The sequence below is a fragment of the Pseudomonas sp. AB6 genome, from assembly GCF_034314105.1.
Taxonomy (GTDB): Bacteria; Pseudomonadota; Gammaproteobacteria; order Pseudomonadales; family Pseudomonadaceae; genus Aquipseudomonas.
On sequence record NZ_JAVIWJ010000001.1, the window covers coordinates 4,406,047 to 4,463,517 of the forward strand.

51 protein-coding genes and 2 pseudogenes (2 of these 53 cut by a window edge) are annotated in these 57,471 nt (G+C 55.7%); 22 read left to right on the top strand and 31 right to left on the bottom strand.

What is annotated here, in order from left to right; all coding sequences use genetic code 11:
* On the top strand, nt 1-58 hold the final stretch of the coding sequence (ilvA, locus tag RGW60_RS20735) for a threonine ammonia-lyase, biosynthetic (protein ID WP_322206986.1). It extends 1,457 nt beyond the left edge of the window; the window shows 58 of its 1,515 coding nt (coding positions 1,458-1,515); its start codon lies off the left edge, out of view; its stop codon occupies nt 56-58.
* 64 nt (nt 59-122) lie between these two features.
* A complete protein-coding gene (locus RGW60_RS20740; protein ID WP_322206348.1) occupies nt 123-551 on the top strand; it encodes a DUF2269 family protein in 429 nt (142 codons plus the stop codon).
* 73 nt (nt 552-624) lie between these two features.
* Here RGW60_RS20740 and RGW60_RS20745 read toward each other — a convergent pair whose 3' ends face one another.
* Complete coding sequence (locus RGW60_RS20745) at nt 625-1,281, bottom strand: HAD family hydrolase (RefSeq protein ID WP_322206349.1); 657 nt, start codon at nt 1,279-1,281, stop codon at nt 625-627.
* 142 nt (nt 1,282-1,423) lie between these two features.
* On the opposite strand from RGW60_RS20745, the gene RGW60_RS20750 reads away from it, so the two are divergent.
* Nucleotides 1,424-1,903, top strand: coding sequence for an RNA pyrophosphohydrolase (locus RGW60_RS20750; protein WP_322206987.1), 480 nt, complete (start codon nt 1,424-1,426; stop codon nt 1,901-1,903).
* Nucleotides 1,904-1,925: 22 nt separating this feature from the next.
* On the top strand, nt 1,926-4,205 hold the full coding sequence (gene ptsP / locus RGW60_RS20755; RefSeq protein WP_322206350.1) for a phosphoenolpyruvate--protein phosphotransferase: 2,280 nt from the start codon (nt 1,926-1,928) through the stop codon (nt 4,203-4,205).
* Between the two features lie 30 nt (nt 4,206-4,235).
* Here ptsP and RGW60_RS20760 read toward each other — a convergent pair whose 3' ends face one another.
* Entirely contained in the window at nt 4,236-4,982 is a 747-nt protein-coding gene (locus RGW60_RS20760) for an NRDE family protein (protein WP_322206351.1), read from the bottom strand.
* 153 nt (nt 4,983-5,135) lie between these two features.
* Here RGW60_RS20760 and lgt point away from each other — a divergent pair, with 153 nt between their 5' ends.
* Both lgt and RGW60_RS20770 read left to right on the top strand, forming a co-directional pair.
* Nucleotides 5,136-5,948, top strand: a complete 813-nt coding sequence (gene lgt, locus RGW60_RS20765) for a prolipoprotein diacylglyceryl transferase (RefSeq protein ID WP_322206352.1) — start codon at nt 5,136-5,138, stop codon at nt 5,946-5,948.
* 53 nt (nt 5,949-6,001) lie between these two features.
* Nucleotides 6,002-6,973 carry a thymidylate synthase gene (locus RGW60_RS20770; RefSeq protein ID WP_322206353.1) on the top strand — a complete coding sequence of 324 codons (972 nt, stop codon included), beginning with the start codon at nt 6,002-6,004 and terminating at the stop codon, nt 6,971-6,973.
* 75 nt (nt 6,974-7,048) lie between these two features.
* Here RGW60_RS20770 and cadR read toward each other — a convergent pair whose 3' ends face one another.
* A complete protein-coding gene (cadR, locus tag RGW60_RS20775) occupies nt 7,049-7,495 on the bottom strand; it encodes a Cd(II)/Pb(II)-responsive transcriptional regulator (RefSeq protein ID WP_322206354.1) in 447 nt (148 codons plus the stop codon).
* Nucleotides 7,496-7,576: 81 nt separating this feature from the next.
* Here cadR and RGW60_RS20780 point away from each other — a divergent pair, with 81 nt between their 5' ends.
* A complete protein-coding gene (locus tag RGW60_RS20780; protein WP_322206355.1) occupies nt 7,577-9,796 on the top strand; it encodes a heavy metal translocating P-type ATPase in 2,220 nt (739 codons plus the stop codon).
* Nucleotides 9,797-9,852: 56 nt separating this feature from the next.
* Here the strand turns inward: RGW60_RS20780 and hutG are convergent, their stop codons facing one another.
* The 9 genes from hutG to hutC all read right to left on the bottom strand — a co-directional run bounded on the left by hutG (nt 9,853) and on the right by hutC (nt 20,539).
* The gene (hutG, locus tag RGW60_RS20785) at nt 9,853-10,656 is read right to left on the bottom strand and encodes an N-formylglutamate deformylase (RefSeq protein WP_322206356.1); all 804 of its coding nucleotides are present in this window, start codon (nt 10,654-10,656) and stop codon (nt 9,853-9,855) included.
* Nucleotides 10,657-10,709: 53 nt separating this feature from the next.
* Nucleotides 10,710-11,912 (bottom strand): imidazolonepropionase, encoded by a 1,203-nt coding sequence (gene hutI, locus RGW60_RS20790; RefSeq protein WP_322206357.1) that lies wholly within the window; start codon nt 11,910-11,912, stop codon nt 10,710-10,712.
* A 110-nt stretch (nt 11,913-12,022) separates the two neighbouring features.
* Entirely contained in the window at nt 12,023-13,555 is a 1,533-nt protein-coding gene (gene hutH, locus RGW60_RS20795; RefSeq protein WP_322206358.1) for a histidine ammonia-lyase, read from the bottom strand.
* 12 nt (nt 13,556-13,567) lie between these two features.
* A complete protein-coding gene (locus RGW60_RS20800; protein ID WP_322206359.1) occupies nt 13,568-14,395 on the bottom strand; it encodes a glycine betaine/L-proline ABC transporter ATP-binding protein in 828 nt (275 codons plus the stop codon).
* Nucleotides 14,392-15,243 (bottom strand): proline/glycine betaine ABC transporter permease, encoded by an 852-nt coding sequence (locus RGW60_RS20805; protein ID WP_322206988.1) that lies wholly within the window; start codon nt 15,241-15,243, stop codon nt 14,392-14,394. The genes RGW60_RS20800 and RGW60_RS20805 overlap by 4 nt, the downstream gene beginning before the upstream one ends.
* A gap of 190 nt (nt 15,244-15,433) precedes the next feature.
* Nucleotides 15,434-16,903, bottom strand: a complete 1,470-nt coding sequence (locus RGW60_RS20810; RefSeq protein WP_322206360.1) for a cytosine permease — start codon at nt 16,901-16,903, stop codon at nt 15,434-15,436.
* A gap of 142 nt (nt 16,904-17,045) precedes the next feature.
* Nucleotides 17,046-18,743, bottom strand: coding sequence for a urocanate hydratase (gene hutU, locus RGW60_RS20815; protein WP_322206361.1), 1,698 nt, complete (start codon nt 18,741-18,743; stop codon nt 17,046-17,048).
* 519 nt (nt 18,744-19,262) lie between these two features.
* A complete protein-coding gene (locus RGW60_RS20820; RefSeq protein ID WP_322206362.1) occupies nt 19,263-19,832 on the bottom strand; it encodes a HutD family protein in 570 nt (189 codons plus the stop codon).
* Complete coding sequence (hutC, locus tag RGW60_RS20825; protein ID WP_322170660.1) at nt 19,829-20,539, bottom strand: histidine utilization repressor; 711 nt, start codon at nt 20,537-20,539, stop codon at nt 19,829-19,831. The genes RGW60_RS20820 and hutC overlap by 4 nt, the downstream gene beginning before the upstream one ends.
* Before the next feature lie 201 nt (nt 20,540-20,740).
* On the opposite strand from hutC, the gene RGW60_RS20830 reads away from it, so the two are divergent.
* A complete protein-coding gene (locus RGW60_RS20830) occupies nt 20,741-22,105 on the top strand; it encodes a formimidoylglutamate deiminase (RefSeq protein WP_322206363.1) in 1,365 nt (454 codons plus the stop codon).
* 120 nt (nt 22,106-22,225) lie between these two features.
* Here RGW60_RS20830 and RGW60_RS20835 read toward each other — a convergent pair whose 3' ends face one another.
* On the bottom strand, nt 22,226-22,795 hold the full coding sequence (locus RGW60_RS20835; RefSeq protein ID WP_322206365.1) for a lipocalin family protein: 570 nt from the start codon (nt 22,793-22,795) through the stop codon (nt 22,226-22,228).
* A gap of 18 nt (nt 22,796-22,813) precedes the next feature.
* Nucleotides 22,814-23,068 carry an outer membrane protein assembly factor BamE domain-containing protein gene (gene bamE, locus RGW60_RS20840; protein ID WP_322206366.1) on the bottom strand — a complete coding sequence of 85 codons (255 nt, stop codon included), beginning with the start codon at nt 23,066-23,068 and terminating at the stop codon, nt 22,814-22,816.
* Nucleotides 23,069-23,374: 306 nt separating this feature from the next.
* Between bamE and RGW60_RS20845 the strand changes: the two genes are divergently transcribed.
* The 4 genes from RGW60_RS20845 to RGW60_RS20860 all read left to right on the top strand — a co-directional run bounded on the left by RGW60_RS20845 (nt 23,375) and on the right by RGW60_RS20860 (nt 26,215).
* The gene (locus tag RGW60_RS20845; protein WP_322206367.1) at nt 23,375-24,535 is read left to right on the top strand and encodes a DUF2515 family protein; all 1,161 of its coding nucleotides are present in this window, start codon (nt 23,375-23,377) and stop codon (nt 24,533-24,535) included.
* 23 nt (nt 24,536-24,558) lie between these two features.
* A complete protein-coding gene (locus RGW60_RS20850) occupies nt 24,559-25,128 on the top strand; it encodes a hypothetical protein (protein WP_322206368.1) in 570 nt (189 codons plus the stop codon).
* A gap of 104 nt (nt 25,129-25,232) precedes the next feature.
* Complete coding sequence (locus tag RGW60_RS20855; RefSeq protein ID WP_322206369.1) at nt 25,233-25,739, top strand: Hcp family type VI secretion system effector; 507 nt, start codon at nt 25,233-25,235, stop codon at nt 25,737-25,739.
* Nucleotides 25,736-26,215 (top strand): hypothetical protein, encoded by a 480-nt coding sequence (locus RGW60_RS20860; protein WP_322206370.1) that lies wholly within the window; start codon nt 25,736-25,738, stop codon nt 26,213-26,215. Before RGW60_RS20855 ends, RGW60_RS20860 begins: the two co-directional genes overlap by 4 nt.
* Before the next feature lie 4 nt (nt 26,216-26,219).
* Here RGW60_RS20860 and RGW60_RS20865 read toward each other — a convergent pair whose 3' ends face one another.
* The 3 genes from RGW60_RS20865 to RGW60_RS20875 form a co-directional block, all read right to left on the bottom strand.
* Nucleotides 26,220-26,822: a DUF924 family protein gene (locus RGW60_RS20865; RefSeq protein ID WP_322206371.1), complete on the bottom strand. Its 603-nt coding sequence runs from the start codon at nt 26,820-26,822 to the stop codon at nt 26,220-26,222.
* 3 nt (nt 26,823-26,825) lie between these two features.
* The gene (locus tag RGW60_RS20870) at nt 26,826-27,836 is read right to left on the bottom strand and encodes a class 1 fructose-bisphosphatase (protein ID WP_322206372.1); all 1,011 of its coding nucleotides are present in this window, start codon (nt 27,834-27,836) and stop codon (nt 26,826-26,828) included.
* Nucleotides 27,837-28,101: 265 nt separating this feature from the next.
* The gene (locus RGW60_RS20875) at nt 28,102-30,555 is read right to left on the bottom strand and encodes a glycogen/starch/alpha-glucan phosphorylase (RefSeq protein ID WP_322206373.1); all 2,454 of its coding nucleotides are present in this window, start codon (nt 30,553-30,555) and stop codon (nt 28,102-28,104) included.
* Between the two features lie 237 nt (nt 30,556-30,792).
* Here RGW60_RS20875 and pip point away from each other — a divergent pair, with 237 nt between their 5' ends.
* The 4 genes from pip to mdoH all read left to right on the top strand — a co-directional run bounded on the left by pip (nt 30,793) and on the right by mdoH (nt 36,922).
* On the top strand, nt 30,793-31,764 hold the full coding sequence (gene pip / locus RGW60_RS20880; RefSeq protein WP_322206374.1) for a prolyl aminopeptidase: 972 nt from the start codon (nt 30,793-30,795) through the stop codon (nt 31,762-31,764).
* A gap of 9 nt (nt 31,765-31,773) precedes the next feature.
* Nucleotides 31,774-32,211 (top strand): D-aminoacyl-tRNA deacylase, encoded by a 438-nt coding sequence (dtd, locus tag RGW60_RS20885; protein ID WP_322206375.1) that lies wholly within the window; start codon nt 31,774-31,776, stop codon nt 32,209-32,211.
* Nucleotides 32,212-32,475: 264 nt separating this feature from the next.
* Nucleotides 32,476-34,353, top strand: a complete 1,878-nt coding sequence (locus tag RGW60_RS20890) for a glucan biosynthesis protein (protein WP_322206376.1) — start codon at nt 32,476-32,478, stop codon at nt 34,351-34,353.
* Complete coding sequence (gene mdoH / locus RGW60_RS20895; RefSeq protein WP_322206377.1) at nt 34,346-36,922, top strand: glucans biosynthesis glucosyltransferase MdoH; 2,577 nt, start codon at nt 34,346-34,348, stop codon at nt 36,920-36,922. Before RGW60_RS20890 ends, mdoH begins: the two co-directional genes overlap by 8 nt.
* 140 nt (nt 36,923-37,062) lie before the next feature.
* On the opposite strand, the gene RGW60_RS20900 is transcribed toward mdoH, so the two are convergent.
* The 12 genes and pseudogenes from RGW60_RS20900 to ubiE form a co-directional block, all read right to left on the bottom strand.
* A complete protein-coding gene (locus RGW60_RS20900; protein WP_322206378.1) occupies nt 37,063-39,003 on the bottom strand; it encodes a methyl-accepting chemotaxis protein in 1,941 nt (646 codons plus the stop codon).
* A gap of 173 nt (nt 39,004-39,176) precedes the next feature.
* The gene (locus RGW60_RS23880) at nt 39,177-40,040 is read right to left on the bottom strand and encodes a methyl-accepting chemotaxis protein (RefSeq protein ID WP_416194849.1); all 864 of its coding nucleotides are present in this window, start codon (nt 40,038-40,040) and stop codon (nt 39,177-39,179) included.
* Nucleotides 40,035-41,093 (bottom strand): annotated as a pseudogene (locus RGW60_RS23885) (methyl-accepting chemotaxis protein); the annotation flags it as partial. The pseudogene RGW60_RS23885 and the gene RGW60_RS23880, both read right to left, overlap by 6 nt.
* Nucleotides 41,094-41,188: 95 nt before the next feature.
* Nucleotides 41,189-41,896 (bottom strand): 16S rRNA (uracil(1498)-N(3))-methyltransferase, encoded by a 708-nt coding sequence (locus RGW60_RS20910; protein ID WP_322206380.1) that lies wholly within the window; start codon nt 41,894-41,896, stop codon nt 41,189-41,191.
* Nucleotides 41,893-42,690: a twin-arginine translocase subunit TatC gene (tatC, locus tag RGW60_RS20915; RefSeq protein ID WP_322206382.1), complete on the bottom strand. Its 798-nt coding sequence runs from the start codon at nt 42,688-42,690 to the stop codon at nt 41,893-41,895. The genes RGW60_RS20910 and tatC overlap by 4 nt, the downstream gene beginning before the upstream one ends.
* Complete coding sequence (gene tatB, locus RGW60_RS20920; protein ID WP_322206383.1) at nt 42,687-43,193, bottom strand: Sec-independent protein translocase protein TatB; 507 nt, start codon at nt 43,191-43,193, stop codon at nt 42,687-42,689. The genes tatC and tatB overlap by 4 nt, the downstream gene beginning before the upstream one ends.
* 10 nt (nt 43,194-43,203) lie before the next feature.
* On the bottom strand, nt 43,204-43,470 hold the full coding sequence (locus tag RGW60_RS20925; protein ID WP_322206384.1) for a twin-arginine translocase TatA/TatE family subunit: 267 nt from the start codon (nt 43,468-43,470) through the stop codon (nt 43,204-43,206).
* Nucleotides 43,471-43,499: 29 nt separating this feature from the next.
* Entirely contained in the window at nt 43,500-43,832 is a 333-nt protein-coding gene (locus tag RGW60_RS20930; protein WP_322206385.1) for a phosphoribosyl-ATP diphosphatase, read from the bottom strand.
* Nucleotides 43,825-44,226: a phosphoribosyl-AMP cyclohydrolase gene (gene hisI, locus RGW60_RS20935; RefSeq protein ID WP_322206386.1), complete on the bottom strand. Its 402-nt coding sequence runs from the start codon at nt 44,224-44,226 to the stop codon at nt 43,825-43,827. Before hisI ends, RGW60_RS20930 begins: the two co-directional genes overlap by 8 nt.
* A gap of 60 nt (nt 44,227-44,286) precedes the next feature.
* A complete protein-coding gene (gene ubiB, locus RGW60_RS20940) occupies nt 44,287-45,918 on the bottom strand; it encodes a ubiquinone biosynthesis regulatory protein kinase UbiB (RefSeq protein WP_322206387.1) in 1,632 nt (543 codons plus the stop codon).
* Nucleotides 45,915-46,538 carry a ubiquinone biosynthesis accessory factor UbiJ gene (locus RGW60_RS20945; protein WP_322206388.1) on the bottom strand — a complete coding sequence of 208 codons (624 nt, stop codon included), beginning with the start codon at nt 46,536-46,538 and terminating at the stop codon, nt 45,915-45,917. Before RGW60_RS20945 ends, ubiB begins: the two co-directional genes overlap by 4 nt.
* Nucleotides 46,538-47,308: a bifunctional demethylmenaquinone methyltransferase/2-methoxy-6-polyprenyl-1,4-benzoquinol methylase UbiE gene (gene ubiE, locus RGW60_RS20950; RefSeq protein ID WP_322167222.1), complete on the bottom strand. Its 771-nt coding sequence runs from the start codon at nt 47,306-47,308 to the stop codon at nt 46,538-46,540. The genes RGW60_RS20945 and ubiE overlap by 1 nt, the downstream gene beginning before the upstream one ends.
* A 155-nt stretch (nt 47,309-47,463) precedes the next feature.
* Here ubiE and RGW60_RS20955 point away from each other — a divergent pair, with 155 nt between their 5' ends.
* From RGW60_RS20955 to RGW60_RS20980, 6 genes and pseudogenes are all read left to right on the top strand, one after another.
* The gene (locus RGW60_RS20955; protein ID WP_322206389.1) at nt 47,464-47,739 is read left to right on the top strand and encodes a polyhydroxyalkanoic acid system family protein; all 276 of its coding nucleotides are present in this window, start codon (nt 47,464-47,466) and stop codon (nt 47,737-47,739) included.
* A 215-nt stretch (nt 47,740-47,954) separates the two neighbouring features.
* On the top strand, nt 47,955-48,380 hold the full coding sequence (locus tag RGW60_RS20960; RefSeq protein WP_322206390.1) for a phasin family protein: 426 nt from the start codon (nt 47,955-47,957) through the stop codon (nt 48,378-48,380).
* 10 nt (nt 48,381-48,390) lie between these two features.
* Entirely contained in the window at nt 48,391-49,164 is a 774-nt protein-coding gene (locus tag RGW60_RS20965) for a phasin family protein (protein ID WP_322206391.1), read from the top strand.
* 183 nt (nt 49,165-49,347) lie between these two features.
* Nucleotides 49,348-51,453: pseudogene (gene tssI, locus RGW60_RS20970) on the top strand (type VI secretion system tip protein TssI/VgrG).
* 526 nt (nt 51,454-51,979) lie between these two features.
* Nucleotides 51,980-54,031 (top strand): hypothetical protein, encoded by a 2,052-nt coding sequence (locus tag RGW60_RS20975; protein WP_322206392.1) that lies wholly within the window; start codon nt 51,980-51,982, stop codon nt 54,029-54,031.
* A 450-nt stretch (nt 54,032-54,481) separates the two neighbouring features.
* Entirely contained in the window at nt 54,482-54,895 is a 414-nt protein-coding gene (locus RGW60_RS20980; protein WP_322206393.1) for a hypothetical protein, read from the top strand.
* Between the two features lie 141 nt (nt 54,896-55,036).
* Here RGW60_RS20980 and RGW60_RS20985 read toward each other — a convergent pair whose 3' ends face one another.
* Nucleotides 55,037-55,651 (bottom strand): TetR/AcrR family transcriptional regulator, encoded by a 615-nt coding sequence (locus RGW60_RS20985; RefSeq protein WP_322206394.1) that lies wholly within the window; start codon nt 55,649-55,651, stop codon nt 55,037-55,039.
* A 138-nt stretch (nt 55,652-55,789) separates the two neighbouring features.
* Nucleotides 55,790-57,471, bottom strand: the 3' portion of a protein-coding gene (phaC, locus tag RGW60_RS20990; protein ID WP_322206395.1) for a class II poly(R)-hydroxyalkanoic acid synthase. It continues 1 nt past the right edge of the window; the window shows 1,682 of its 1,683 coding nt (coding positions 2-1,683); the start codon is cut by the window's right edge — 2 of its three bases fall inside, at nt 57,470-57,471; the stop codon is at nt 55,790-55,792.

Sequence of the window (57,471 nt, forward strand, 5' to 3'; positions counted from 1 at the left end):
CGGCTACCCGTATTGGGATGAAAGCGAAAACCCGGCTTACAAGCTGTTCCTAGGCTAACCCGCTGAGGAGCACTGCTGCGCTGCTACCCTGACTAATAAGCTCTGACAGGAATTTACCAAAAATGGAATATTTCACCGCCATCAAAATCGTCCACGTTGTCGCCACCGTGCTGCTTCTACTCAGCGCATTGGCGCTTGTGGTCTGGGTCATTCGCAGCCGCCGTGCTGGCGACTTGACCGCCCAGCGCCGCACCTTGCAGCGACCATGGCTGTTCGCCTGGATCTTAATGGGCTTGTGCTTGTTGACCTTGCCGGTCAGCGGCTGGTGGCTGATGCATTACGCAGGTTGGCCATTAGGTCAGACCTGGTTATTGGCTGCGAGCGTGCTTTACACCTTCGGTACCCTGAGCTGGGCGTGGCTGTTGGTGCGCCTCAACCGCCTGCGCGTCCCCTCCGTCATCGGTCACCCCAAATTCACCTTGGCCCTCGCCCTGTTCTGCGGCGTGTGTTTTATCGCCATCGCGGGGTTGATGGGGGCTAAGCCGGTTTAAACCCAAGCGTTATGTCCGGAGTACCGAGACTCCCTCTTCGCAACTTATTCGCGGAGGAACCATTCGAAACGGCTTAATTCCTCAGCGTGATTACCGGCCAGCCACGCCGCTCGGCTTCAGCGCGCAACGTTGGATCTGGGTCGACAGCTATTGGGTTGGCTACTTGCTCCAGTAAGGGCAGGTCGTTCATTGAGTCGCTGTAGAAGTAGCTGTCGTCGAGATTGAATCCGGTCTCCTCTAGCCAGCGATTAAGTCGCGTCACTTTCCCTTCGCGGAAGCACGGGACGTCGGTTGTTCGCCCGCTGTAGCGACCATCAACGATTTCGCACTCGGTGGCCAGCAAGGTATCAACACCAAACCGCGCAACGATTGGCGCGGTCACAAAGCGGTTGGTGGCGGTGATCACCAGCAGTTTGTCACCCGCTTTACGGTGCTTAGCCACCAGCGCTTCGGCTTTGGGCAAAATAATCGGCTCGATGCAGTCGCGCATGAACTCACGGTGCCATATGTCCAACTGGGCCATGTCGGTGCGACCGAGGATTTCCAGGCTGAAGTTCAGATAGTCCGTCAGGTTGAGGGTTCCCGCCAGGTAATCCTGGTAAAACGCGTCGTTGCGCGTTTTGTAGGCGATGGCGTCGAGAATGCCGCGTTCGCAGAGATAATCTCCCCAAGCGTGATCGCTATCGCCACCTAGAAGTGTGTTGTCAAGGTCGAATAAGGCCAGGCGCATGAAGTTACTCACTGAATTACCACGGAAAAGGCCGTCAGAATACGAGCTTTTCACAAGAGTTCACATAAGCTGCGAAGCCTCGTTGCTGCTTTCAACAGCTTTGTGGAACAATGCGACGACATGCGTTTACGAGGCCGCTGCCGTGATCGACCCCGATGGTTTCCGTCCTAATGTCGGGATTATTCTGACAAATGATGCTGGTCAGGTCTTATGGGCTCGGCGAATCAACCAAGATGCCTGGCAGTTTCCGCAGGGTGGAATCAACCCGCTCGAGACGCCAGAAGACGCTTTGTATCGCGAATTGAATGAAGAAGTCGGGCTGGAACGGCAGGATGTTGAAATTCTCGCCTGCACCCGTGGCTGGTTGCGTTATCGTTTGCCGCAGCGTTTGGTCAGAACGCACAGCCAACCGCTGTGCATCGGCCAGAAGCAAAAGTGGTTTCTTCTGCGCCTGATCTCAAACGAGCAGCGGGTAAGGATGGATTTGACCGGTAAACCGGAGTTTGATGGCTGGCGTTGGGTCAGTTATTGGTATCCGTTGGGCCAGGTAGTGACATTCAAGCGCGAGGTTTACAGACGCGCCCTTAAAGAACTTGCACCGCGCCTGTTGGCGCGCGACTGACCACGGAGTTCGACCCCCAGCCATGCTCAATACGCTGCGCAAGATCGTCCAGGAAGTTAACTCCGCCAAGGATCTCAAGGCGGCGTTGGGGATTATTGTGTTACGCGTCAGAGAGGCCATGGGCAGCCAGGTCTGCTCGGTCTATTTGCTCGACACCGAATCCAACCGCTTTGTATTAATGGCCACCGAGGGCCTGAACAAGCGATCCATTGGTAAGGTCAGCATGGCGCCGAACGAAGGTTTGGTCGGTCTCGTGGGTACCCGCGAAGAGCCGCTGAATCTGGAAAACGCTGTTGACCACCCACGTTATCGCTACTTTGCCGAGACTGGTGAAGAGCGCTACGCCTCGTTCCTTGGCGCACCGATTATCCACCACCGTCGCGTGGTCGGGGTGTTGGTGATCCAGCAAAAGGAGCGGCGCCAGTTCGACGAGGGCGAAGAAGCCTTTCTCGTGACCATGAGCGCTCAGTTGGCTGGCGTTATCGCCCACGCCGAAGCCACTGGTTCGATTCGTGGCTTGGGTCGTCAAGGCAAAGGCATTCAAGAAGCCAAGTTTGTTGGCGTGCCGGGCTCGCCAGGCGCGGCTGTCGGTACAGCTGTGGTGATGTTGCCCCCGGCTGATTTGGAAGTGGTGCCCGACAAGAACGTCAGCGACATTAAAGCTGAATTGGCGTTGTTCCAAAATGCACTGGAAGGCGTACGCGGCGATATGCGTTCGCTCTCGGCCAAACTCGCCACGCAGCTGCGACCTGAAGAGCGTGCATTATTTGATGTTTACCTGATGATGCTCGACGACGCTTCTCTGGGCAGTGAAGTGACCGACGTGATCAAGACCGGCCAATGGGCCCAAGGTGCACTGCGCCAGGTAGTCAACGAGCACGTCAAACGTTTTGAATTGATGGACGACGCTTATCTGCGTGAGCGCGCCTCCGACGTCAAGGATTTGGGTCGTCGGCTGTTGGCTTATCTGCAGGAAGCACGTCAGCAAACCTTGGTTTATCCCGACAACACCATTCTGGTCAGCGAAGAACTGTCACCGGCGATGCTCGGTGAGGTGCCCGAAGGCAAGTTGGTCGGCCTGATCTCGGTGCTCGGTTCCGGCAACTCCCACGTCGCGATTTTGGCGCGGGCCATGGGTATTCCCACGGTCATGGGCGTGGTGGATCTGCCTTATTCCAAAGTCGATGGCATCCAGCTGATTGTCGATGGCTATCACGGTGAGGTTTACACCAACCCCAGCGATATTTTGCGCAAGCAATACGCTGAAGTGGTCGAAGAAGAGCGCCAGCTGTCCTTAGGTCTGGACTCCTTGCGTGAATTGCCGTGCGTGACGCTGGACGGGCATCGCATGCCACTTTGGGTCAACACCGGCCTGCTGGCAGACGTCGCGCGCGCGCAACAGCGCGGAGCCGAAGGTGTAGGTCTTTACCGCACTGAAGTGCCGTTCATGATCAATCAGCGTTTTCCGAGCGAAAAAGAACAACTCGCGATTTATCGCGAACAATTGGCGGCTTTCCACCCATTGCCAGTGACCATGCGCAGCCTGGACATCGGTGGCGATAAATCGCTGTCGTACTTTCCGATTAAAGAAGACAACCCGTTCCTGGGCTGGCGCGGTATCCGCGTCACCCTCGATCACCCGGAAATTTTCCTGGTGCAGACCCGCGCCATGCTCAAGGCCAGTGAGGGCTTGAACAACCTGCGGATTTTGCTGCCAATGATTTCCAGCACCCACGAAGTGGAAGAAGCGTTACACCTGATCCACCGAGCCTGGGGCGAAGTACGCGACGAAGGGTTCGACGTGCCGATGCCGCCAATTGGTGTGATGGTTGAAGTCCCGGCAGCGGTGTACCAAACCCGTGAATTGGCGCGTCAGGTGGACTTCCTTTCGGTGGGTTCCAACGACTTGACCCAATACTTATTGGCGGTAGATCGCAACAACCCACGGGTTGCCGATCTGTATGACTACCTGCACCCGGCAGTGCTGATGGCGTTGCAGCATGTGGTGCACGATGCCCATTTGGAAGGTAAACCAGTGAGCATTTGCGGTGAGATGGCCGGCGACCCCGCGGCAGCGGTGCTATTGATGGCAATGGGTTATGACAGTTTGTCGATGAATGCCACCAACTTGCCGAAAGTGAAGTGGATGTTGCGTCAGATCCACCTGAGCAAGGCCAAGGAGTTACTGGCGCAATTGATGACCAACGACAATCCGCAAGTCATCCGCAGCTCGTTGCAGTTGGCCCTGCGTAATCTTGGCCTGGCCCGGATGATTAATCCGGCGTCGGTTAAAGGGCATTGATCACGCAGCACGGCACCACAGGGATTTAGGTCAAACAATCAACTCAACCGTCCCTAAATGCCCGCCATACGGCCCGAAGCTGTGTTCAGCGAAGTGACGACTGCCGTCGGCATTAACGATCAATGCGCTGCTGGCGCGCGTGCCGTAGTTCGGGCTGGAAATAAACACGCTGGATAACAGGCTTTCCGTAACCCGTCCTACCCCGGTGTCAGGTAGACCAGCCTCGGGTGCAATGTCAGGATCGCGCAGTAACCCCAATAGCGCCGAGACTTGCGGATCGTCTAATTCAGCGAGCAGCGCCGCTTTGGCTTTCAACAGCTTTGGCCATGGAGTGTCCAGTCCGGCGTTTGATAGGCCGTAAACACCGGCCTTGAGTAGCTGCGGCTGCGCACTGACCGCACTCAGGAAAAACAAAGAATCCGCCGTGCCCAGCAACAAATTGAAACCCCCATATTCGCCTGCACATGCCACCACTTCGGCCAGATAATCCTCAATGGGCTGCTCACCGGTCAGAAACCGCGCAACCAGTTCGCCGCGAGAGCGTCGTCCCGGCGGGTGATTCGGATCGCGAATGTTAGTCAGCGCTGCAAATCGACCGTGGTTTCCGATACCGAGCCACGTCCCACCAGCTTCCAGATCCCGGCCCGCATACACGCCGGGCGCATCGTGCCATTCAGTCATTGGCTGGGTCGGGCGCGCGTAAAATTCATCGCGGTTGGCAGCGACGATCAGCGGTTGCCGGTGAGTGGGGCGCCAAGCGAAGACGATCAGGCACATGCGAACCTCCTTTTTCACCACTGTACCGCAGATCGATCCGACACCCATCCGCTCACACGGGTAGAGCTAAAGGGTGTGCTTCCGTTACCATGACCGATTGAAAATCGCAGACGGCTGACCGCTGCTGCCAAAGCGTTTATTTGAGGAGTCGCAATGCTGCCTTACCCGCAGATTGATCCAGTTGCATTGGCCATTGGCCCGCTGCAGATTCATTGGTATGGCTTGATGTACCTGGTCGGCATTGGTGGTGCATGGTTACTCGCGTCACGTCGTATGAACCGTTTCGACCCGACCTGGACCAAAGAAAAGCTCTCCGACCTGATCTTTTGGCTAGCCATGGGGGTTATCGTCGGTGGGCGACTGGGCTATGTGCTGTTCTATGACCTGAGTGCCTACATCGCCAATCCGCTGTTGATTTTCGAAGTTTGGAAAGGCGGTATGGCGTTCCACGGCGGCTTTATCGGCGTGATGATTGCCGCCTGGTGGTTCGGCAGGCGCAACGGCAAGTCGTTCTTCCAATTGATGGACTATGTTGCGCCGATGGTCCCGATTGGTTTGGGCGCCGGGCGTATCGGCAACTTCATCAATGCCGAATTGTGGGGCAAACCGACGGACCTGCCGTGGGCCATGATTTTCCCGCCGTTCAGCGATCCGGCGCAGTTGCCGCGTCATCCGTCGCAGCTTTATCAATTCGCGCTGGAAGGCGTGGCACTGTTCGTCATCCTCTGGCTGTTCTCGCGCAAACCCCGTCCGACCATGGCGGTTTCCGGGATGTTCGCGTTGTTCTATGGGATCTTCCGCTTTGTCGTCGAATTCGTCCGCGTGCCTGATGCGCAGCTGGGCTATTTGGCTTGGGGCTGGGTCACTATGGGTCAGATTCTGAGCCTGCCAATGATCATTGGCGGTCTGGTGCTGATCTGGCTGGCGTATCACCGCGCATCTGCCACCAAAAGCGCGACGGTTTAACACTGAAATGCCGGGCGTTTACGTCCGGCGGGTTCATTGATGCAGGGTAATGTATGAAGCAATATCTGGATCTGGTCGCTCATGTGATCCAAAACGGAACGCTGCAAGCGAACCGCACCGGGGTCAAAACCATTAGTTTTCCCGGCGCCATGCTGCGTTATGACCTGAAAGAGGGCTTCCCGGCGATTACCACCCGGCGCATGGCCTTTAAGTCGGCCATCGGCGAAATGGTCGGTTTCCTGCGTGGCGTGAGCAACGCCGCAGAGTTTCGAGAGTTGGGTTGCAAGGTCTGGGACCAAAACGCCAACGAAAACGCGCAATGGTTGGACAACCCATTCCGCAAGGGCGAAGACGATTTAGGCGAAATTTACGGTGTGCAATGGCGCAAGTGGCCCGCGTATAAACGTATCGATTCTGGCAACGTCAAGGCTATCGAGCTGGCGATCAGTCATGGCTATCGGCAGATTGCTCAGTCCGAAGAATACGGTCAGGCCTATGTGGTGCTGTACAAGGCCATCGACCAGATTCGCCAGTGTGTAGACACCATCATGAAAGACCCAGGCAGCCGACGGATTCTGTTTCATGGCTGGAACTGCGCGCAATTGGATGAAATGGCCTTACCGCCGTGTCATCTGCTTTACCAGTTCCACCCTAACCAGGAAACTCGCGAAATCTCCCTGACGCTGTATATCCGCTCCAACGATTTGGGGCTGGGAACGCCGTTCAACCTGACCGAAGGCGCGGCGTTGCTGTCGCTGATCGGACGCCTGACGGGCTACACCCCGCGTTGGTTCACGTATTTCATTGGTGATGCCCACGTCTATGAAAATCACCTGGACATGCTCAATGAACAGCTCAAGCGCGAGCCGTTCCCGGCGCCTCAGTTGGTGATCTCCGAGCGCGTGCCAGCGTTCGCCCAGACTGGCGTGTATCAACCAGAATGGTTGGAGCTGATCGAACCGGCTGATTTCTCGCTGGAAGGGTATCAACATCACCCAGCCATGACGGCGCCGATGGCTGTTTGAAAATGGGTGCCTGACACATCGCCTTCCCGAATGAATTCGGGAAGGGCTTAGCGCGTTGTCGTAGACACGCCGCCATCAATGCCCATGACTTCTCCCCACATGAGAATGCTCGCTCTCCACCGCTATCACCGCGCCACTCACTTCCAACTGCTGCAAAATCCCACAGTGTTTCAGCGTGCCGTCGGTGCAGCGTTGGCGCAGTTCCAGTAATTGCGTTTGCAGCGCTTGCAGGCTGGCGACCCGGGCGTTGACGTGTTGGATGTGTTCGTCGATCAATGCATTGACGCTCTCGCATTGGTCTTGCGGGCTGTCACGCAAACTCAACAGGCTGCGGATTTCTTCGTGAGTCATGTCCAGGCTGCGGCAGTTGCGAATAAACGTCAGCCGCTCAACATGAGCCTGGGTGTACACCCGATAATTGCCGTCACTGCGCGCAGGCGGCGGCAGCAGGCTTTCGCGTTCGTAGTAGCGGATGGTTTCCACTTGGCAATCGGTCAGTTTTGCCAGTTCGCCAATCTTCATGGATTTATCTCAAATAGTTGCTTGACCCTATAGTGGCTACAGGGTGTTCACTTGGCAATAAGCGCCAACAAGGACACCCTTATGAATTCCCTCGAACACCGCCACGTCAAACTGCCCGCCGCCCATGATCATGACCACGGCTGCTGTTCGAGCGCTAGCGCTCCGGCCATCGTTAAAATCGCTACGTCGTCTGCTTCGGCTGGCCGGCTGAGCAGTTTTCGCATCGAGCAAATGGACTGTCCTACCGAGCAAACCTTGATCCAGAACAAACTGGGCAAGCTCGCCGGTGTTCAGCAGTTGGAATTCAACCTGATCAATCGGGTGCTGGCAGTGACCCACGATCTGCCTTGCGTCGATCCAATCATTGAAGCCATCAAGTCGATAGGCATGCATGCCGAGCCGATTGAGAAGGGCGCTGATCTCGCCGCGCCCACACCGATGCCGCAGAAAAAATCCTGGTGGCCGCTGGCTGTGTCGGGCGTCGCCGCGTTGGCCTCCGAAGTGATTCACTTTACTCAGTTGGCGCCAACGTGGGTGGTTGCGCTGGTGGCGATCATTGCGATTTTGAGCGGCGGCCTGAGCACCTACAGAAAGGGCTGGATCGCCCTGAAGAACTTCAACCTGAACATCAATGCGCTGATGAGCATCGCGGTGACCGGTGCTGTGTTGATTGGGCAGTGGCCAGAAGCGGCCATGGTGATGTTCTTGTTCACCGTGGCGGAACTGATCGAAGCCAAATCCCTGGACCGCGCGCGCAATGCCATCGGCGGCCTGATGCAGATGACCCCGGACGTTGCCACCGTGCAACAGGCCGACGGTACCTGGGTTGAGCAAGACGTGAAACACATCGAGCTGGGCGCTCGTGTACGGATTAAGCCCGGTGAGCGCATTGGTTTGGACGGCGATGTGGTGTCCGGCAGTTCGACCATTGATCAGGCATCTATTACCGGAGAAAGCCTGCCGGTAGAAAAGACCGTGGGCGATAAAGTCTTCGCGGGCACCCTCAATCAATCGGGCTCACTGGAATATACGGTGACGGCGGCGGCCAACAATTCGACCTTGGCGCGAATCATCCATGCGGTGGAAGCGGCGCAAGGCTCGCGGGCGCCGACCCAGCGGTTTGTCGACAGCTTCTCGAAAATATACACGCCAGCGGTGTTTATCTTGGCCTTGGCCGTGGCAATCATCGCGCCGCTGTTCATGGGCGCGGTCTGGTTCGATTGGATCTATCGGGCGCTGGTGCTGTTGGTGGTCGCATGTCCTTGTGCGCTAGTGATTTCCACCCCGGTGACTATCGTCAGCGGACTGGCTGCCGCAGCGCGCAGAGGGATTTTGGTCAAGGGAGGTGTGTATTTGGAAAACGGGCATCGGCTCAATTATTTAGCGCTGGATAAAACCGGGACCATCACCCACGGCAAACCGGTGCAGACCGATTTCATGCTGCTTGAGGCGCTGGCGAATGATGCTGTCGCCATTGCCGCCAGCCTGGCCAATCGCTCGGACCATCCGGTGTCCCAAGCCATCGCCAAGGCCGCGGATACACAGGGCGTTTCGCTACACGACGTGCAGGCGTTCGAGGCGCTAGTGGGTCGTGGAGTGAAGGGCGAAGTCGCGGGTCGGGTTTATTACTTGGGTAACCACCGCCTCGTCGAAGAGCTGGCGCTGTGTTCCGTCGCACTGGAAGAAAAGCTCGATGCGCTGGAAATCCAAGGCAAAACCGTGGTCCTGCTGTGTGATCAGTCCGGCCCGCTGGCGCTGTTCGCAGTGGCCGATACGGTCAAGGACAGCTCCCGTGAAGCGATCCGCCAATTGCACGAATTGGGCATCAAAACTGTGATGCTGACTGGCGACAACCCGCACACCGCCAAGGCAATTGCCGAGCAAGTAGGGATTGAACAGGCGCAGGGTAATTTATTGCCAGCAGACAAGTTGCAGGCCATTGAGCAGCTTTACGCCAATGGCCATCGGGTCGGGATGGTAGGTGACGGCATCAACGATGCCCCGGCGTTGGCGCGGTCGGAGATTGGTTTCGCCATGGCTGCCGCAGGCACCGACACCGCAATTGAAACTGCGGATGTGGCGTTGATGGACGATGACTTGCGCAAGATCCCGGCGTTTATCCGACTGTCACACCAGACCTCGGCGATTCTGAAGCAGAACATCGTGCTGGCGCTGGTGATCAAGGCGGTTTTCCTGGCGATCACCTTCGCGGGCATGGCGACTATGTGGATGGCGGTGTTCGCTGACATGGGTGTGAGTTTGTTGGTGGTGTTTAACGGTCTGCGGTTGCTCAGAAAATAAGCGTTGCCCATGACATCGTCTTCGCAAGCTTGCTTGCGAAAAGGATGACACGGTGTTTAGTTGGAAAATCGCTTCTGGCCCCAGTCAATCATGCCTTGCAGCAGATTTTTCAGAACCTTTTGCGTCGGTTCAGCCAAATCCTTGCGGTAGTTGAACGGCTCGTATTCTTCCATGTACGTGCTTTGCGCCAGCTCAAGTTGTACGGCGTGGATGTTGTTGGCCGGGTCTCCGTAGTGGCGAGTGATGTGGCCGCCTTTGAAGCGCCCATTCAGTACGTGGGTGTAATCGGTGGCCGCTGCGCACGTGGCTTGGAGCAAGGTGGCCAGTTCCGTGTCGCAGCTCAGGCCATTGAAAGTGCCGAGGTTGAAGTCCGGCAAACGGCCTTCAAACAAATGCGGAATCGAGCCCCGGATCGAGTGCGCATCGAACAGCAGCGCATAACCAAAATCGTCGCGTAAGCGCGCCAACTCTTGTTGCAGCGTCTGGTGATACGGCGTCCATATCTGCGCCAGATACGTTGCGCGTTCTTCGGTGCTGGGCATCTGGTTTTCGCGGAACAGCGGCTCGCCGTCGAACAGGATGGCCGGGTACAACCCGGTGGTCGCACCAACGTACAGCGGCTTGTCATCTGACGGTCGATTGAGGTCGATGACGAAGCGCGAGTATTCAGCGGCCAAGGTGCTGGCGCCCAGTTCTTCGGCGAAGTCATACAGCGTCGGGATGTGCCAGTCGGTGTCCGGCAGGCTGTGCGCCGCGTCCACCAAGCCTGTTTTCACCGCCGGGGTCAAATTTAACCCGGCGTGGGGCATGCTGATCAGCAGCGGCAACCGGCCACGTTTGAAATTCAGAACCTTGTCCACAAGTGCCTCCTGTTAAATAAAACATATGACATTCAATTGTAGGCGCGCATTACTCACACCGACTCAACCCCATGCCGCACGATCCGCTTGTCCAAATCACCACCAAGCCAGTAGGCCAAATCCGCTGGTCGTTCGATCTTCCAAGCCACAAAGTCAGCAAACTTGCCCACTTCCAGTGAACCATGGGTGTCGCCCAATCCCAATGCTTTAGCGGCGTTGAGAGTCACGCCGGCCAAGGCTTCTTCCGGGGTCATGCGGAACAAGGTGCAGGCCATGTTCAGCATCAATCGCAGGGATAGCGCGGGCGAGGTGCCGGGGTTCAGATCGGTAGCGATGGCGATATCGACCCCGTGCTTACGCAACGCATCCATCGGCGGTAGTTGGGTTTCCCGAAGAAAGTAGTACGCGCCAGGCAGCAATACGGCGACGGTTCCGGCAGCGCCCATGGCGATAGCGTCAGCCTCGCTCATGAATTCCAGGTGATCCGCCGACAGCGCCTGATAGCGCGCCGCAAGACTCGATCCGGCTAAGGATGACAACTGCTCGGCGTGTAACTTCACCGGTAAACCCAGTTCGCCCGCGCAAATGAACACTTGTTCAACCTGTGCCGGTGAGAACGCCAGGTATTCGCAGAACGCATCCACTGCGTCCACCAAGCCTTCTGCCGCCAATGCCGGGAGCATCACGCTGCAAATGTGGTGGATGTAGTCGTCGGCGCGATCCTTGTATTCCGGTGGCAATGCGTGGGCCGCCAGGCACGTGCTGCGAACCGTGACCGGAAGCACGGTGCCCAGACGCCGAATGACCCGCAGGATTTTGCGTTCGCTGGCCAAATCCAGGCCGTAGCCGGACTTGATTTCCACGGTGGTAACGCCGTCGTGTAGCAAACGCTTGAGGCGTTGTTCGGCGCTGGCGAACAGCTCGTCCTCGCTGGCTGCTCGGGTAGCGCGCACGGTGCTGGCGATTCCTCCGCCTGCCGCCGCGATTTGCGCGTAGCTCACGCCGTTCAATCGTTGCTCAAACTCGCCACTGCGGTTGCCGCCGAATACGGTGTGAGTGTGACAGTCGATCAAGCCGGGGGTTACCCACGCGCCGTCGAGGCTGATGACGCTAGTGAAGTCTTCGGTTGGGGCATCGGCTTGCGGCCCAATCCACTCGATGAGTTCGCCTGAGGTGACAATGGCGGCGTTTTCGATAATTGAGTAGCTGCCCTGCGCCATCGTCGCTACGTGGCAGTGCTTCCAGAGCGTTTTCATCTAGGGTCTCCGCAGTCATAACGTTAGGAGCCAACAACCTGTTGGCGAGGCGGTATGTCAGGCATACCGCGTCAGGCTTTCACCAACACGTTGGCTCCTACAGGAGTGGTTTACAAGCTTGGTAATACGTTCGCCGGGATTAACGTGTTCAAGCATTTGGACGCCAACAACTGCATGGCGGCTTCGATGTCTGGCGCAAAAAAACGGTCCTTGTCGTAGAAGGATACTTTGCTGCGCAGGGCGGTGCGTGCTTGTTCCAGTTTCGGCGAGCTTTTCAAGCCTTCACGAAAGTCCAGACCCTGGCAGGCGGCCAACCATTCCACGGCGAGAATGCCGCGTACATTTTCGGCCATTTCCCACAGACGCTTACCCGCAGCCGGTGCCATGGAGACGTGGTCTTCCTGATTGGCTGAAGTTGGAATGCTGTCGACACTGTGCGGATGGGCCAAGGCTTTGTTCTCGCTGGCCAGTGCGGCGGCGGTCACTTGGGCAATCATGAAGCCGGAGTTCACGCCGCCATTGGCCACCAGGAACGGCGGCAATTGCGACATGTGCTTGTCCATCATCAGCGAGATACGACGCTCGCTAAGGGCACCGATTTCAGCGAAGGCCAAAGCCAGGTTGTCAGCGGCCATCGCCACCGGTTCGGCGTGGAAGTTACCGCCTGATATCACCTCACCTTCAGCGGCAAATACCAATGGGTTGTCCGATACGGCGTTGGCTTCCACGCCCAGAACTTCAGCGGCCTGACGCAGTTGAGTCAGGCAGGCGCCCATGACTTGCGGTTGGCAGCGCAGCGAGTACGGGTCTTGGACCTTGTCGCAATCTCGGTGGGAATCAGAAATCGGGCTGCTGTCGCCTAACAGGTCGCGGTAGCACGCAGCGGCGTCGATTTGGCCGCGTTGGCCCCGGGCTGCGTGAATCCGTGCGTCGAATGGTGCACGCGAACCCAACACCGCTTCCACGGTTAACGCACCACAGGCCATCGCAGCGGCGAACAGGTCTTCACTTTCGAACAGACCACGCAACGCGAACGCAGTGGACACCTGGGTGCCGTTGAGCAATGCCAAGCCTTCTTTTGCGGCCAGTGTCAGCGGCTTCAACCCGGCTACGGCCAAGGCTTCGGTCGCTTCCAGCCATTCGCCTTTGTAGCGGGCTTTGCCTTCACCCAGCAGCACCAGTGACATGTGCGCCAAAGGTGCAAGATCGCCCGACGCGCCCACCGAACCCTTGAGTGGAATGTGCGGGTAAACCTCGGCATTGATCAGCGCGATCAAGGCGTTGATGACCTGACGACGAATACCGGAGAAACCACGGCTGAGGCTGTTGACCTTGAGTACCATGACCAGACGCACCAGCTCATCACTGATCGGCTGACCGATCCCGGCGGCATGGGACAACACCAATGAGCGCTGAAGATTTTCCAGATCCTCGCTGGCAATGCGCGTCGAGGCCAGCAGACCGAAACCGGTGTTGATACCGTAGGCGGTGCGGTCTTCGGCGAGAATTTGCTCAACACAGGCCACGCTGTTTTCGATCTGCTGTGAGGCGCTTTCATGCAGGCTAAGGTTGACCGGGTGGTGATAAATCTCACGCAGTTGCGCCAATGTCAGGGTGCCGGGAATCAGGTTAAGCTCAGTCACGTTGTTACTCCATCAAATGGTGGCCACCCGCCGTTGTACGAACCGATTTACGTATTCGTCTGCGGGTGAATATAGAATTTCTTTGGGCGTACCCACTTGGATCAACTGACCGTCCTTAAGGATGGCAATGCGGTTGCCGATGCGCAGTGCTTCGTCAAGATCATGGGTGATGAATACGATGGTTTTGTGCAAGCTGGCTTGCAGCGCCAGCAGTTGGTCTTGCATCTCGGCGCGGATTAACGGGTCGAGTGCGCTAAAGGCTTCGTCCATCAAAATGATGTCGGTGTCAGCCGCCAATGCGCGGGCAAGTCCTACGCGCTGACGCATGCCGCCCGACAGCTGATGCGGATATTTATCTTCATAACCCTTGAGGTCCACGGCGCCGATCCAGTGCATCGCGCGCTCGGCACAGAACGTCTTGGACTCACCACGGACTTTCAAGCCGTACGCCACGTTATCGACTACGGTCTTGTGTGGCAGCAGGCCGAAGCTTTGAAACACCATGCTGATTTTGTGCCGACGAAATTGACGCAAGGCTTCCATGTCGTAGCCAAGGATGTCTTCGCCATCCACCAGAAGCTGCCCGCTGGTAGGGTCGATCAGGCGGTTGATGTGACGCACCAATGTCGATTTGCCAGAGCCGGACAACCCCATGATTACAAATATTTCGCCGCTTTCGATAGACAGCGACAGGTCGCTGACCCCGACTACACAGCCGGTTTGTGCCAATACCTGATCCTTGGATTTGTGGTCTTTAATCATTCGCAGCGCCTCTGTCGAGCGATTGCCGAAGATTTTAAAGACGTTTCTGACGACGATCTTACTCATCGCTTCGCTCATTTGGTCGCCTCATGCCGTGGTCGACCGTAGGCCTGCGTGATGCGGTCGATGACCACCGCGAGAATCACGATGGCCAGACCGGCTTCCAGTCCTTTGCCGACATTGAGAGTTTGAATCCCGACCAGCACGTCTTCACCCAGCCCGCGTGCGCCAATCATTGAGGCGATCACCACCATCGACAAGGCCATCATCGTGGTCTGGTTGATCCCGGCCATGATGCTCGGCAGCGCCAGCGGCAGTTGTACACCGAACAACTGTTGCCAGCGATTAGCGCCAAAGGCGTTGATTGCCTCCATGACTTCACCGTCGACCTGACGAATACCCAGATCGGTCAGGCGGATCAGCGGCGGCGCGGCGTAAATCACTGTGGCAAAAATCGCGGGTACTTTGCCCAAGCCAAACAGCATCAGCACGGGTATGAGGTACACGAAGCTGGGCATGGTCTGCATGATGTCCAGCAACGGCATCATCACCGACCTAAGTCGGTTGTTGCGCGCCGTCAGGATGCCCAGCGGAATACCAATCGCCACTGAAATAATCGTCGCCACTAGCATCAGGGCGAGGGTTTGCATCAGTTTGTCCCACAGGCCTACGGCGCCCACCAGGAACAGCAGACCAACAATCACAACTGTCGTGAACAGCTTGCGTGTCGCGTGCCAGGCAATGCCGCCGACAATCGCTAGCATCAGCCACCATGGCGCCAGGCGCAGCAGGGCTTCAAGGTTGACGATGGCCCACAGCAGGGTGTTTGAGATCTGACGAAACACGTCGCCATAGTTAATCACCAGCGTGTCGACCCATCGATTGACCCAGTCAGCGATGGAGAAAGTGAAGCTCTCGGGGAACATAGAAGGCTCTCGATCAAATAGGAGTAGCAAAACGGCGGTCAGGCCGATCAGCTTAGGCGATTCGCGGCGTACTTTGGTTGTCCATGCTTGATTCGTCTTAGACGAAAACACGCACAATTCCATCGTCTCAGCCCGCTGAATGGCTTCGGCGTTCACTGTTGTTCCCATTAACGAGTGCATTTTATGGTCGTCAGTTCATTGCTGTCCGAGCCCGCGAATGTGTTGCTATTGTTTGCGGGGCATCGGACTCCTCCAGGAGAATCAGCCGGTCAGGAATCGGGCTGTGCCATTTCTTCGCGATCAGGTAATACACGACGGCGGGCACGACCAGCCCAATGATCCATGAAATGTCGGTATCACCCAGGCGCTCGACCAAGGGACCGGTGTAAAACTGAGTGGCAATGAACGGCATCTGAATCACCACACCGAACACGTACACACCGATGCCAATCCAGTTCCAGCGACCGTAACGGCCATCGGGATCGGACAGCGCCGGGATGTCGTAGCGTTCTTTGGTGACGCAATAGAAATCCACCAGGTTGATCGCGCTCCACGGGGTAAAGAACGCCAGCAGAAACAGGATGAACGCCGAGAAATCCTTGAGGAACGAATCTTTGCCCGCCAATGCCAACAGTGTGGCGACGCCGACCATGCCGAAAATATAGGCCAGACGCAGGCCAGTGGAGATGTGCCGGCTGCCGCGAAAGCCGCTGACGATGGTGGCAATCGACATGAAGCTGCCATAGGCGTTGAGGGTGGTGATCGTGACCTTGCCAAACGCGACGCTGAAATACAGCAGAGCCGCAACCACTCCTGTGCCGCCGAGGCTGACGATGAACGAGACTTCATGGTGGGCGAAGGACTTACCGGCTAACGCTGCTGCAAACACACCGAACACCATCGACGCCTGCGCACCGATAACCGACCCCAGGCCAACGGCCCAGAAGGTTTTTACGGCTGAGGTTCTGCGCGGCAAATAGCGCGAATAGTCCGCCACGTAGGGACCAAACGCGATCTGCCAGGACGCCGACAACGACATCGCTAACAGGAAGCTGGCGAGGGAAAAGTGCTTGTTGCCCAACAGGGCGCCGATATCATTTCCAGCTAGCAGCGCGCCGAACAGGTAAACAAAGGCGATGATGCCAATCACGCTCGCTATCCGGCCGATCACATGGATGACCCGGTAACCAAAAATGGTCGCCACCACGATCAGCGCAGCGAAAATAAGGATACCCTGCCAGTCCGGGACGTGAATCAGCTGCGCCACTGCCTGCCCGGCAAGCACCGAACCGCTGGCGGAAAAGCCGATGTACATCAAACATACCAACACCAACGGAATCACCGCGCCGTACACGCCAAACTGCACGCGGCTGGAGATCATTTGCGGCAGGCCCAGCTTCGGGCCTTGAGCCGCGTGCAACGCCATCACGCCGCCGCCCAGCAATTGGCCGATCAGCAAACCCACCAACGACCAGAACACATCACCGCCCAGCACCACGGCCAAGGCCCCGGTGACGATGGCAGTGACTTGTAGGTTGGCGCCTAGCCACAACGTGAACTGACTGAACAGACGACCGTGTCTTTCAGCGTCCGGAATGTAATCGATCGAACGCCTTTCGATCAGGGATTGGTTGGCAACGCGATCATCTGGAACAGCCATGCGACCACCTCTATGGGGGAATGCGGTAGGGACATCAGGGCACAGCGTGAAAACCTGTGGGACCGAATTCATTGGGGAAGCGGCATGTCTGACACACCGCGTTTATCCATTCCCGAATGAATTCGGTCCCACAATGGCGGGGTTAGCGATTCAGCATCGGCAGGTTCAAACCCTGCTCGTTGGCGCAATCAATCGCGATTTGATAACCCGCGTCGGCGTGGCGCATGACACCGGTCGCTGGGTCGTTGTGCAGCACGCGGGCGATACGTTCTGCCGCTTCGTCGGAACCGTCGCACACAATCACCATGCCAGAATGTTGCGAGAAGCCCATGCCAACGCCGCCGCCGTGGTGCAAGGACACCCACGTTGCGCCACTGGCGGTGTTGAGCAGGGCGTTGAGCAACGGCCAGTCAGAGACCGCATCGGAACCATCCTGCATTGACTCGGTTTCGCGGTTCGGGCTGGCCACTGAACCGGAGTCCAGGTGGTCACGGCCGATCACAACCGGTGCCGACAACTCGCCGCTGCGGACCATTTCGTTGAACGCCAGGCCGAGCTTGGCGCGCTGACCCAGGCCCACCCAGCAAATACGTGCTGGCAAACCCTGGAACGCGATGCGCTCGCGGGCCATGTTCAGCCAGTTATGCAGGTGGGCGTCGTCCGGGATCAGCTCTTTAACCTTGGCGTCGGTTTTGTAGATGTCTTCCGGGTCGCCAGACAAGGCCGCCCAACGGAAAGGGCCTACACCGCGGCAGAACAGTGGGCGAATGTAAGCGGGCACAAATCCTGGGAAGTCGAACGCGTTGGCTACGCCTTCGTCTTTGGCCATCTGGCGGATGTTGTTGCCATAGTCGAAGGTCGGCACGCCGGCTTTCTGGAAGTCCAGCATCGCTTGAACATGAACCGCCATCGATTGCTTGGCGGCTTTAACCACGTTCGCAGGCTCAGTCAGGGCGCGGGCGCGGTATTCTTCCCAGGTCCAACCAGCCGGCAAGTAACCGTTGAGTGGGTCGTGGGCGCTGGTTTGGTCAGTGACCATATCCGGGCGCACGCCACGGCGAACCATTTCCGGGAGGATCTCGGCAGCGTTACCGCACAGCGCGATGGAGATGGCTTTGCCTTCAGCGGTGTATTTGGCGATACGGGCCAATGCGTCGTCGAGATCGATTGCTTGCTCGTCTACATAGCGAGTCTTGAGGCGGAAATCGATACGGCTCTGTTGGCATTCAATGTTCAGCGAGCACGCACCGGCCATGCCTGCGGCCAACGGTTGAGCACCGCCCATTCCGCCCAGGCCAGCGGTCAGTACCCATTTGCCTTCCAAGCTGCCGTTGTAGTGTTGGCGACCGGCTTCAACAAAGGTTTCGTAAGTGCCTTGAACGATGCCTTGGCTGCCGATGTAGATCCAACTGCCGGCAGTCATCTGGCCGTACATGGCCAGGCCCTTGGCATCCAGTTCGTTGAAGTGTTCCCAAGTGGCCCAGTGTGGCACCAGGTTTGAGTTGGCAATCAGCACCCGTGGCGCGTTGCTGTGGGTCTTGAATACGCCCACCGGTTTGCCGGATTGAATCAGCAGGGTTTCGTCGTCATTCAGGTTGGTCAGGCTTTCGACGATCTTGTCGTAGCATTCCCAGTTACGCGCGGCGCGGCCGATGCCACCGTAAACCACGAGTTCTTTCGGGTTCTCTGCCACTTCCGGGTCGAGGTTGTTCATCAACATTCGCAGCGGCGCTTCGGTCATCCAGCTCTTGGCGGTCAGCTTGGTCCCACGGGCGGCGCGAACTTCAACGTCACGATGGCGGGTCCAGGTTTCAGGGGTCCAGTGGTTATTGTCAGTCACGAAAAAACTCCTCAGCGAAGTGGGCAAGCCGGTCGGTGTCGAGTTTCTCGAACAGGCGAAGCGGATTCAGCCAATAAAATTCATCGTTCGGATGCATGGGTAGCAGGGCGGTTACCGTCACAGCTATGTGCACACATCTTTACTTGTACATACAAGCATATGCAATCGTAAGACCAACTTCATTTGGGTGTCCAGAAGAAAGTTTTCCAGAGCAATAGAAGGCCCGAAACAGAGGGGTCTTGGCAGGATTAAAAGTGATGGGCGGTGATTGGGTGCGGTCGCCGGTTGGCGAATAGATGAGCGATTTCGCGCTACGCTGGGGCGTTCGGTAACAGCGTGCGAGGGGTTGGTGCGCGTAAAAGCGTTTAGCGAATGCTGGCTATACCGGCTTTAACCGTCGCGGCTTAGAACATCGAGAATGACTTCGTCGATGCGATCCAGTGTGGCAGGGCTCAGCGGTTTGTTGTCCTTGGTGGGCATCGGTGTTCCGGTCAATCGGGCTAGGGTTTTGCGGACTTATCAAATCGCAGTCAGTTCGATCACACAGCATGTTCCGTTGACCGACAATTCCAACAAGCCGGGGTTACCGTCTAGTTGCAGGCAGTCATGCTTGCCCAGACCGTGGGTGGAGGTGCCTGTGGTGACGCTCAAACCCTCTGTCACGCTGAAGACCAGCACTGTGCCGGCAGAACTGAAAAACCGCTGATGTCCGTCGATCCATTGCAGGCGGGCGTTGTAACGGTGTGGCGCGTAAATCAGGTTGAAGTCACGTATGTCGCCGCCGAGCAACGTGCAACTGACTGGGCTCTCGCCGCTAAATGCCAGCGGATCCAGGGGCCGCAGCGCACGTGTGATCTGGCCGTCGACGTGCAATGTCATGCCGTCGCCTTGCAGCACCGTGATGATTCGCTGGTAGCCGGGAAAGCTGGAAAAGCCGCCCGATTCGGCGATGTCTGCAATCGACAGACGCCAGCCAAAACCGTCCATTCCGGTGCCGGCGTCGCGGGTGATTTCCTCAGTGCTGCCACCACCGTTTTTCCACGGCATGCGCGGGTAGTCGGCGGCGCGTAGAACGGTCAGTTGACTCATTTGCTGAAGCGTCCTTCCAGGCGATGCCGAGAGCCGGGGTGAATCAGGCGTGCGGCGGTCACCGGCTGACGACCTGACCATGTGCGGCGGCGAATCAGCAGGCACGGCTCACCGCGTTCGATTTGCAGCAACTCGCATTCCAGTTCTTCAGCCAAAATGGCTTCGACCACGTGTTCACCCTCGGTCAGCGGTGCGACTTGCGACAGATAGGCGTAAGGCGTTTGTTTGGTGAAGTCCTGCATCAGGTAGTGCGGCGCTACCTGAGCGTTGACGAAGCGGTCTTCGATTTGCACCGGGATGTCATTCTCGAAATGCACGATCAGCGAGTGAAATACCCGCTGGCCTTCACGCATGTCCAAGGCCAGGGCCCGTTCGGAGCCTGCGGCTTCTTCGTTCAGGATGATGACTTTGCAAGTATGAACATGGCCGCGCGAGGCAATTTCATCGGCGATGTTGTGTACTTCAAAAAGCGCTGACTGGCTTTTGGGCTCGGCGACAAACGTACCGACGCCTTGCATACGCACCAACAGGCCTTCGGCGGTCAGTTCACGCAGGGCTCGGTTGATGGTCATGCGGCTGAAGCCCAGTTGGGTCACCAGTTCACTTTCCGACGGCACGCGATGATGCGGCGCCCACGTGCCATTCTGGATTTGCTGGGCGATCATCTGCTTCACGCGCGCGTATAAAGGCGCCGGACTGTCACCCATCTGGGCAGCCAGTGGAGAGAGGGCAGGCGGAGTCGGCACAGTGAAATCCTTGTTCGATGGGTGATGATTCGAAAGTTGGGTTGCAGGCGCAGATGCGCTCAAACTAACCATTAACCCGACCGACGACAAGCTTGCCGCAGTTTACCGAGCAGACAAACGTCTGTATATGTATATACAAATTACACGATGGGGTGCAGGTCCATGTCCGTCTTTTTTGCCGAGCGCGCATTATTGCCCACCGGCTGGGCCAACAATGTTCGTCTCGATGTCAGCGCCGATGGGGTGCTGACGAGCGTTCAAACCGATGCCGATGCCCAGGGCGCAGAGTTCCTCAAGGGACCACTGGTGCCGGGAATGCCCAACCTGCATTCCCATGCGTTCCAGCGTGCGATGGCAGGTTTAGCCGAAGTGGCGGGCAACCCCAATGACAGTTTCTGGACGTGGCGAGAGTTGATGTACCGCTTGGTGGGGCAGATCAGTCCTGAGCAGCTTGGGGTCATCGCTCGGCAGTTGTACATCGAGATGCTCAAGGGCGGTTACACCTCAGTCGCTGAATTTCATTACGTACACCAGGACACCACCGGCAAGCCTTACGCAAACCCTGCTGAACTGGCCCTGCACATCAGCCAGGCCGCGAGTTCAGCCGGTATAGGCCTGACCTTGTTGCCGGTGTTGTACAGCCACTCTGGGTTTGGCGGTCAGGCGCCTAACGAAGGTCAGCGCCGATTTATCCACACCACTGACAGTTACCTCGACCTTCACGCGCGACTGAAACCGATCCTGGCGAAACAGCCTGCGCAATCATTGGGTCTGTGCTTTCACTCGTTGCGCGCGGTAACGCCGCAGCAAATCAGCGACGTACTGACCGCCAGCGACTCACTCTGCCCGGTGCATATTCATATCGCCGAGCAGCAGAAGGAAGTGGATGACTGCCTGAGCTGGAGCGGTCGGCGTCCGCTGCAATGGTTGTATGAAAACGCCCCGGTCGATCAGCGCTGGTGCCTGGTTCACGCCACCCACGCTAACCCGGAAGAAGTCGCGCTGATGGCTGATAGCGGCGCGATTGCCGGGTTGTGCCTGACCACTGAAGCCAACTTGGGGGACGGTATTTTTCCGGCGGTGGACTACATCGCGCAGGGCGGCCGTTGGGGGATTGGCTCGGACAGTCATGTGTCATTGAGCGTGGTCGAAGAGCTGCGCTGGCTGGAATATGGTCAGCGTTTGCGCGATCAGCGACGCAATCGCGTGTACCGCCGTGATCAGCCGATGGTTGGACGCACGTTGTTCGATGCGGCACTCAGCGGTGGCGCGCAAGCAATGGGGCAGGCGATTGGTTCGCTGAACGTCGGGCAGCGTGCGGATTGGCTGGTGCTGGACGGTAACGATCCCTACCTGTCGACGGCCGCCGGTGATGCGATTCTTAACCGTTGGTTGTTTGCGGGCAGTGACCGGCAGATTCGCGACGTCATGGTCAACGGGCGTTGGGTGATCCGCAACGGCCGGCATGCTGATGAAGAACACAGTAATCGTGCGTTTGCTCAGGTGTTGCGGGAGTTGTTGGGTTAGCCTTTGGCCCACAGATCCGCGCCAGACACCTATCTCCGTAGAGCCAACGTGTTGGCCAGGCGTGTTACCCGATGCACCGCACCAAGCCGCTTCGCCAACACGTTAGCTCCAGAGTGACGTCTATAGCTTATCCGGCTTGATGATCATCGAATCATCCACCCGCCAGATCAGCTTGGTCGTGTCGTAGCCCTGCTGCCGTGCCCTGGCCAACAAGTCCTGTTTCGTCGCCTCGGACACTTTCGACGTGCGTGATAACAGCCACAAGTATTTGCGATCCGGGTTCCCCACTAGAGCGGTCTTGTAACCGTCGTCGACATACAGCACCCAATAATCGCCCTTCGCCAAGCTCGGAAACAGTCGCGAGAACCAGTTGTCGAAGACAACCCACAACTTGTCGGTTTTGCCCGCTACCTGCGGCGACGCCGTGCCTGTGGCTTGCTCCCACGTGCCGTCCAGCTTACGGCAACGATTGGTTACGCCGATATTGCCATCCTCTTTGAGTACGTAAAGCGCTTGCGATTGAGCGCAGTTGCGCTGAAAGAACATCGGCAGCCTTGCCAGTTCGTACCACGTCCCTTGGTACCGTTTGAGGTCCACATGATCGACCGTTTTCGGCTCGATCAGATCGCTCGAAGAATGTGTGCAGCCCGCTAAAAACAGACTCGCCATCAACCCAACCCATAAACGCATCACGTTCTCCCTAGCGGCTTATTTTAAGCCTTGGCCCGAATAGATCAGCACTTTATCACCGCCGTACTGGACGCTGATAAAACTCACTTTATCGCCCCATGTACAGCTGGACATACCCAATGCACCCGAACATTCGGTCGGGCTACCCAATAGATGTTCGACTTGCGCCTTATCCATGCCTGCCGACAACTTGGAGTAATTTTCCTGAGTCACCTTGCTGCAAGCGGCTAACAATACACAAAACGACAACAACGCGACGGTGCGCAAAGACATGAATTGAAGCTCCAACAAGTGAGGGGGCGTCGCCACGGCGCAGAAAACGCCAAGCGGACAGCAATAGGTTAGAAGAGAAATAAGCAAACTGGTTCCCGGCCGGTCAAAGGGAGTGCTTCTTCGCGGAACCAGTCTGCTGGCAATGGCTGGACCGGTAAAAATTGGGCAGAGCGCTGTAGGTTTTTTCTGCTGTGTTTGTACGGTATTTCAGCAGTGTTTGTAGGCCTCCTCTCCATTTTTTTCACGATATTTCACTTCGGTTTTTTGGCTGATAGGTTGGCGAAATTCCTGTCCGGAGCCAGCGCCATGACCCAGTGTTTCAAAGACCACGAATGCGACAAACAGTTGTTGAATCACAACACCAAGCCCATCGAAGAATGCGAGACGCACCGGATCGAGCTTTACGGGGTCATGCAGGACGTCGTCGACGTGCCGTTTTTGACCTGCTCTGGACTCTGGCGAGTCTTCCAACGCGAAGCCGAAGAAATTGTCGCTCCCGGCGGCGTCCTAATCGCCGACCCCATCGAACGCAATCGCGCGATCAACGCCGCCTATGCCCGGTTGTGGCTGCACGATAATCGTTTCCAGTGGGCCGGCCTCGCAGCGTTTGCCTCCAAGCAAGTGGGGTGCGGATTGTTGCATGCGGCCGATATGACTGAGGTTATTCAGGCAGAACGCGACGCAAGGCAGCGCTTGATCGACTCCAATGCGGCATCGAATCCCGGTTTTCTGGGGGCCTACATCTTCAAAGATACAGATCAGCAGGCACTGGACGATTACCAAACCGCCCGCGGCAACAATCCTGTTCCTCTAAGCGACCTAAGTTTGGGAGCGGAACCGTCATCCTTGATGCAGCAACAGTTTCAGTACGTTTACGACATGTTGGCGCTGGGCAATACCACCTTGTTCCTCGATATTTTCCCGTTGCATGCGTTTTACAAAAAACGTGGGATTGAAGAGTTAAAAACCTGTTTGGACGAGCGCGAGACCATTTATGGCCATCCAAAGTTTCCGGTGTTGTGGCCGGTGGGAAAGGAGACGCTTGAGTTCGGTCGTAGCCATTTAGAAATACTGCTGGCCTTCGAGGCGATAGAAAGGGGGGATATTGCCGGGAGTGTGAGGAAATTGGCGGTACATGAGCAACGCAATATTCTGCAGCCCGCCATCTACAAAGACCCACAGCTCAAACTGTTACTGCGCGGTAACCATGTTTCCTATGTAACCGGTTTTCCATCGGGCGTGGCGCAAGCGATTGAATTGACCTTGGCGAGCCAATGCCAGCCAGTCGTGGATGGGCGCACCCTCGAATTCAGCAGTAATCCGTTTGCAGACTTGTCAGTTTACAAGCAGCGCATAGCCTTCGTATTTCAGGCCGCGGCGCGTTTCGACGAGATGCTGGGCGACGAAAATCGTCCATTGCTGGAACAGTCGATCAAGGAAATTGCCGATGGGGCGGGGGTTCGATGAAGCGGCGATACTGGGTCTGCCTGATGCTCCTGACGTTATGGGCAGCAGATGTCTTGCGGTCATGGTACGAACGGGAGATCGCTCTCGAAATAGGCGGCACCTACGAGGAGATGCTCAAGCGTTCATCAGCCCGCTTTAGTTTGCCTTTCCCCGGTGAGGGAACATGGCCTGGCTGGCCAAAGTCCGACGCGCAGTTAAGATTCATCGACCCGCAGTATGGTTTTGTCACTCCAAAGAGCTCTGATTTCTACGTTATATTCAACGACAACATTATTCAGAGCTTGACTATATATCCGCAAACCGAGCCCTTGTTACTCGATGACGCCCTACAGGTCGTCTTGGATCTTCAGGATCAATGGCGTCGGGGTGGTTGGGAAGATAAAAAACAAAAAAGATTCCCGCCCTTCGCTGATACACCGCAATGGCGTGCTCAATTGCGCAACGGGCCCATCGGTGGAACAACCTATTGGTATGCCGGTGATAAATACCAGGCCTTGTTGGCAATGAATCGATCTAAGGACAGTAAACACCCCGAAGAAGAACGCTACCGAATTTTCCTGAATGTTGGTAAGCCTTGGACACCTTATCCATGAGTTGTCGTTGTTAAATCTGCCTAATGGTTTTGAACATTCATCCTGTGCAAGTTTACGTCAACTAACGCTATCTAAAATACCTATACCAAACCCAGGAGTACCCTATGCCTATGCCACCCTACTTGACCATTATCGGCGAAAAACAAAAATTGATTACTGAGGGCTGTTCGTCGTTAGAGTCGATTGGCAACAACTACCAGCTCGGGCGAGAAGATCAAATTCTGGTGGAGTCATTTGATCAGCATTTTGGTCAACCCCAAGGGGCGCAGCCCGGCCATCGGGTTCATGGGCCCTTCACCATTACCAAAATGCTCGATAAGTCGACCCCTTTACTGTTTGAAGCGTGGCGCACGGGTGAAACACTGAGCCAATGCAAGTTTGACTGGTATCGAATTTCACCCAATGGCTTTCATGAGCATTTTTTTACCATGGTCTATAAAGACGCCCTGATTACCGATATACATATCGCAATGCCACATTGGCGCGATCCTGCATTTGCTCATATCACTCAATTGGAAACTGTTACGTTTACGTATCGGAACAACAGCTCGACTCATGAAACCTGCGGAACGATGGGCTCCGACTACTGGAATGAGGGAGCGTCGGCATGAAGTTGGTGCATCGTCGTAAACTCAACATGGGAGAAGAAAAATACATCCATTCTCCCGCTGAAGCCTTGGTGATAGTCAAAAGACTTTTAGCTGGGCATCGGAAAATCGAAGGTTTGGCCGAATTGCGACGCGCCTCGATGGTCTTTCGCGATCGTTATGTCTGGGAGCAGATTGAGCGCGGCGAGTGGGTGCTGACGAAGCCTGAGGCGCGCACGTTTGACTGGGGGGATTACGAGCCGCACGCTCGCCACCGCAGAATAATGGCGGCAGTAGAGAACCCACCGCCACAGCCAAAGCCGCTTGTGCTGTTCTTCCGCGCAACCGATAGCCAAACGGCAGGGCGGATTATTAACCGAAAATATATAGCCAGCCTTGATGGAACAAAGGATTCGCGAAAGATTGACGACCAGGGAATTGGTTATGTGCCGCTGCCATCAAAGAGGGTCAGGGTGTCCATGCGTCTAGTCGGTATTTAGGCGATCAAAACCTGGACCCACGCCCCAGCAAAAACAAAACCTCCTCAGCCGTCGACTCCCGCCCCAACACCTCGTTGCGATGGGGAAATCGCTTGAACCGGGCAATTACTCTTTGATGCTTTTTCGCGTAATCCAGATTGCTGGCAATAACCGGGCGATCAGCGTCGGGCTGTGCGTCCAGCAGTTTGGCCAGCAGTGCGATGGCCTGATCTTGATGAGCCAAGTTTTCGCTGTGCTCCAGAACGATATAAATGAAGGTGCTTTGGATGGCCGATAGCTTTTGATCGAGGCCGAGCGCTAGCCCCTCAGCGACAACAGTTTGCGCACGAGTGTCCCCGGCGAACGCCTTGGGTGTGTCACGAAAGATCATGCGGGGGAGTTGGTCGAGCAGCAGCACCAGCGCTAACCAGCCTTGCGGGCTCTGTGCCCAGTCGGACAAGTCGCCGGCCAGTGCTTGCTCTACCTGAACCGCGAAACGCTGATGCGCCTCGCTGTCCTGGCTTTTTTTCTTGCCGAACCACAGCTTGCCCTTGGCTTTTTCGACTTCAATAGGCGATTCGGCTGAACCGAACCACCATTCAAGCAACGGCTGCCAGGGGGCGACCAAGGTTTATTCCTTGTGATAAGACGTGGCGCGCTCGACTTCTTCTTTGGAGCCGAGGAACACCGCAACCCGCTGGTGCAGGCCTTGTGGCTGAATGTCGAGGATGCGCTGATGGCCGTCGGTGGACATCCCGCCGGCTTGTTCCACGATGAACGACATCGGGTTGGCTTCGTACATCAGGCGTAGTTTGCCGGGTTTCGAGGCGTCGCGGCTGTCGCGTGGGTACATGAACATGCCGCCACGGGTCAGGATGCGATGCACGTCGGCAACCATGGCCGCGATCCAGCGCATGTTGTAATTCTTTTTCAGCGGGCCGTCTTCGCCCGCCAGCAGCTCTTCCACGTAGCGTTTGACCGGAGCTTCCCAGTGACGCTGGTTAGACATGTTGATGGCGAACTCCTGGGTGGACTCAGGAATCTGCATGTCTTCGTGGGTCAGGACGAAGCTGCCCAATTCGCGGTCCAGCGTGAAGCCTTTGACGCCGTCGCCCAGTGTCAGGACCAGCATGGTCTGCGGGCCGTAGATGGCATAGCCGGCCGCAACCTGCTTGGTGCCAGGTTGCAGGAATGCTTGCTCGCTCAGGGTATCGTTCTGGCTCAGGTGGGCGTCCGGGCAACGTAATACCGAGAAAATGGTGCCGACCGAGACGTTAACGTCGATGTTCGACGAGCCGTCCAGTGGGTCAAATACCAGCAGGTACGCGCCTTTTGGGTATTTGCCCGGGATCTGGTAGGCATTGTCCATTTCTTCGGACGCCATGCCGGCCAAGTGACCGCCCCATTCGTTGGCTTCGAGCAGGATTTCGTTGGAAATCACGTCGAGCTTTTTCTGCACTTCGCCCTGTACGTTTTCAGTGCCCATGCTGCCGAGCACCCCACCCAATGCGCCTTTGGAGACGGCATGGCTGATTTCCTTGCAGGCGCGCGCCACCACTTCGATAAGGAAGCGCAGATCGGCAGGAGTGTTGTTGCTGCGGGTCTGCTCAATCAAATAACGACTCAGGGTAACGCGGGACATGGAGAGCTCCGTAGGTGGGGGATAAAAAGCCCGCGCAGTTTAACGCGAGTGGGCACGTAATACTCCAGTCAGACTGGGATCTGACTCAGAGAGTTCATGTGTGGGGTGAGAGTAGCCTCAAAACGGAGATCAACAGGTGCGCCCGGTCAAGATTTTGCAGGCCGCGAGGGGATTCGTTTTAGATTGTGAAACGGTTTGACCGAATACTGGGGGGGGGCGGATAAATTCGCTCCCCTCCAGTAATTCTGCCTATCTCTGCAGCTTTCTATTCCTCCAATGCCCTCCAAATATCATTGGAATATTCACGAATGGTTCGGTCCGATGAGAACCAGCCCATGCGTGCGGTGTTGAGCACGGCGGAGCGCCACCAGCTTTTGGGGTCGTGCCACATCGCTTCTACTTTGGCTTGTGCCTGCCAATACGATTCGAAATCCGCACAGACCAGAAAACGGTCATACGCCAGCAATTGATCGATCAAGCCAACGTAGCGATTCGGATCATCCGGCGAAAATACACCGCCCCGAATCGCTTGTAACACGTCATTGAGTCTGGGCGACGCGGCAACGTCCGCATCGGCGCTGTAGTCGCCGATACGTTTGCGCGCTTCGACTTGTTGTGAGGTCAGGCCGAATATGAACATATGATCGAGGCCGATCAGCTCGCTCATTTCCACGTTGGCGCCATCCAATGTGCCGATGGTCAGTGCGCCATTGAGGCCGAACTTCATGTTGCTGGTGCCCGACGCTTCCAGGCCCGCCGTGGAGATCTGCTCCGACAGGTCTGCAGCGGGAATAATGCTTTCGGCCAAACTGACGTTGTAGTTCGGCATGAACACGACTTTGAGCATGCCGCGCACCGTTGGGTCGTTATTCACGGTTCGGGCAATGTCATTGGTCAACTTGATGATCAATTTAGCCGTGTGGTAACTGGCCGCTGCTTTGCCGGCGAATATCTTGACCCGAGGCACCCAGTTTGTCCCCGGCTCCGCACGCATCGCTTGATACAGCGCAACGGTATGAAACAGGTTAAGCAGCTGCCGTTTGTATTCGTGAATACGTTTGACCTGTACGTCGAACATCGCTTCGGGATCGACCACAATTCCCAGGCGCTCTTGAATAATATTCGCCAGCGCTTTTTTGCTCTTCAGGCGCTGCTCCATGAACTGTTTGCGAAACGTGGCCTTTTCGGCAAACGGCTCAAGTTCGATCAAGCGTGTTTCAGCGTTATCGAGCATATCAACGCCCAATGCCTCAACCAGCATCCCCGTGAGCAACGGGTTTGCCTGATGCAGCCAGCGGCGGAAGGTAATGCCGTTGGTTTTGTTGTTGATCCGATCCGGGTAGAGCTTGTGCAATTGTGCAAACACAGTTTTGCGCATCAACTGGGTGTGCAGGGCCGAAACACCGTTGATGCTGTGTGAGCCGATGAATGCCAGGTTGCCCATCCGAACACGGCGGCCGTTGTCTTCTTCAATCAACGACACGGCACGCAGCACCTCGAAATCGTGAATGCCTTTGGCGCGCAACTGATCAATGTGCAGGGCATTTATCAGGTAAATGATCTGCATGTGTCGAGGCAGCATCCGCTCCATCAAGCCCACAGACCAAGTTTCCAAAGCCTCGGGAAGCAAGGTGTGGTTGGTATAGGCCAGCGTTTCGACAGTGATTTTCCAGGCGGCATCCCAAGGGATGCCGTGGGTGTCCATCAGCAGGCGCATTAACTCAGCGACGGCAATTGAGGGGTGAGTGTCGTTCATCTGAATCGCGGCGTGGTCGGCCAGGCTGTATAGCGTTTCATGCATGTTCAGGTGCCGGCGCAGCAGATCCTGGAGCGACGCTGAGACGAAGAAATACTCTTGGCGCAGGCGTAGTTCTTGGCCCGCCTCGGTGCTGTCGTTGGGGTAAAGCACCCGAGAAATGCTTTCGGCTCGAACCACTTCCGCTACGGCACCAAAGTGGTCGCCTGCGTTGAAGCGCTCTAGATGCAGGTCTTCCACTGCCCGTGCCCGCCACAAACGCAACGTATTAACGCTTGATCCGCGCCAGCCGACGACAGGGGTGTCATACGCTACGGCTCGAACTGTTTCACCCGCACGCCAGACTTGTCGTTGCTCACCGTCTTCATTAGTGACTGTTTCGACGCTGCCGCTGAAGCCGACCGGGTAGATCACTTCCGCACGTTCGAATTCCCAAGGGTTGCCGAAATCCAGCCAGTTCTCGGTTTGTTCTTGCTGCCAGCCGTCGACCACGGCTTGACGGAACAAACCGTGCTCATAGCGAATTCCGTAACCGTGGGCGGCAACACCAAGTGTGGACATGCTTTCCATAAAGCATGCGGCCAAGCGGCCAAGACCACCATTACCCAGCGCAGCGTCGGGTTCCAGCAGGCGAATACGTTCCAGGTCCACACCCAGCTCGGCAATGGCCTCGCGGGCGATTTCCAATAACCCCAGGTTGCTCAAGCTGTCGTAGAGCAAGCGGCCGATTAAAAATTCGAGGGAAAGGTAGTAGACCCGTTTCTGGCCTTTGCGGTAAATCTGCCGCGTATGGTCCATCCAGTGCTCAACCATGTGGTCGCGCGCAGCCAGGGCGACGGCTTCAAACCAGTCATGTTCAAACGCATGATCTGGGTCTTTGCCCACCGCATAAGTGAGTTTTTCGAGTACAGCGGCGCGAAATGCAGCTACCTCGGTGTCACGAACAAGCGGTTCCTCTGACATCTATGCGACCTCTAACGAGCAGACGAATTAGGATTGGGGATGTTTTACTCTAGTCCCTTCGACAGGGGTACGGGTGTCTGGTTCGCGAGTAATTGCGATTGTCCAAATGCTTGCATTGATCGTTCCATCCGACTTTTCAATCTTCAAAGCCCCTGTTTCTCTAAGGGCATGATCATTCCGCGATTCGGGTTTATGATGCCGAACGGTAGATAAACAAAAGCCCCCTTTGGAGCACCTATGCAGACTTTGTACCCGCAGATCAAACCCTACGCCCGGCATGATCTGGCTGTGGAAAAGCCTCATGTGTTGTACGTCGATGAAAGTGGGTCGCCCGAGGGTTTGCCGGTCGTATTCATCCACGGCGGCCCTGGCTCGGGTTGTGATGCTCAAAGTCGTCGGTTTTTTGATCCGAACATGTACCGCATCATCACCTTCGACCAACGCGGCTGCGGCCGTTCAACTCCCCACGCCAGCCTTGAAAACAACACCACTTGGCATTTGGTACAAGACTTGGAGCGAATCCGTGAGCACCTAGGTATCGAAAAGTGGGTGTTGTTCGGAGGGTCTTGGGGCTCGACGTTAGCATTGGCTTACGCTCAAACCCATCCTGAGCGCGTGCATGCATTGATTTTGCGCGGGATCTTTTTAGCCCGTGCGCAGGAAATCGAATGGTTTTATCAGAAAGGCGCAAGCCGACTGTTCCCGGACTATTGGCAGGATTATCTGGCGCCCATTCCACTGGACGAGCGGGGTGATTTGCTCGCGGCGTTTCACAAACGCTTGACCGGCACTGATCAGATTGCGCAGATGCACGCGGCCAAGGCCTGGTCAATTTGGGAAGGGCGCTGCGCTACGATGCGGCCTAATCCGGCGGTGCTTGATCGGTTTTCCGAGCCGCAACGCGCGTTGTCCATTGCCCGTATCGAATGCCATTACTTCTCTAACAATACCTTCCTGGAAGAGAATCAGCTGATTCGCGACATGCCTAAAATTGCGCATTTACCGGGCGTCATCGTCCATGGCCGTTATGACGTGATTTGTCCGCTGGATAATGCGTGGGAATTGCATCAAGCCTGGCCAAACAGTGAATTGCAGGTGATTCGTGACGCCGGGCATGCTGCATCGGAACCGTGCATCACCGATGCGTTAGTGCGCGCAGCGAACCAGATTGGCCGGCGCCTGCTCGATTTACCGCCAGAAGAGGCTTAAGCATCAGTAATGAAAGGTCTTTTACAGCGAGTGCGTAATGCTCGAGTCGAAGTGGCAGGCGAAATTGTGGGCGCTATTGATCAAGGATTATTGGTATTGATCGGTGTAGAGCCTCAAGACACTCAATCGAGTGCCGACACGCTACTGCGCAAGTTGATGAACTACCGAGTGTTCAGCGATGCCGACGGCAAAATGAACCTGTCACTGGTTGATATCGGCGGCGGTCTGTTGCTGGTCTCGCAGTTCACGTTGGCCGCAGAGACTAAAAGCGGCTTGCGTCCGAGTTTTTCAAAAGCGGCGCCGCCGCAGTTGGCAGCTGAGCTGTTCAGCTATCTAGTAGCGCAGGCTAAAGTCATGCATGGCTCGGTCGAAACGGGCCAATTCGGTGCAAATATGCAGGTGCACCTAGTCAATGATGGCCCTGTGACATTTTTGCTTGAGAGTTAAACGGGGGTTTACCGTGAAGCGTCCGGATTAATTAGATGGAAAAGCGAGAAATAGTTCATCGGACCTGATGCGTTGTAGCGCGGGCTACTAGATAATCGCGCGCTACGGGGATCAACGTTCGTTGGCCCAATGATATAGCCAGAGGCTAGTCCGTCGCCGTGTAGGGAATCATTACGCCCTTTCGGAGTCGGAACAATGCTCGCCAATTCGCCATGTGATAGCAGGCTGTTGGTTTTTTGATCTGTTTTTCGGCGAGGGTTGCTCGTGATTGTTAGTCCCTGTATTGCTCCAATGACATTTGCTAAACGTTCGCGCAGTGCTCTGCTGGCTGGCTCGGCACTGATCTGTTTGCTCAGTTCAAGTTCGCTTTGGGCGTTCGATCTGGAAGATGTCGCGGCTAAGGCTAAAGACCTTGCCGGACAAAAATTTGAAGCACCCAAGAGCAATCTGCCCAACGAATTCCGCGACATGAAGTTCGCCGATTATCAGAAAATTCGTTTCATTGAAGCCAAGGGCCTGTGGGCTGGGGAGAAGACGCCATTCAAAGTGTCCTTCTACCATCAAGGTATGCACTTCGATACACCGGTCAAAATTAACGAAGTTACTGCTTCTGATGTTCAGGAAATCAAGTACGACCCGAGTCATTTTGATTTCGGTGACTTGAAATTTGACCCTAAGGCTACCGAGAAACTCGGTTACGCCGGCTTTCGTGTGCTGTACCCGATTAACAAAGACGACAAGAACGACGAAATCATGACGATGCTGGGCGCGAGTTACTTCCGCGTGATCGGCAAGGGTCAGGTTTATGGTCTGTCTGCACGCGGCATGGCCATCGACACTGCCATGCCATCAGGTGAGGAGTTCCCGCGGTTCACCGAATTCTGGATTGAGCGTCCAAACCCGGATGACAATCACCTTGTCATCTACGCACTGCTGGATTCGCCACGTGCTACAGGTGCTTATCAACTGACCCTGCGTCCAGGCACCAATACGTTGGTTGATGTTAAGAGCCGTATGTTCTTGCGTGAAAAGGTTGGCAAACTGGGTGTAGCCCCGCTGACCAGCATGTTCCTGTTCGGTGCCAATCAACCGTCCAAAGTACTCAATTACCGTCGTGAACTGCATGACTCCAGCGGTTTGTCGATTCAGGCCGCCAATGGCGAGTGGATCTGGCGTCCGCTGAACAATCCCAAACACCTTGCTGTCAGCAACTTCTCAGTCGAGAACCCGCGCGGCTTCGGTCTGCTTCAACGTGGCCGTAACTTTAGCCACTACGAAGACCTTGATGATCGTTACGACAAGCGCCCAAGTGCCTGGATCGAGCCGAAAGGTGACTGGGGCAAAGGCACTGTGGATCTGGTAGAAATTCCTACCGCAGACGAAACCAACGACAACATCGTTGCGTTCTGGAAGCCGGCTGTCGTCGCCGACCCGGGCCAACCGATGGACTTCAACTATCGCATTCACTGGACCATGGATGAGAACTCGATCCATTCGCCGGACTTGGGCTGGGTTAAACAAACCCTGCGCTCTACGGGCGACGTCAAGCAATCAAACCTTGTTCGTCAGCCTGACGGCAGCGTCGCGTTCCTGGTCGACTTCGAAGGTCCAGTGCTCACCAAGTTAGGTGAAGATCCGGCAATTCGTAGCCAAGTGACCACGGACGACAACACCGATCTGGTGGAAAACAATCTCCGGTATAACCCGGTGACTAAAGGCTGGCGCTTGACGTTGCGACTCAAGGCCAAAGACACCAACAAGTCGATCGATATGAAGGCCTACCTACTGCGCGAAGTGCCTGCCGAGCCGGGTAAAGAGCCTGCCCTCATCGCTGAAAAAGCAGATAAAAAAGTCCAAAAGAAGGCCGATATCAAGCCTGTTCCTACTGCGAAAGAAGAGAAAGGCGACACAGCCAAAACTGACGCAGCCAAGCCTGCCGATTCGACTAAACTCGCTGATGCAAAGGCCGACCCTACCAAGGCTGGTACTGCAAAAACCGACGTAGTGAAAGCTGATGCGGCGAAAGATATGAAACAAGCCCCGCAGCCTGCTACAGAAGCTTTACCAACTAATCCGGAGCCAGCCAAGAGCATACAAGTCTTGACTGAGACTTGGAGCTACCAGTTGCCCGCCGATGAGTAAGTCCCAAACCGTGCCAGTGTCTCTAACCGAGTATCTGGCGCATTTGCCCATGAAAGATGCGCAGCGGGCGGAACTCGCTGACTGCGCGTCTTTCGCCGAACTGCATGAGCGTCTTTCCATGCAGCCGGTTGCAGATGTTGCCAATGCCGCCCAGGCATCTGTTGGTCGCCGCCTGACATTGACCACCGCTGACGAACTGGAAGAGGCAGAAATGCTTGTTCTCGATGCCAGCGGGAGGGTTTGCCTCAAGGCAACCCCCCCGATTCGTCGAACCAAAGTGGTTCCCGAGCCGTGGCGCACCAACATTCTGGTGCGTGCCTGGCGGCGGATGACCGGGCGCACCAATATTCCGGACCCTCCACAACGCGAGTTGCCTCAGGCCCGCTGGCGGTTCGTAGGCTCGCTTCGCCGCTACATTTTGCTGGTGCTGATGCTGGGTCAAACTATCGTCGCCAGCTTCTACATGAAAGGGATCATGCCTTACCAAGGCTGGTCGTTCGTGTCGTGGGAAGAAGTCTCGGGTCAGTCATTGACCCAAACGGTGTGGCAAGTGCTGCCTTACGCCTTGCAAACGAGTATTTTGTTGCTGTTTGGAATTTTGTTCTGCTGGGTATCGGCGGGTTTCTGGACGGCGCTGATGGGCTTTCTGGAACTGCTGACCGGGCATGATAAATACCGTATCTCGGGCGCTAGCGCAGGTGACGAGCCGATTGAAAAAAGTGCCCGAACGGCCCTTGTGATGCCGATTTGCAACGAAGACGTCGCTCGGGTTTTCGCCGGTCTGCGCGCTACGTTCGAGTCGGTCGCTGCCACTGGCGATCTGGATCGTTTTGACTTCTTCGTGCTTAGTGACACTAACGACACGGATATCGCGGTGGCCGAGCAACAGTCCTGGCTTGACGTGTGTCGCGAAACCAATGGCTTCGGCAAGATTTTTTACCGCCGTCGCCGCCGTCGTGTGAAACGTAAAAGCGGCAACCTCGACGACTTCTGCCGTCGTTGGGGCGGCGAATATCGCTACATGGTCGTACTGGATGCCGACAGCGTCATGAGCGGTGAATGCCTGACCAGTCTGGTGCGTTTGATGGAAGCCACGCCAGACGCCGGCATCATCCAGACCGCGCCACGGGCGTCGGGCATGGACACGCTTTATGCGCGCATGCAGCAATTCGCTACGCGGGTCTACGGTCCGCTGTTTACGGCTGGTTTGCATTTCTGGCAGCTGGGTGAGTCCCACTATTGGGGTCACAACGCCATCATCCGCATGAAACCGTTTATCGAGCACTGTGCCTTGGCACCATTGCCTGGTAAAGGCGCGTTTGCCGGTGCGATTTTGTCCCACGACTTCGTCGAAGCTGCACTGATGCGTCGTGCCGGATGGGGAGTATGGATTGCCTACGATTTGCCTGGCAGCTATGAAGAATTGCCGCCTAACCTGTTGGATGAACTCAAGCGCGACCGTCGTTGGTGCCACGGCAACCTGATGAACTTCCGGTTGTTTCTGGTCAAAGGCATGCACCCGGTTCACCGTGCCGTATTTTTGACCGGCGTGATGTCGTACTTGTCGGCGCCGCTTTGGTTCTTCTTTTTGGTGCTCTCAACCGCGTTGCTGGCAGTCAATACGTTGATGGAACCGCAGTATTTCATGGCGCCCCGGCAACTCTATCCGCTATGGCCACAATGGCACCCGGACAAGGCAGTTGCGCTGTTTTCGACCACTATCGTGCTGTTGTTCTTGCCTAAGCTGCTGAGCATTATCTTGATCTGGGCTAAGGGCTCGGTGGGTTTCGGCGGTCGCATTAAAGTTACGCTGTCGATGCTCATGGAAATGTTCTTCTCGGTGCTGTTGGCACCGGTGCGGATGTTGTTCCATACCCGTTTTGTAATGGCCGCGTTTCTGGGCTGGGCGGCAACATGGGACTCGCCGCAACGTGATGATGGTTCTACTTCGTGGCTCGAAGCGACCAAACGCCACGGTCCACAGACATTGCTGGGTGCTTGCTGGGCTGTGTTGGTGGCGTCGCTCAACCCAAGCTTCCTCTGGTGGTTGGCACCTATCGTCGGGTCACTTATGTTGTCGATTCCGGTCTCGGTGATTTCCAGCCGAGTAACTCTTGGCCTCAAGGCGCGGGACGAAAAGCTTTTTCTTATTCCTGAAGAATATGCGCCACCCCAAGAGCTCATCGCGACTGATAAGTACAACCATGAAAACCGTTGGCATGCATTGAAACAGGGCTTCATTCGGGCCGTAGTCGATCCGCAGCAGAACGCTTTGGCGTGTGCCTTGGCCACGTCGCGGCATTTGCAGTCGGAGCCGGTTGAATGGACGCGCATTGAACGTGTTCGTCAGGCAATGAAGGTCGGTCCAGATAACCTTACTAACCAGGAGCGTTTGATGCTGCTGAGCGATCCGGTTGCGCTGGCGCGTCTGCATGAGCAAGTCTGGAGCGAAGGTCATACCGAATGGCTGGCGGCATGGCGCGAGTCAATCGCTGCCGATCCACATGCGCCGTTGTTGCCCCTGCAACCTGTTGCTCACTCCCTTGAGCCGCTTCTGGTTAACGCCTGATAACGCCCAAGCAGGAAATAAAAACGCCGTTGAGTTCATCTTCAACGGCGTTTTTTTATGTATTTTCCCTATAGGAGCCAGCGTGTTGGCGAGAGTCCGACGCGGTTCGTCTGAGTGACCGCCTTGCTAAGCATGGGCTCCTACACCCGAAAACGGCTCAACAGTCCCTGCAGATGATTACCCAATCGTGCCAGTTCGATACTGGAGACGGCGGTCTCCTCGCTGGCCGCCGCAGTTTGTTCAGAGATGTCGCGCACGTTCAAAACACTGCGGGTGATTTCCTCGGCCACGGCGGTTTGTTGCTCTCCGGCAGTCGCTATCTGCTGGTTCATGCTTTGAATCGTCGACACCGTGCGAGTGATTTGCTCCAGGGCACGGCCGGCTTGACGGCTCAACTCCACGCTGTTGTCGGTCAGGACGCGGCTGTTGTCGAGGGAGGACGCAACTTGTTGCGTGCCGTTCTGCAAGGCGGCAATCAATTCTTCAATTTCTTCTGTGGACTGCTGGGTGCGTTGCGCCAGGCTGCGCACTTCGTCAGCCACCACCGCGAATCCGCGCCCGGCTTCTCCCGCCCGCGCGGCCTCGATAGCCGCATTCAACGCCAATAGATTGGTTTGTTGCGATACCGATTTAATCACATCCAGTACGCTTCCAATTTTGTCGCTTTCGGTCTTGAGCTGAGCCATCGCGTGGGTTGAATGACCCACTTCGGTAGCCAGCAGTTCAATTTGGCTAATCGCTTCGGCCACCACTTTATCCCCCTCACGCGCTTGTTGATCGGCCTGGGTGGCCGCGTGGGAAGCCTCTTCAGCGTTGCGCGCGACCTCCATGACCGTGGCAGTCATCTGGTTCATCGCAGTGGCGACCTGATCGGTTTCGTCCTTCTGAGTGGTCACGCCGACGTTAGTCTGCTCCGTTACCGCAGACAGTTGCTCAGCCGCACTGGCGATTTGGGTCACGCCGTCGCCTATTCCGCCGATCAACTCACGCAGGCTTAAGATCATTTGTTGCATGCTGGTTTGCAATTGGCCCATTTCATCACTGCGTTCAATGATCACGTCGTGGCTGAGGTCACCATTAGCGATACGGCCCGCCGCTATCAGGGTTTGCTGTAAGGGCACAATGATCTGTTGAGTCATCAACCAAGCGGCGCAAAGACCAAGCACCAACGCCAGGCTGGCGACACTGACGAGCATGGTCCGCGCCCGGGCAGCTTCGGTGTCACGTTGGCTCACTTGCCTGCTGCTCAGCTCGGCGCTGGCGGCGAGCAGCTTGTCGCCCAAGGCTTCCATCGTTTCCTGCGCGGCCTCGGTTTTGACCTGCATCTCTTTGAAGTCGCCGAGTCGGGCGCGATAATCCTGCAGCGTTTGACTAGCCAGCTGCAGCCCGCCAACAGTCGAGTCCGCTTGGTCTTCGGCTATCTGGCTGACCTCTTTGATTGCTTCATCGATGGCAGTAAGTGCCGCCAACTCATAGCTCTCCTGGCCGCTGAAGGTATAGGCCTGCACCTGATAGCGGGCCATTTGGATTTGCTGGCGTAATTGCGAAATATTAGTGAACTCTTCCAGTCGGTCGCTACTGTCCTGCTCTTGACTGACTGCTTTTAAGACGTCGGTTTCTACCCGCGCCACGGTTTGCATGGCGTGCTCGGATTGTTTTTCGAGCAGGGCTCGGGTGCTTTCGCGCTCTTGAATAGTCTGGCCCAGATGCTCGAATGTGCTTTCGAACGTGCGCACGTTTGCGCTCTGATCGGACAGCAATGTCAGGCTTTCGGGATCGTCGATAGCCTTGCGCAACGCATCGAGTTGCGCTTCGAGTTCATTAAGACGCTTAACGACTGCGGTGGCGGATTGCGGCGTGTTTTCTAGGCGAAAGGCAGTTCGTTCGATGCGTAAGTCTTTGGTGGCACTGCTCAATTGCCCAATCGCAGACAGCGATTCCGAGCGTTCGACCATGGTATCCAGACCGTGCCAACCGGTCAGAGTAATTATCAGTGTCAACAGTAAAACCAGGCCAAAGCCCATTGCGAGTTTGAGTTTGACGCCGGTATTGCCAAGCATTTGGGACAAGGATCGGAACATGAGAAATTCATCCTGTGATGACGACGAGAAGTCGGCGAAACAGTGTTTCGCCTTGTTCAGCGCATCGGCAGGAGGTGGAGTCGCGCGACCTGAATCGGTTGTAGGAAAAATCTGAACATTCAGAAGCAGGCCCAAGGAGCCCGTGTTTACCGGCGCCTCGGCAGCGGTATGTTCTAGACCTTGAACTTACCGACCAGTGATTGCAGCTGATTACCCAAGCGTGCCAGTTCGACGCTGGAGGCTGCGGTTTCCTTACTGGCGGCGGACGTTTGATCAGACACGTCGCGCACGTTGAGCACGCTGCGGTTAATTTCTTCGGCCGTGGCGCTCTGCTGTTCGGCGGCTGCGGCAATTTGCAGGTTCATGGACTGGATCGCCGAAACCGTGCGCGTGATGTTTCCCAGCGAGCTGCCGGCGCGACGGGTCAACTCCACGCTACTGACGGTTAGTTCGCGGCTCTTGTCCATAATTGTTGCTACTTGCCGAGTACCGGTCTGCAAGCTGATGATCAGTTCCTCGATTTCTTCGGTGGACTTCTGCGTGCGCTGGGCGAGACTGCGTACTTCATCGGCCACCACTGCGAAGCCTCGTCCCGCTTCGCCCGCGCGTGCGGCCTCAATGGCAGCGTTGAGCGCTAGCAGATTGGTTTGCTGCGCAACGGCTTTGATTACGTCGAGTACGCTGCCGATCTTGTCACTTTCGCGTTTGAGTTCGCCCATCGCCTCGGTTGAGTTGCCGACTTCGCCAGCCAAAAGTTCGATCTGGGCGATGGCTTCGTTGACCACTCGGTCACCTTCGCGGGCTTGTTGATCAGCGGCTACAGCGGCTTCGGACGCTTCTTCAGCGTTACGCGCGACTTCTTGAACCGTGGCGGTCATTTCGTGCATCGCGGTGGCCACTTGATCGGTTTCAAGCTTTTGACTATCGACACCCGCGTTGGTTTTTTTGGTCACGGTCGACAGCTGCTCGGCAGCGTTGGCGATCTTGGTCACGCCCTCGCTGATGCCACCTACTAATGCCCTTAGACCCAGCGTCATCTGCTGAATGGAGCTTTGTAACTGGCCTAGTTCATCGCGACGTTCGACTTGCAAATCATGGCTCAAGTCACCTGAAGCAACTCGCTCCACGACTTTGAGTGTCTGTAGCAGCGGTACCACGATTTGGCGAGTAATGGCCCAAGCCGAGATCACCCCAAACAGGAGCGCGAGTAACGTGGCGAGGCTAAGCGTGGACCGCGCTTGAGCACTGTCGGCGTCGCGTCGGGCATTTTGCGAGGCGGCCAGCTGAGTGCTGAACGCTTGCAGGCGTTTTCCCTGGACGGCCATTTTGTCCAACGCTTGGTTGCTCAGCATTTGGGCATCACGGTATTGGCCTACCGCATCACGGTACGCTTTGAGCGCATCGCTGGCGTCTTTAAGTCTGCTCAGGTACTCAGACGGTATCGAGCCCGGTAGGCTATTAAGACCCACTAATGCCTCATCGATTGCTGCAGTGGCGCTCTTCTCGAATTCCGGTTTGCCGCTGTAGGTGTAGCCCAGCACCTGAAAGCGCGCTTGCTGTATTAGCTTGCTCAAGTACACCACATTGTTGAACTCAAGGATGCTATCGCCCTGCAGCAGCGACTCTTCAATGCCGGAAACGGTCTTCACCGCTTGGTCAGCAGTAATACCAAGATGAGTGCGGCTGGCTTCGCGCGTCTGAATGGCATGGGTCATTTCACTGAAGGCCCGTCGATACAGGCTGTTTGCATCGGCCTGTTCGTCGAGTGTTTTTTGATCAGTTGGCGTTTCTATCAATACGCGCGCGTGGGAAATTTCTTGCTCAATTTGATCAAGCGCATCGGTAACTTCCTTCGCGGATTCCGTGCTGAACAACCTCTCATAGTTCAACCGTGCAATGCGCAAGTTAGTGGTCAAGTCAGTGAGTCGAATGATCGACGCCAGCTTGTCGCCCCGATCAATCAGCGTCGACACGCTAAACCAGCCAGTCAGGGTGATCAGTATCGTTAGCACTAACACCGTGCCGAAGCCGATAGCCAGTTTCAGGCTAACGCTTACGTTTCCCAGGTTTCGTACTAGCCAACGGTACATGACATTTCCTCGACGTTTAGTTGTTATAGATGTGGTTGTCTATCGGCGGAAGATTCGGGAACTGTAGTGTTGAATTATCGTCGGTCCGGTCAGGTTTAAAACAGGCGGGCGAGGAGCGCGGTAACAGCGGTCTCGACGCGCAAGATACGTTCGCCTAGTTGCACGGGTTGAAGTCCTGCTTTGCCTAGTAGATCAACTTCGTAAGGGATCCAACCACCCTCTGGGCCAATGGCAAGCGTCACCGGTTGAGTGATGCCGCGTGGGCATGCTGGGTAGTCGCCGGGGTGACCGACCAGTCCCAGCGTTCCTTCAACCCATTGCGGTAAACGGTCTTCAACAAACGGTTTGAAGCGTTTTTCGATGATGATCTCGGGCAGCACGCTGTCGCGGGCTTGCTCCAAACCGAGGATCAGTTGTTCACGGATGGCTTCGGGTTTGAGGAAGGGGGTTTGCCAAAAGCTTTTTTCTACCCGATAGCTGTTGAGCAAAATCACCCGTGGCACGCCCATCGTGGCGACGGTCTGGAACACGCGGCGCAGCATTTTCGGTCTTGGCAGGGCCAGCAGCAGGGTCAGTGACAATTTGGCTGGTGGCGTGCGATCAAGGCTGATTTGCAGCTCCGCTTCGTGATTTTCCAGTCGCAGCACTTCAGCTGACCCTAACAAACCGCCGATTCGCCCTACGCGCAGCGTGTCACCCACCACTGCGCGATGCACCTCTTGCATGTGCTTGAGCCGACGGTCGCGCAACACGACCCGATCAGCCGAAATAAAGTCGGCGTCTTCGAGTAACAGCACGTTCACGGCTGGGGTGCTGGCGGCTGGTCTTGCTTGTCTTCGTCGGGCTGGTCATCTGGGTGATCGCCGCGTTTGACGATCAAACCGCTGCACAGCAGGCCTATTTCGAACAGCAGCCACATCGGCACGGCAAGCAAGGTCTGCGAGAAGATGTCCGGCGGGGTCAAAATCATGCCGACGACAAAGCAGCCAATGACCACGTATGGACGCATTTTTTTCAGGTATTTGACGTCGACAATACCGATCCACACCAGCAGCACTACGGCCACTGGAATCTCGAACGCAACGCCGAACGCGAGGAACAGCGTCATGACAAAGTCTAGATAACTGGCAATGTCGGTCATCATCGAGACGCCTTCTGGCGTCACGCTGGCGAAGAAGTGGAAAATCAGCGGGAATACCAGGAAGTACGCGAACGCCATGCCTGAATAGAACAGGATGATGCTCGACACCAGCAATGGCACGGCGACGCGCTTTTCATGTTTGTACAGTCCTGGCGCAATGAAGCCCCAGATCTGGTGCAGGATCACCGGCATCGCCAAGAACAGCGAGCACATCATGGTCAGCTTGAATGGGGTCAGGAACGGCGAGGCCACATCGGTGGCAATCATCGTCGCCCCTTCAGGCAAGTAAACCCGCAGCGGTGCGGAAACTAACGTGTAGATCTTCTGGGTGAAGGTGAACAACCCGCCGAAGATCAAGAAAATCGCCAAGACGCAACGCAGCAGGCGCGTCCGCAATTCAGTGAGATGTGAGATCAGCGGCATCTGCTGATCGTTTTCCGGGATTTCTGCGCTCATGGGGCTCGCGGTGGCAAAGTTGGATCGTTGGCGGAAGGTTCGCTTGGAACCGGGCTCACGTGTACAGCCGGGGTTGGCGTCGCTGTCGTCACTGGCGTGTCATGCTCAGGAACGATTTTGGCGGCATCGGGCGTGCCTAACGGTGCGGCAGTCAAGGGTGCGGCTGCTAACGAGGCGGTCGGCGGGGCAATAGTGTGCGCCTCAACCGTTGGACTGATCGTCGCGACCGGTTCGGCCTGTATTTGCTGCGGAGATTGCAGCGGCGCGAATATTTTCTTAGCCTCTTCTTCCAACGACATAATGTGCTCGTTGTGTAGCTGGCGACGAATCTCATCGGCCCCGATTTCGCGCTCAACTTCCTGCTTGATCGCGTTGAAGCTGCGTTTCAGCCGCCCCACCCACAGGCCCGCCGTACGCGCCGCACCGGGCAGGCGCTCTGGCCCTAGAACCAACAAGGCGACGAGACCGACAAGCAGCAGTTCAGAGAAGCTGATACCAAACATTCAACACGACCTAGTCTTTACGGATGGGCTCTTCGACTTTGTGCGCTTGCACGTCGATGGTGTGAGGCTCATGCAATGTGGATGCTTGAGGCGGCTGCATTGGTTGCACTGGTGGCTGCGGCTCTGCGGGCTTGGATTCTTCATCATTCATGGCTTTGCGAAAGCCCTTGATCGTCTCGCCGACGTCCGAGCCCAGGTTTTTGAGCTTTTTGGTGCCGAATACCAGCACGACGACCACCAAAATAATGATCCAGTGTTTCCAGTCAAAAATGCCCATGAAACATTCCTCTTGATAGTGATGCGTGTTTAATCGGCTGAGCGTGCGGCTTTTTCCGCGTGTCCGGACAATCCAAAACGGCGATCCAGCTCATCCAACACTGCCTGGGGGTGCTGGCCTAAGGCGGCGAGCATAACCATGCTGTGAAACCACAGGTCTGCGGTTTCGTAAATGACATCGCTGCAATCACCGCTTACGGCGGCATCTTTAGCTGCGATTATGGTTTCGACCGATTCTTCACCGACCTTTTCCAGAATCTTGTTCAAGCCCTTGTGATACAAGCTGGCGACATAAGAGCTGTCAGCTGCTGCGCCTTTGCGTGATTCAAGTACCTCGGCCAGGCGGGCCAGAGTGTCATTCATGTGTGTGTCCTGCCTGATAGATGGCGTGAGGGTCTTTTATAACCGGGTCGACGACTTTCCAGCCGGCGTCTTCATAGACGCGGTAAAAACAGCTTTCACGCCCCGTGTGACAGGCGATGTCACCAACCTGTTCAACCATTAGAATCAACACGTCAGCGTCGCAATCAAGACGCAGTTCATGAAGTATCTGTACATGTCCCGATTCTTCACCTTTGCGCCAGAGTTTGCCACGGGAACGCGACCAGTAAATGGCTCGATTCTCGGCGATGGTCAAACTGAGGGCTTCGCGGTTCATCCAGGCCATCATCAGCACGCGGCCGGTTTTGTAATGTTGGGCGATTGCAGGCACCAGGTCGTCGCGGTCCCACTTTATGTCGTCTAGCCAGTCTTTCATTGTCGACTCCGGCAGCCCGGCGCATTGGCCCGGCGGGTTGGATAGTGTGCCAGTTGCGGGCTATCGACGCACGACCAGATACAAGCCGGCGACCAGCATCGTCCACGCGGGCCAGGCGGCCAATGCTAGCATTGCGCTGCCGCCGGTCGTCAGGGTCGAGGCCAACACCGCGCCGCCTGCCAACAACACCGCGCCGAGCAGCCTTAGCGCCCAGCCATCCCCGCTCCGTGTAGGTCGCTCGCGCCAAGGCGCAGGCGGGTCGAAAGCGTGGGGCTGAGACATACGCTCGAGCAGGTCACGGGTCATGCCCGCCAAGTGCGGTATCTGCTCGACCTGCGATTGAAGGTTATGCAGTAAGGTTTTTGGGCTGACGCGTTCACGCATCCAACGCTCCAGAAACGGTTGTGCGGTTTTCCATAGATCCAGTTCCGGGTACAGCTGTCGGCCTAAGCCTTCAATGTTGAGCAGAGTTTTTTGCAGTAGCACCAGTTGCGGCTGGACTTCCATATTGAAACGACGTGCGGTCTGGAACAAGCGCATAAGAACCTGGCCGAACGAAATATCCTTCAGCGGTTTCTCGAAAATCGGCTCGCACACAGTTCGAATCGCGGCTTCGAATTCATTGAGTTTAGTCTCCGCCGGCACCCATCCAGAGTCGATGTGCAATTGCGCCACGCGCCGATAGTCGCGTTTGAAGAACGCAAACAAATTGCGCGCCAAGTAGTCCTGATCCTCGGGGGTCAAGCTGCCGACGATGCCACAGTCAATAGCAATGTATTGTGGGCTCCATGGATTTACGGTGCTGACGAAAATGTTGCCGGGATGCATGTCAGCGTGAAAGAAGCTGTCGCGAAACACCTGAGTGAAGAAAATTTCAACCCCGCGCTCGGCCAGTAATTTCATGTCGGTGCGTTGATCGGCCAAGGTAGCCAGATCGGTGACTTGAACTCCGTAGATCCGCTCCATCACCAGCACTTTCGGGCGGCACCAGTCCCAATAAACTTGTGGCACGTATAGCAGCGCCGAGCCTTCGAAGTTGCGCTTGAGCTGGCTCGAGTTGGCTGCTTCGCGTAACAGGTCGAGTTCGTCGTAGATGGTTTTTTCGTAGTCGCTGACCACGTCTACCGGATGCAGTAAGCGCGCGTCGGCCGAAAGCCGCTCGGCAATTCGCGCCAAAATGAACAGCCACGCCAGGTCTTGGCTGATGATCGGTTTCAGGCCGGGTCGCACAACCTTGACCACCACCTCTTCACCGGTTTTAAGTCGCGCAGCGTGAACTTGCGCCACCGACGCTGAGGCTAGCGGTGCGACGTCGAAGCGACTGAACACGGCGCTGATTTTAGCGCCTAGCTGTTGCTCGATCAGGTCAACTGCTTGCTGAGAGTCGAAAGGTGGCACCCGGTCCTGTAGACGCATCAACTCGTCGGCAATGTCTTCTGGAAGCAGATCGCGGCGGGTAGAGAGCAATTGACCGAACTTGATGAAGATCGGCCCGAGGTCTTGTAAGGCCAAACGCAAGCGCGCGCCTCGGCTCAGCTTCAGGGTTCTGCGCGGGAACCAACGCCACGGCATGACGTAGCGCAAGGCAAGCATCCACCATGGCAGCGGTAGCGCGAAGAGTAAGTCATCAAGACGGTAGCGGATAACCACGCGTTGGATACGAAATAAACGGCGGACGGCGAGCAGCTTCATGCGTTATCGCTGGGTTTGAGGAGGAGGGCAAGGCGCTCGAAACGCGCCTCGAGACGTTCAAGGTCTTGCTTGGTTTGGTCTAATTCGGCAAAGCGCGCTTGGGCTTCGCGGTGACCGACTAATGTGCGTGACTCTTCATTAAGGTAGTCGGCAAGGTTGTGCGTCAGGTTTGTCACGCTGTCGCGGGTCCAGCGAGCACTATTACGCAGGTGGCCGTTGAGTAGCGGGCTGGCAATAGGACCGAGCCAGCGCGAGAGTTCGTACTCCCAATCCAGTTCAAGGTCTTGCAACACGCCGACCAACTCCAGCAGCACCGCGCTGTCGCCGTCCAACTCAACGTCGGGTCCATGCAGCACGGCGGTTTTATCCTGGGTCATCGCCAAGCGCAGCAGCGTCGATGCTGGTGCCCGAAGGGTGCAGTCGGCTGCGGCTTCCCAATGGGTTGCCAGCATCAAACCTTCGTTGCTGGGCAAAATGAACAGCGACAACGAGGGACTACGGCAATCGACCGCAATCACTTTGCCCGTCAGACGTGCCAGACGTGGCAAGGCGGTGCTATCCATCCGTAGCACACGGTTGATGCCGTGTTCGACGCTAGCGAGCAAGCCCCTGAGTATCATCAGGGCTTGATGCCACGATGCAGGGCAACAATGCCTGCGGTCATGTTGTGATACGTCACACGATCAAAGCCGGCTTCTACCATCATCGATTTAAGGGTTTCCTGATTCGGATGCATGCGAATCGACTCTGCCAGATAGCGGTAACTTTCCGAGTCGTTGGTAATCAACTTGCCCATCAACGGCATGAAAGCAAACGAGTACGCGTCGTAGGCTTTGGACATCAGCTTGTTAGTCGGTTTGGAAAATTCCAGGACTAAAAGGCGACCACCGGGTTTGAGCACCCGAAGCATCGAGCGCAGCGCGTCTTCTTTATGGGTCACGTTTCGCAAGCCGAACGCGATGGTCACGCAGTCAAAATGATTGTCGGGGAACGGCAGTTTTTCCGCGTCTGCCTGGACGAACTTGACGTTGCCGGCCACGCCCAGATCAAGCAACCGGTCGCGACCGACCTTAAGCATCGAGGCATTGATGTCGGCCAACACGACTTCGCCTGTCGGCCCGACCAAGTGTGAGAATTTTTTCGTCAGATCGCCGGTGCCACCCGCGATATCCAGCACTCGATTCCCAGTCCTGACGCCAGACAACTCGATGGCAAAACGCTTCCATAACCGGTGCATGCCACCGGACAGTAGGTCGTTCATCAGGTCGTATTTGGCCGCTACGGAGTGAAAAACCTCGGCAACCTTCTCCGCTTTCTGGCTTTCCGGCACGTTTTTGAAGCCGAAGTGAGTGGTGGGTTCGGCATCGCTGCCTTTGCGCTGATCATTCATGTCGCTGTCACCGGAAGAGAATGCCAGCCATTCTAATCCCGGAGGCTGGCTTTGTCTTGGCAAGGCTTAATGTAAGTATAGTGACGCGCCGGGACCGATTGACGCATCCGACGTTAATTAAGTGCTGGCCGAACCTATGGATACAGGAGTCTTCGATGGCCCGAATTAGCGTTGAGCGTGCCCACGACCTGGGTCGTGAGGCAGCAAAACAGAAAGCCGAAATACTGGTTAAGAAGCTGGCCGAAAAATACTCGGTAGAGCCAAAGTGGTCAGGCGATACCGTCAAACTTGCGGGTTCGGGCGTCAGCGGCACGGTAAGTGTGTTTGATGAATGGATTAAAGTTGAGGTTGAAGTCGGCTTCTTGATGTCCGCGTTCAGCGGCACGATCAAGAGTGAAATCGAAAAAGCGTTAGATAAAGTGTTGGTGTGAGCCACACCGCGTCGCCCGCTTCCCGAATAAATTCGGTCCCACAGAGTGAACTGACCCCCTGTATGAGCTAAATCATTCGCGAAGAGGCTGGCAACGGCAGTGAATATCTTTTTGCTTCAACCTAGGGTGAGCATTCTAATTTTTCTGATTACTTTGGCCTTCATGCCCGCTAAAAATTCGGGCAGTTCCTCCAACCCTTGAGCGTGAGGTGCACCATGGCCAAAGTAACCTTGAAAAAGAAAGTCGAAGCCGAACAGGCGACCGGCCTTTCCGAAGTAAAACTGTATGCCCGCAAAATTTGGCTGGCTGGCTTGGGCGCCTACTCCAAGGCTGGTTTTGAGGGCGCGGAATACGTCAAAGATCTGATCAAAACCGGTGAAGGGGTCGAGCGCGAAGGCAAGAAAGTGGTTAATGAACAGATCGAAGCGGCCAACAGTGAGATTGATACCGTAAAAAGTGAAGTGAAAGGTTTGAAGGGCGAACTCGAAGTTCAATTCGAGAAAGTCGAGCATGCTTTTGACAGTCGTGTCTCGCGGGCCTTGAATCGCTTCGGAATTGCGTCTAAACATGATGTTCAGAGGCTGTCTGCTAAGCTCGACGGGCTGACGGCATTGCTTGAACGCGTTGCGCGTAAACAATAAGGAGAGCGGGATGGCTGGCAAAAAGAAAATCGAAAAAGAAGGCAGCTCGTGGATTGGCGAGGTTGAGAAATACTCACGCCAAATCTGGCTAGCTGGTTTAGGCGCTTACTCCAAGATCAGCAATGACGGAAGTAAGCTTTTCGAAACGCTTGTGAAGGACGGCGAGAAGGCTGAAAAGCAAACCAAGAACGGCGTCGACAAGCAAGTTGACGCTGCCAAGGCAACCGCTAAAACGGCAAAATCCCGTGTCGGCGATGTCAAAGACCTGGCGATGGGCAAGTGGAGCGAGCTTGAAGGTGCGTTCGACAAGCGCCTCAATAGCGCGATTTCTCGCCTGGGTGTACCGAGCCGTAACGAAGTCAAAGCGCTGCACAGCAAGGTCGATTTGTTGACCCGGCAGATTGAGAAGTTGACGGGTGCGGCGGTGGCCCCCGCGTCGAGAGCGGCTGCGACAAAACCGGTTGTTACTAAGGCAGCGGCAAAACCTGCGGCCAAGCCAGTGGCCAAAGCACCGGCCAAAATTGCAGCGGCCAAGCCCGCCACTAAACCTGTTCCGGCTAAGCCTGTAGCTGCCAAAGCTGCAGCTAAACCGGCTGCTAAAGCAGTAACGGCCAAGGCAGCAGCAAAACCGGCAGCCGCAAAAAAGCCTCCAACGCCAAAAGCGGCAACGCCCAAGCCTGCGGCTAAACCGGCTACAACCTCAGCCCCGAGCGCTTCAACCGCCCCGGCAGCAAATCCTGCGCCAGCCACGACCCCCGCGTCGCCGCCAGCCAGCCAGTCCTGATTTTTACGGGCTGCCCAAGCCCGGCCGTGTGGCCGGGCTTTTTATTGTTTTTTGCAGTATGTCTGTAGGAAAGATCTATCTGGTAATCAGAGACGTCCTACAAGTATCCAGGCCATTCCCGATATCCGTTAATAATTTCTCTCCGCACACTTTGGTTATCTTTCCGATGAGAAGAGATTGCCAATGTCCCAGGTCACCGCCCCAACCTTCACCCTAAGCGTCAAAGGTCTCGAAGATCCTCGCTTGCAGGTATTGGCGTTTGAGGGCGCAGAAGCCGTCAGCACGCCCTACGCCATCAGCGTCGAACTGGTCAGCCGAGTGGGGGATATTGAGCTTTTAGACGTGCTGCACAAAGCGGCTTTTCTCAGCTTCGGCCCGGACGGCGAAGGTCTGCATGGGCACATCCACTCGATCCATAAAAGCAATTCCTGCGCGCGGCTGACGCACTACGTCGCGGTGCTGAAACCCTATCTGGCGTATTTGGAACACAGCAGCCACCGCCGCTCGTTCCAACAGATGAGCGTGCCCGCGATCATCCTTGAGGTATTGAAGGAGCATGGGCTGTTTGACGGCCTGGATGTGCAGTTCCACGGTGACGTGAGCCGCGCCACGCCCCGTGAGTATTGCGTGCAATACGATGAAAGCGACCTGCACTTCGTGAATCGACTGTGCGAAGAAGACGGCTGGTTTTATCGTTTCGAGCATTCGGCCGACGGCCATCGGTTGATTTTCGCCGATGACGAAGGGATGTTTCCCCATAAAGCAAAGGTGGCGCTGCCGTTCAAACCGCTTAGCGGCATGGTGCCCGAAACGTATTCGATCCATGAGTTTGGCGTGCGCTTGGCGGCGCGCACCAGCCATGTGGTGCATCGGGATTACGATTTCCAGAAAGCCGGTTCTCTACTGGAAATCTCGAGAAAACCCTGGCCGACGCAAGCCCAAGCGCAAAGGGGTGAAGTCCTGCATGTCGAGCCGAAACTTGAGCATTACGTCTATCCCGGGCATTTTCTGGAGGACGATCACGGTAAAAAACTATCCACCCACGACCTGCAACGGCATCGCACTGATTTTCAACTGGCTGATGGCACCAGCGATCAACCGCTGTTGCGCAGCGGGACGGTGATCTAGCTAGAAAAGCATCCGCAGTTCAAATGGAATAACCCGTGGGTGCTGATTTCGATCCGACACGAAGGACGTCAGCCGCAGGTGTTGGAGGAATTGGGCGCGGATGTTCCGGTCGCCGCCGGAAAAATCACTCAGGGGTATCGGAATTCCTTTACCGCCATTCCGGAAACGATCCAGTTTCGTCCCGCCCTGCGCCATCCCAAACCGCTGATCCACAGCACCCAAACCGCCAAGGTCACGGGTCCTGAAGGCGAAGAAATTCACTGCGATAAATTCGGCCGGGTGAAGGTCAAGTTTCACTGGGATCGTCTTGGGCCGGATGACGAAACCAGCAGTTGCTGGGTGCGGGTGGCATCCAGTTGGGCAGGCAATAGTCATGGCGCGGTGACCTTGCCTCGGGTCGGCATGGAAGTGTTGATTTCCTACCTGGAAGGCGACGCCGACCGGCCGGTTGTCATGGGCTGCTTGCCGAACAGCCGAAATCCCGTGCCTTACGAGTTACCGGCGAACAAAACCAAAAGCGTGTTCCGTAGCCGCAGCTCCAAGGCCAGTCAGGGCTTTAACGAAGTCTCTTTTGAAGATCGCGATGGCGCTGAGTTGGTCTACCTGCGTGCCCAACGCGACATGGAGCAACTGGTTCAGAACGACAGCCGCTTGGAAGTGCGTGGCCAGCGCTTGGAAACGATCAAGGGCAACAGCACCACCTTCATCAACGCCGAGCAGAACCTCACGGTCACCGGCGCGCGCAAAGTGCAGTTGTCAGCGGCGGATCATTTGCAAGTGGCCGGCTCCAGCCACACTCGCGTCGGTGGCGCGCTGGTCATCGAGGCTGCGCAAGAAGTACATATTTCTGGCGAGAACATCGTTATCGACGGTGGCATCACTCTGACCCTTTCAATCAATGGTCAGCATCTGGTGCTCAATCCGGCTGGAATATTTAGCAGCTCGCCGATTATATGCGGTGGAACACCTGTTCCGGGAACGCCGGCTGTGCCGTTGTCGCCGGACAACAGCGTGCCGCTAAGTACGGATGAACTGGACCGAACACACATTTATACCGGGCAAATATCGAGCGCGGATCTCGACGTGGTCCCGATAAGGCGTCCAGCAGCGTTATCCCAGCGGTCCTCTACAACCCCTAATGCCATTCCTTTCTCCAATTGATTCGCTTGGTAACTGAACCATGTCTGATTTCCAATTCCCGATTCGCAAAGCCGACGGCAGCCGTTATAAAGACGCTGACCACGTTCATCGCCTGCTCGGAAACGAACAGTCAGGCTTCTACTTGTTAGGTCAAAATCGTTATTGGCACGGAGGCATACATATCAGCGACCGTAGTGCGCCGCAGTGCGTATTCAACCAACCGGTTCGCTGTATAGCCGATGGTGAAGTAGTTGCCTACCGCTTGAACAAAGACTATTTAATTTCTCAGCTAGAACCTGAGTCAGACGCTCAGAAATTTCGGTATTCCACCTCGTTTTGCCTGGTTCGCCACACGCACAAATCGCCGTCTAATCCCGAAGACGGTCCGAACCACGGGAAGCAAAACAGCCTGGTTTTCTTCAGCCTGTACATGCACCTGTTGCCATATGACTGCTATCGGAGCGATGACCCGACTTACAAGAAAAGGGTAGAAGTTGTCATCGGCGGTTGGTCTGCGCGCAATGTGCCATTGGGTGAGCCGGGCAGTATGAAGTTGGGCGTTATTTCACCCGGAACACAGTTCGATATCGTCGAAGAGAGTGCACCGTCCAATGGCTACCGTTTCGTAAAAGGCGTCATCGTTCGGGGTCAGGTAGGGCGGCTTAAAAAAGGCGATGAAGTCTGGTTCGCGGATCAGCGCGATGGGCAAGCGATTCGTGGGGAGCATGGCCAGTTACAGTTGAAACCGGTGGCGGCACCTGCGCGGACCAAACCCAACTACTGGCAAGGTCGGGTAACCGCGAGGGTCATCAACGAAAGTGGGATGCAAATGTACTGCCCGCGCGCGAACGGCGAATTTGGCATACCGATTTCGTCAAACTGCCGTTTACCCCATGGGTACGGCTTCAGCTTCGACAGCGAAAGCACTCATCCAGTGCGGATGCAGGATGGCAGTGTTCTACCCACCGCTGAGTGCATTCCCTATAACGCCGTCATCCGCGGAGAAACGATGCCGCAGAGTTATTGGGGGTTTGTAGACGACCAGAGCATCGAACGCCTGAGTGTGGAGCCGTCTCGGCTGGACAGCGTTATCGTGCCCGGCACGCCTATTCCGATCAAAGCCGGCGATCCGATCGGTTACCTCGGTCTGTATGAAATGCCAGACGGTGCGAGTAAGAAAACCCAGCATCAAATGCACTTTGAAATATTCACCTGTGATCCGGGCCTGGACGCTTTTCTGAACAATGACGCCAAGCTTAAGCACGGCAAGCAGTACCTCGAAGTCCTAAAGTTACAACCGACTATCGTTGGACGAGACACCGAAACCGATAACCCAACTTACTTGTTTAAAGACCATATATTTGCCCTGAACTCCCTACCCATCGTTAAAGACGAGAACCGCAATGACGCCTACCAAATCACTGTCGAAGAGCGGGCCCGAACCAAAGGCAAACCCCTTCGGAGCCTCACTGCATTAATCAAAAAAGACAGCGTCAATCAAGAAGGCTCCGGTGTCAGGATCATCAGCCAATACGACTTGAACGCCATTGGTTTCAAAATCGTCGAGCAGCATGCTCAAAACAGTTTCAATCCGTTGACCCCCGAACGAATCGACAGCTTCTACGCCCATCTCCATGCCCTTGCTGACCGAAACAGCGACGGCGACGTGACCGCCGAAGAACTTCAGGAAACCCTGAAAAACCCGGAATTCAGATCCCGTTGGTCAAAACTCATCGCCTATCATCACACCGAATGGCAAACCAAATCCGATGGCGACAGATGGCAAGCATACCGAGAGCAGCTCAAAGACAATCCCACCTACCTGCGGCATGAAAGCGAACGTATCGACAACCTGGTGTTCTGGGATGACGTAGCGAAGGCAGTTGGGCTACCAGAAGATGGGCGCGTTTGGCATTTTCATCCGGTAGAGTTTGTGGCTGCACTAAGCGACAACCTCATTGACGACGACAGTTTAGATTGGTTGACGGTACCCCATGGGCAATTGACGTTTGATGTCGAAGGTAATGACGTTGCCGATCCCGCTAACGGACTTCATCGCTACTTCAGCAGAAAAGTCCACTGGCCTGGAGGCGCCTCCGGAATAACGATTGGGCGCGGCTATGATTTGGGCCATCGTCCGAATCCTGAAATTGATCTGGTGTCTGCAGGTATTGCTGAGCCACTGTTGGGTTGGTTGCTGGGGGCGAAAGGACTTAGCGGACAAGCTGCTCAAGCTTATCTAGGCGGTGCAACTGCTGGGATTAAAAATTCTGTGATATCGCGGAAACAGCAATATGAATTGTTTTTGCCGGTTTATGAATATATGAAGGCTGAGGTAGTTAGGCTTTCATCAAAATCCGATGTCGTAGGGGAATATGGGGTGGTTGATTGGGAGGAAACGCATCCTGCAATTTTGGAAATATTAGTCGATCTAAAATATCGAGGCGACTATGGATCCGGCGCTAGGATCCTAGTTCAAAGGTACGTGGTTGATAATGACTTCATAAGTTTCAAGCAGGTTTTGTCTAATAAGAAGAGCTGGAGCAATGTACCTTCAGATCGATTTAACAAACGTGTGCATTATCTGAGTGCTATATGAAAGGCGTTTGCATATTTATAATGTCGGTTTTTTTTGTTGCGAATGTGAGTTCGGCCGATTTTAAGTACGAACATGTCTTCAGGGCTGAGTCAAGCCGAATAGGCGATGTCGTTGTGAGGTACATAAAAACTTTGTCAGGAGCTTGTTTATATATAGAGGCCTTGCAATATTCAACATGGGAAGTCGTGTCAGAAAAAGCATTATGTTCCTTTGAAGGTAAGGATTTTATGAATGAGGTTTCAGATGCCTCCTTTGAGGATATTCACTTTTCGCGAGATGGCGTTCATATGGTCCTAGCTATCACGCCATTATTTACCGGCGAAGTCAGGCGGAAATGTATATTTCCTGTCATTAAAGGGAATATTGAAGACCTAGTATGCGGCACTCCAATAGTGCCGTGATTGAAGTTCGGAGCAAATAAGTTCGGCGTCTTTCCAGTATTTGAGTAATATGAAAAATACTATTATTTCTGCGTTATTATTTTTCAGTGCGACTAACGTGCTAGCAGATATTATAAAGTATGAAGATGTTTCGACAGCGGGAGCTCGTCGATTTGGCGATATTGTTGTACGGCATGTCAGGACTCTGGGGTCACCATGCTTGGACATCCAAGCTCTGAGCTGGGATTCAGAGTGGAAGGTGGTGTCAGCACGGAATTTTTGTTCGTTCGAAGGAAAATCATTCGAGACCGATGTGACGGATGCATCATTTGAAAATATTTACTTTGCTAGGGATGGCATTCAGATGGATCTAAGTCTTACGCCTTTGGCACCTACTGGCGAAACTATTAGAACCTGCTTTGTTCCGGTAAAAGACGGCCGCATTGGCGATATCGTATGTTCAGCGCCGAGACGTCCCGAATAGATGTTGACCCTCCGGGTCGTCTTTGAACCGAACTACTCCGTGTCTAAGGCATGCGAGCAAGCCGGCGTGGGACGCGGCTTGTCGGCCACACCGCTGAGCTTCGCCAATAAGTTGGCTCCTACAGTATCTTGTGAAAATCACCTACCGCTCCAAATACCGTTTTGCCCCGTCTTCAACCGCCTCCCTCGACCCCGCAATCAAATGCGGCGCCACCAGCATCATGATCTGATAAACCACCACCCGAACTTGCCCTTCCTTACCCAAGATCCGCTGGTAATCCAGCGAGAACAGCAGGGTCATGCTGATTTGTTCGAGCAGTTGCCCCAGTGCTTGGGTGTCGCTGACCATTTGCCCTTGAGCTTTTAGCTGGGCGAGCAACGACGCCAATGTGCGCTTGAGGGCGTTGAGCAAGTTGCGGATGCCGCGTGCCAGTTTTGGCAGGCGACCGGCGAGGTTGGACAGGTCTTGGAACAAGAAGCGGTAGTGCGACAAATGTTCGACGATCAAGTGCAGGAATAGCCAATAATCTTCCGGCGCCAACTGTGCGTTGGCCGGAGGATAGAGCAGGGGGGTGAGTTCGGCTTGAAAGCGCTCGAACAGGTCCAGCACTAACGGTTCCTTACCGTGAAAGTGGTAGTAGAGATTTCCAGGGCTGATGCCCATTTCGTTGGCAATCCCCAAGGTCGAAACGTTGGGTTCACCCTGTTGATTGAACAGGTACAGGGCACAATCAAGGATACGGTCGCGGGTTTTCATCCAGTCTTCTTGTTTAAAGGGATCTTGGTTTGAAATGCTTCTCTGGAGCCAACTTGTTGGCGAGGCTTGATGTGGTGAATTTGGTTAATCGCATCGCCAACAAGTTGAGCCTACAGTTCATGTGGATTGCCTCATGATTTAACGCACGCGAACGTAAGTCCCCGGCGCTGCCTCCATCGGTGGATAGTTTTGGTTACCCAGCACCATCAGTGTTTCCCGTTGTTCGCCGGAGCGTTGTTGAATCCATTCCAGCCAGCTCGGCCACCAACTGCCTTCGACGGTTTTGCCGTCATAAAACCAGGCACGTGGGTCGCTGCTGAGCTTGGGGTTCTCAATGAAGTTGGATTTAGGGTTGCCAGGCGGATTCAGAATGCTCTGCACGTGACCGCTGTCGGATAGAACGAAGCGTCGATCTCCCCCCAGTAGCAGGGTCGAGCGATATACCGCGTCCCACGGCGTGATGTGGTCGTTGATGCCGGCCACGCTAAAGCTGTCCACCGTGACTTTTTGCAAGTCAATGGGTGTCCCGCACACTTCCAGTCCGCCGACATGACTCAGCGGGTTGTGTTTGAAGAAGTCTAATAAGTCCCCGTGCAGTGCGGCGGGCAAGCGTGTGCTGTCGTTGTTCCAGTAAAGAATGTCGAACGGCGGCGGGCTTTTCCCCAGCAGGTAGTTGTTGACCCAATAGCTCCAGATCAAATCGTTGGGGCGCATCCAGGCGAAGATTTTTGCCATGTCCCGGCCATCGAGAACACCTTGCTGGTACGAGCGTCGCTTGGCTGCTTCCAGCGTCTGCTCATCAATGAAAAGCGTGGCCGGGCTTTCGATCTGGCTGTCTAAAAGGCTCACCATATAGGTTGCGCTAGAGATCCGACGTAATTGCCGTTTGGCCTGCAAATGCCCTTGCAGCGCCGCCATGGTCAAGCCACCTGCACAAGCGCCGACCAGATTCACTTCTCGGCTGACGGTGATGGCGCGGACTACATTCAGTGCTTCTTCAAGGGCTTCGACGTAACTGGACAGTCCCCATTCTCTATGGCGCACGTCTGGATTACGCCAGCTGATCATGAACACTTGCAGGTTATTTTTTAGCGCGTATTGGACAAAGCTGTTGGCCGGGCTGAGGTCAAAAATATAGTACTTATTGATTTGCGGCGGCACGATCAGCAGCGGCTTGGCGTACTGCTTTTCACTCATCGATTTGTACTGCATCACCTCTAGCAGTTCGTTGCGAAACACCACAGCGCCGACCGTAGTCGCAACGGTTTTGCCAACTTCGAATGCATCCTTGGTTATCTGGCTGGGCAGTCCGTTGTTATGTAACAGATCATCAACCATGTGGCTGAGGCCCTTGATCGCGCTGCTGCCGCCGGAGTTGAACAGTTCCTTTAGCGCCAAAGGATTGAGCAAGGTGTTCGACGGTGAGAATGCATCGTTGATCAAGGAGAAAATGAAGTGCGCGCGGGCACGATCATCCTCGGACATGCTGCTGTCGTCGATCCAGCTTTTGAGCTGATGCTGCCAGCTCAAGTACGCCTGCAAACTGCGTCGGTAGAAAGGATTTTGCTGCCACGCTGGATCCGCAAAGCGTGCGTCACGTGGATTGTGCGGGTAAGGGACATCGCCGATCAGCACACGGCCCAGTTGTCCGCCGAGGGCCAGTGCATGTCGGGCGCTGTGGATAGGGTGACGCATGCTCTGTGCTGCCACGCTGCGCAAGGTGGAAAACAGATCTTTGCCGCGCAATCCCGTAATGGCGCTTTGCGCGTTAATAAATGTGGCCGGGGTCGGCGCCGGGCTCAATGTGGATTTGTTTCGCA

Coding starts and splice junctions, on each gene's coding strand:
- RGW60_RS20980 (WP_322206393.1), top strand. CDS start 54,482: ATGAAAAATACTATTATTTCTGCGTTATTATTTTTCAGTGCGACTAAC.
- RGW60_RS20830 (WP_322206363.1), top strand. CDS start 20,741: ATGTCCGTCTTTTTTGCCGAGCGCGCATTATTGCCCACCGGCTGGGCC.
- cadR (WP_322206354.1), bottom strand. CDS start 7,495: ATGAAGATTGGCGAACTGGCAAAACTGACCGATTGCCAAGTGGAAACC.
- hisI (WP_322206386.1), bottom strand. CDS start 44,226: ATGAAAGACTGGCTAGACGACATAAAGTGGGACCGCGACGACCTGGTG.
- RGW60_RS20740 (WP_322206348.1), top strand. CDS start 123: ATGGAATATTTCACCGCCATCAAAATCGTCCACGTTGTCGCCACCGTG.
- RGW60_RS20745 (WP_322206349.1), bottom strand. CDS start 1,281: ATGCGCCTGGCCTTATTCGACCTTGACAACACACTTCTAGGTGGCGAT.
- RGW60_RS20835 (WP_322206365.1), bottom strand. CDS start 22,795: ATGCGTTTATGGGTTGGGTTGATGGCGAGTCTGTTTTTAGCGGGCTGC.
- pip (WP_322206374.1), top strand. CDS start 30,793: ATGCAGACTTTGTACCCGCAGATCAAACCCTACGCCCGGCATGATCTG.
- RGW60_RS20945 (WP_322206388.1), bottom strand. CDS start 46,538: ATGATACTCAGGGGCTTGCTCGCTAGCGTCGAACACGGCATCAACCGT.
- RGW60_RS20900 (WP_322206378.1), bottom strand. CDS start 39,003: ATGTTCCGATCCTTGTCCCAAATGCTTGGCAATACCGGCGTCAAACTC.
- tatC (WP_322206382.1), bottom strand. CDS start 42,690: ATGAGCGCAGAAATCCCGGAAAACGATCAGCAGATGCCGCTGATCTCA.
- RGW60_RS20925 (WP_322206384.1), bottom strand. CDS start 43,470: ATGGGCATTTTTGACTGGAAACACTGGATCATTATTTTGGTGGTCGTC.
- mdoH (WP_322206377.1), top strand. CDS start 34,346: ATGAGTAAGTCCCAAACCGTGCCAGTGTCTCTAACCGAGTATCTGGCG.
- RGW60_RS20875 (WP_322206373.1), bottom strand. CDS start 30,555: ATGTCAGAGGAACCGCTTGTTCGTGACACCGAGGTAGCTGCATTTCGC.
- RGW60_RS20930 (WP_322206385.1), bottom strand. CDS start 43,832: ATGAATGACACTCTGGCCCGCCTGGCCGAGGTACTTGAATCACGCAAA.
- hutI (WP_322206357.1), bottom strand. CDS start 11,912: ATGAAAACGCTCTGGAAGCACTGCCACGTAGCGACGATGGCGCAGGGC.
- RGW60_RS20965 (WP_322206391.1), top strand. CDS start 48,391: ATGGCTGGCAAAAAGAAAATCGAAAAAGAAGGCAGCTCGTGGATTGGC.
- RGW60_RS20975 (WP_322206392.1), top strand. CDS start 51,980: ATGAAGTTGGGCGTTATTTCACCCGGAACACAGTTCGATATCGTCGAA.
- RGW60_RS20855 (WP_322206369.1), top strand. CDS start 25,233: ATGCCTATGCCACCCTACTTGACCATTATCGGCGAAAAACAAAAATTG.
- RGW60_RS23880 (WP_416194849.1), bottom strand. CDS start 40,040: ATGACGCTGGGTCTAAGGGCATTAGTAGGTGGCATCAGCGAGGGCGTG.
- dtd (WP_322206375.1), top strand. CDS start 31,774: ATGAAAGGTCTTTTACAGCGAGTGCGTAATGCTCGAGTCGAAGTGGCA.
- RGW60_RS20800 (WP_322206359.1), bottom strand. CDS start 14,395: ATGAGCGAAGCGATGAGTAAGATCGTCGTCAGAAACGTCTTTAAAATC.
- ubiE (WP_322167222.1), bottom strand. CDS start 47,308: ATGAATGATCAGCGCAAAGGCAGCGATGCCGAACCCACCACTCACTTC.
- ubiB (WP_322206387.1), bottom strand. CDS start 45,918: ATGAAGCTGCTCGCCGTCCGCCGTTTATTTCGTATCCAACGCGTGGTT.
- RGW60_RS20870 (WP_322206372.1), bottom strand. CDS start 27,836: ATGTCCCGCGTTACCCTGAGTCGTTATTTGATTGAGCAGACCCGCAGC.
- RGW60_RS20985 (WP_322206394.1), bottom strand. CDS start 55,651: ATGAAAACCCGCGACCGTATCCTTGATTGTGCCCTGTACCTGTTCAAT.
- RGW60_RS20850 (WP_322206368.1), top strand. CDS start 24,559: ATGCTCCTGACGTTATGGGCAGCAGATGTCTTGCGGTCATGGTACGAA.
- ptsP (WP_322206350.1), top strand. CDS start 1,926: ATGCTCAATACGCTGCGCAAGATCGTCCAGGAAGTTAACTCCGCCAAG.
- RGW60_RS20860 (WP_322206370.1), top strand. CDS start 25,736: ATGAAGTTGGTGCATCGTCGTAAACTCAACATGGGAGAAGAAAAATAC.
- lgt (WP_322206352.1), top strand. CDS start 5,136: ATGCTGCCTTACCCGCAGATTGATCCAGTTGCATTGGCCATTGGCCCG.
- RGW60_RS20820 (WP_322206362.1), bottom strand. CDS start 19,832: ATGAGTCAACTGACCGTTCTACGCGCCGCCGACTACCCGCGCATGCCG.
- RGW60_RS20955 (WP_322206389.1), top strand. CDS start 47,464: ATGGCCCGAATTAGCGTTGAGCGTGCCCACGACCTGGGTCGTGAGGCA.
- RGW60_RS20810 (WP_322206360.1), bottom strand. CDS start 16,903: ATGGCTGTTCCAGATGATCGCGTTGCCAACCAATCCCTGATCGAAAGG.
- RGW60_RS20780 (WP_322206355.1), top strand. CDS start 7,577: ATGAATTCCCTCGAACACCGCCACGTCAAACTGCCCGCCGCCCATGAT.
- RGW60_RS20845 (WP_322206367.1), top strand. CDS start 23,375: ATGACCCAGTGTTTCAAAGACCACGAATGCGACAAACAGTTGTTGAAT.
- RGW60_RS20770 (WP_322206353.1), top strand. CDS start 6,002: ATGAAGCAATATCTGGATCTGGTCGCTCATGTGATCCAAAACGGAACG.
- RGW60_RS20760 (WP_322206351.1), bottom strand. CDS start 4,982: ATGTGCCTGATCGTCTTCGCTTGGCGCCCCACTCACCGGCAACCGCTG.
- hutC (WP_322170660.1), bottom strand. CDS start 20,539: ATGGGTGACAGTCCGGCGCCTTTATACGCGCGCGTGAAGCAGATGATC.
- tatB (WP_322206383.1), bottom strand. CDS start 43,193: ATGTTTGGTATCAGCTTCTCTGAACTGCTGCTTGTCGGTCTCGTCGCC.
- bamE (WP_322206366.1), bottom strand. CDS start 23,068: ATGTCTTTGCGCACCGTCGCGTTGTTGTCGTTTTGTGTATTGTTAGCC.
- RGW60_RS20960 (WP_322206390.1), top strand. CDS start 47,955: ATGGCCAAAGTAACCTTGAAAAAGAAAGTCGAAGCCGAACAGGCGACC.
- RGW60_RS20805 (WP_322206988.1), bottom strand. CDS start 15,243: ATGTTCCCCGAGAGCTTCACTTTCTCCATCGCTGACTGGGTCAATCGA.